At 32.3% G+C, this 57,671-nt stretch carries 54 protein-coding genes and 2 pseudogenes (1 of these 56 running past the window's edge); 31 read left to right on the top strand and 25 right to left on the bottom strand.

Annotation, left to right across the window (positions count from 1 at the left end; all coding sequences use genetic code 11):
- From OF897_RS08980 to OF897_RS08950, 7 genes are all read left to right on the top strand, one after another.
- Positions 1-867: the end of a KUP/HAK/KT family potassium transporter gene (locus tag OF897_RS08980; protein ID WP_267265359.1), read on the top strand. Its footprint begins 1,122 nt before the window's first position; only the last 867 of its 1,989 coding nucleotides appear in the window; the start codon falls outside the window, past its left edge; it ends in the stop codon at positions 865-867.
- Positions 868-941: 74 nt separating this feature from the next.
- Positions 942-1,415 (top strand): Fur family transcriptional regulator, encoded by a 474-nt coding sequence (locus tag OF897_RS08975; RefSeq protein ID WP_267265358.1) that lies wholly within the window; start codon positions 942-944, stop codon positions 1,413-1,415.
- Between the two features lie 3 nt (positions 1,416-1,418).
- Positions 1,419-3,161, top strand: coding sequence for an OstA-like protein (locus tag OF897_RS08970; RefSeq protein ID WP_267265357.1), 1,743 nt, complete (start codon positions 1,419-1,421; stop codon positions 3,159-3,161).
- Positions 3,162-3,425: 264 nt separating this feature from the next.
- The gene (locus OF897_RS08965; protein ID WP_407648293.1) at positions 3,426-4,607 is read left to right on the top strand and encodes an aspartate aminotransferase family protein; all 1,182 of its coding nucleotides are present in this window, start codon (positions 3,426-3,428) and stop codon (positions 4,605-4,607) included.
- A gap of 7 nt (positions 4,608-4,614) precedes the next feature.
- Positions 4,615-4,785, top strand: a complete 171-nt coding sequence (locus OF897_RS08960; RefSeq protein ID WP_267265356.1) for a hypothetical protein — start codon at positions 4,615-4,617, stop codon at positions 4,783-4,785.
- An 11-nt stretch (positions 4,786-4,796) separates the two neighbouring features.
- Positions 4,797-5,183 (top strand): START-like domain-containing protein, encoded by a 387-nt coding sequence (locus OF897_RS08955; RefSeq protein ID WP_267265355.1) that lies wholly within the window; start codon positions 4,797-4,799, stop codon positions 5,181-5,183.
- A 76-nt stretch (positions 5,184-5,259) separates the two neighbouring features.
- Positions 5,260-6,069, top strand: a complete 810-nt coding sequence (locus OF897_RS08950) for an aminotransferase class IV (protein WP_267265354.1) — start codon at positions 5,260-5,262, stop codon at positions 6,067-6,069.
- Positions 6,070-6,148: 79 nt separating this feature from the next.
- On the opposite strand, the gene OF897_RS08945 is transcribed toward OF897_RS08950, so the two are convergent.
- The gene (locus tag OF897_RS08945; RefSeq protein ID WP_267265353.1) at positions 6,149-6,727 is read right to left on the bottom strand and encodes an N-acetylmuramoyl-L-alanine amidase family protein; all 579 of its coding nucleotides are present in this window, start codon (positions 6,725-6,727) and stop codon (positions 6,149-6,151) included.
- A gap of 105 nt (positions 6,728-6,832) precedes the next feature.
- Complete coding sequence (locus OF897_RS08940) at positions 6,833-7,381, bottom strand: YqgE/AlgH family protein (protein ID WP_267265352.1); 549 nt, start codon at positions 7,379-7,381, stop codon at positions 6,833-6,835.
- A gap of 24 nt (positions 7,382-7,405) precedes the next feature.
- On the opposite strand from OF897_RS08940, the gene pdxH reads away from it, so the two are divergent.
- Positions 7,406-8,047, top strand: a complete 642-nt coding sequence (pdxH, locus tag OF897_RS08935) for a pyridoxamine 5'-phosphate oxidase (RefSeq protein WP_267265351.1) — start codon at positions 7,406-7,408, stop codon at positions 8,045-8,047.
- Positions 8,048-8,152: 105 nt separating this feature from the next.
- Here pdxH and OF897_RS08930 read toward each other — a convergent pair whose 3' ends face one another.
- Complete coding sequence (locus OF897_RS08930) at positions 8,153-8,467, bottom strand: HU family DNA-binding protein (RefSeq protein ID WP_267265350.1); 315 nt, start codon at positions 8,465-8,467, stop codon at positions 8,153-8,155.
- A 399-nt stretch (positions 8,468-8,866) separates the two neighbouring features.
- Between OF897_RS08930 and panD the strand changes: the two genes are divergently transcribed.
- The 9 genes from panD to OF897_RS08885 all read left to right on the top strand — a co-directional run bounded on the left by panD (position 8,867) and on the right by OF897_RS08885 (position 17,483).
- Positions 8,867-9,217 (top strand): aspartate 1-decarboxylase, encoded by a 351-nt coding sequence (gene panD, locus OF897_RS08925; RefSeq protein WP_267265349.1) that lies wholly within the window; start codon positions 8,867-8,869, stop codon positions 9,215-9,217.
- A gap of 3 nt (positions 9,218-9,220) precedes the next feature.
- The gene (locus OF897_RS08920) at positions 9,221-10,234 is read left to right on the top strand and encodes a lysylphosphatidylglycerol synthase transmembrane domain-containing protein (RefSeq protein WP_267265348.1); all 1,014 of its coding nucleotides are present in this window, start codon (positions 9,221-9,223) and stop codon (positions 10,232-10,234) included.
- 170 nt (positions 10,235-10,404) lie between these two features.
- Positions 10,405-10,980, top strand: a complete 576-nt coding sequence (locus tag OF897_RS08915; RefSeq protein ID WP_102980898.1) for a TerD family protein — start codon at positions 10,405-10,407, stop codon at positions 10,978-10,980.
- Between the two features lie 158 nt (positions 10,981-11,138).
- On the top strand, positions 11,139-11,804 hold the full coding sequence (locus OF897_RS08910) for a TerD family protein (RefSeq protein WP_267265347.1): 666 nt from the start codon (positions 11,139-11,141) through the stop codon (positions 11,802-11,804).
- A gap of 99 nt (positions 11,805-11,903) precedes the next feature.
- A complete protein-coding gene (locus OF897_RS08905; RefSeq protein ID WP_175621123.1) occupies positions 11,904-12,542 on the top strand; it encodes a vWA domain-containing protein in 639 nt (212 codons plus the stop codon).
- A gap of 181 nt (positions 12,543-12,723) precedes the next feature.
- A complete protein-coding gene (locus OF897_RS08900; RefSeq protein WP_323809038.1) occupies positions 12,724-13,770 on the top strand; it encodes a TerY-C metal binding domain-containing protein in 1,047 nt (348 codons plus the stop codon).
- Positions 13,771-15,129, top strand: a complete 1,359-nt coding sequence (locus OF897_RS08895; protein ID WP_267265346.1) for a PP2C family serine/threonine-protein phosphatase — start codon at positions 13,771-13,773, stop codon at positions 15,127-15,129. It begins immediately after the preceding gene.
- A gap of 16 nt (positions 15,130-15,145) precedes the next feature.
- On the top strand, positions 15,146-15,958 hold the full coding sequence (locus OF897_RS08890; RefSeq protein WP_267265345.1) for a hypothetical protein: 813 nt from the start codon (positions 15,146-15,148) through the stop codon (positions 15,956-15,958).
- Between the two features lie 13 nt (positions 15,959-15,971).
- A complete protein-coding gene (locus OF897_RS08885) occupies positions 15,972-17,483 on the top strand; it encodes a helix-hairpin-helix domain-containing protein (RefSeq protein ID WP_267265344.1) in 1,512 nt (503 codons plus the stop codon).
- Positions 17,484-17,662: 179 nt separating this feature from the next.
- Here OF897_RS08885 and tyrS read toward each other — a convergent pair whose 3' ends face one another.
- From tyrS to OF897_RS08870, 3 genes are all read right to left on the bottom strand, one after another.
- Entirely contained in the window at positions 17,663-18,862 is a 1,200-nt protein-coding gene (gene tyrS / locus OF897_RS08880; protein ID WP_267265343.1) for a tyrosine--tRNA ligase, read from the bottom strand.
- Between the two features lie 212 nt (positions 18,863-19,074).
- Positions 19,075-19,938, bottom strand: coding sequence for a GLPGLI family protein (locus OF897_RS08875; RefSeq protein ID WP_267265342.1), 864 nt, complete (start codon positions 19,936-19,938; stop codon positions 19,075-19,077).
- A gap of 91 nt (positions 19,939-20,029) precedes the next feature.
- On the bottom strand, positions 20,030-20,572 hold the full coding sequence (locus OF897_RS08870; RefSeq protein WP_267265486.1) for a leucine-rich repeat domain-containing protein: 543 nt from the start codon (positions 20,570-20,572) through the stop codon (positions 20,030-20,032).
- Here OF897_RS08870 and OF897_RS08865 point away from each other — a divergent pair.
- Positions 20,529-20,702 (top strand): hypothetical protein, encoded by a 174-nt coding sequence (locus tag OF897_RS08865; protein WP_267265490.1) that lies wholly within the window; start codon positions 20,529-20,531, stop codon positions 20,700-20,702. The two genes, OF897_RS08870 and OF897_RS08865, sit on opposite strands and share 44 nt — an antisense overlap.
- A gap of 26 nt (positions 20,703-20,728) precedes the next feature.
- On the opposite strand, the pseudogene OF897_RS21595 reads toward OF897_RS08865, so the two are convergent.
- From OF897_RS21595 to OF897_RS08845, 4 genes and pseudogenes are all read right to left on the bottom strand, one after another.
- Positions 20,729-21,061, bottom strand: a pseudogene (locus tag OF897_RS21595) (leucine-rich repeat domain-containing protein); the annotation flags it as partial.
- A gap of 217 nt (positions 21,062-21,278) precedes the next feature.
- A complete protein-coding gene (locus tag OF897_RS08855; RefSeq protein ID WP_267265340.1) occupies positions 21,279-22,094 on the bottom strand; it encodes a hypothetical protein in 816 nt (271 codons plus the stop codon).
- A 143-nt stretch (positions 22,095-22,237) separates the two neighbouring features.
- A complete protein-coding gene (gene asnB, locus OF897_RS08850) occupies positions 22,238-23,905 on the bottom strand; it encodes an asparagine synthase B (protein WP_267265339.1) in 1,668 nt (555 codons plus the stop codon).
- Positions 23,906-24,219: 314 nt separating this feature from the next.
- Complete coding sequence (locus tag OF897_RS08845) at positions 24,220-25,884, bottom strand: GLPGLI family protein (protein WP_267265338.1); 1,665 nt, start codon at positions 25,882-25,884, stop codon at positions 24,220-24,222.
- Positions 25,885-26,002: 118 nt separating this feature from the next.
- On the opposite strand from OF897_RS08845, the gene OF897_RS08840 reads away from it, so the two are divergent.
- The gene (locus OF897_RS08840; protein WP_267265337.1) at positions 26,003-26,959 is read left to right on the top strand and encodes a hypothetical protein; all 957 of its coding nucleotides are present in this window, start codon (positions 26,003-26,005) and stop codon (positions 26,957-26,959) included.
- Between the two features lie 32 nt (positions 26,960-26,991).
- On the opposite strand, the gene OF897_RS08835 is transcribed toward OF897_RS08840, so the two are convergent.
- Together OF897_RS08835 and OF897_RS08830 are read right to left on the bottom strand one after the other, a co-directional pair.
- Positions 26,992-29,265, bottom strand: a complete 2,274-nt coding sequence (locus OF897_RS08835) for a WG repeat-containing protein (RefSeq protein ID WP_267265336.1) — start codon at positions 29,263-29,265, stop codon at positions 26,992-26,994.
- Between the two features lie 103 nt (positions 29,266-29,368).
- A complete protein-coding gene (locus OF897_RS08830) occupies positions 29,369-30,574 on the bottom strand; it encodes an RsmB/NOP family class I SAM-dependent RNA methyltransferase (protein WP_267265335.1) in 1,206 nt (401 codons plus the stop codon).
- 207 nt (positions 30,575-30,781) lie between these two features.
- Here OF897_RS08830 and OF897_RS08825 point away from each other — a divergent pair, with 207 nt between their 5' ends.
- On the top strand, positions 30,782-31,114 hold the full coding sequence (locus OF897_RS08825) for a zinc ribbon domain-containing protein YjdM (protein WP_267265334.1): 333 nt from the start codon (positions 30,782-30,784) through the stop codon (positions 31,112-31,114).
- A gap of 287 nt (positions 31,115-31,401) precedes the next feature.
- On the opposite strand, the gene OF897_RS08820 is transcribed toward OF897_RS08825, so the two are convergent.
- Positions 31,402-32,337, bottom strand: coding sequence for a sulfate/molybdate ABC transporter ATP-binding protein (locus OF897_RS08820; protein WP_267265333.1), 936 nt, complete (start codon positions 32,335-32,337; stop codon positions 31,402-31,404).
- Positions 32,338-32,410: 73 nt separating this feature from the next.
- Between OF897_RS08820 and OF897_RS08815 the strand changes: the two genes are divergently transcribed.
- From OF897_RS08815 to OF897_RS08800, 4 genes are all read left to right on the top strand, one after another.
- Positions 32,411-33,070 (top strand): YceI family protein, encoded by a 660-nt coding sequence (locus OF897_RS08815; protein ID WP_267265332.1) that lies wholly within the window; start codon positions 32,411-32,413, stop codon positions 33,068-33,070.
- A 414-nt stretch (positions 33,071-33,484) separates the two neighbouring features.
- Positions 33,485-34,495: a phenylalanine--tRNA ligase subunit alpha gene (gene pheS, locus OF897_RS08810; RefSeq protein ID WP_267265331.1), complete on the top strand. Its 1,011-nt coding sequence runs from the start codon at positions 33,485-33,487 to the stop codon at positions 34,493-34,495.
- Positions 34,496-34,789: 294 nt separating this feature from the next.
- Complete coding sequence (locus OF897_RS08805; protein ID WP_267265330.1) at positions 34,790-36,529, top strand: sensor histidine kinase; 1,740 nt, start codon at positions 34,790-34,792, stop codon at positions 36,527-36,529.
- Positions 36,526-37,167 (top strand): response regulator, encoded by a 642-nt coding sequence (locus tag OF897_RS08800; protein ID WP_267265329.1) that lies wholly within the window; start codon positions 36,526-36,528, stop codon positions 37,165-37,167. Before OF897_RS08805 ends, OF897_RS08800 begins: the two co-directional genes overlap by 4 nt.
- A 543-nt stretch (positions 37,168-37,710) precedes the next feature.
- On the opposite strand, the gene OF897_RS08795 is transcribed toward OF897_RS08800, so the two are convergent.
- Both OF897_RS08795 and OF897_RS08790 read right to left on the bottom strand, forming a co-directional pair.
- On the bottom strand, positions 37,711-39,471 hold the full coding sequence (locus OF897_RS08795; RefSeq protein ID WP_267265328.1) for an SdrD B-like domain-containing protein: 1,761 nt from the start codon (positions 39,469-39,471) through the stop codon (positions 37,711-37,713).
- Positions 39,472-39,663: 192 nt separating this feature from the next.
- Positions 39,664-40,434 carry a DUF3108 domain-containing protein gene (locus OF897_RS08790; protein WP_267265327.1) on the bottom strand — a complete coding sequence of 257 codons (771 nt, stop codon included), beginning with the start codon at positions 40,432-40,434 and terminating at the stop codon, positions 39,664-39,666.
- A 154-nt stretch (positions 40,435-40,588) separates the two neighbouring features.
- Between OF897_RS08790 and OF897_RS08785 the strand changes: the two genes are divergently transcribed.
- Entirely contained in the window at positions 40,589-41,644 is a 1,056-nt protein-coding gene (locus OF897_RS08785) for an NAD(P)/FAD-dependent oxidoreductase (RefSeq protein ID WP_267265326.1), read from the top strand.
- A 79-nt stretch (positions 41,645-41,723) separates the two neighbouring features.
- The gene (locus OF897_RS08780; RefSeq protein WP_267265325.1) at positions 41,724-42,053 is read left to right on the top strand and encodes a 2Fe-2S iron-sulfur cluster-binding family protein; all 330 of its coding nucleotides are present in this window, start codon (positions 41,724-41,726) and stop codon (positions 42,051-42,053) included.
- 451 nt (positions 42,054-42,504) lie between these two features.
- Here OF897_RS08780 and OF897_RS08775 read toward each other — a convergent pair whose 3' ends face one another.
- The 7 genes and pseudogenes from OF897_RS08775 to OF897_RS08745 all read right to left on the bottom strand — a co-directional run bounded on the left by OF897_RS08775 (position 42,505) and on the right by OF897_RS08745 (position 48,179).
- Positions 42,505-43,494, bottom strand: coding sequence for a GTP pyrophosphokinase (locus OF897_RS08775; protein ID WP_267265324.1), 990 nt, complete (start codon positions 43,492-43,494; stop codon positions 42,505-42,507).
- 88 nt (positions 43,495-43,582) lie between these two features.
- Positions 43,583-44,164, bottom strand: coding sequence for an LOG family protein (locus OF897_RS08770; RefSeq protein ID WP_267265323.1), 582 nt, complete (start codon positions 44,162-44,164; stop codon positions 43,583-43,585).
- Between the two features lie 9 nt (positions 44,165-44,173).
- Positions 44,174-44,641 (bottom strand): GNAT family N-acetyltransferase, encoded by a 468-nt coding sequence (locus OF897_RS08765; RefSeq protein ID WP_267265322.1) that lies wholly within the window; start codon positions 44,639-44,641, stop codon positions 44,174-44,176.
- Positions 44,642-44,761: 120 nt separating this feature from the next.
- A pseudogene (tnpA, locus tag OF897_RS08760) lies at positions 44,762-45,195 on the bottom strand (IS200/IS605 family transposase).
- Positions 45,196-45,487: 292 nt separating this feature from the next.
- Entirely contained in the window at positions 45,488-46,933 is a 1,446-nt protein-coding gene (locus OF897_RS08755; RefSeq protein ID WP_267265320.1) for an aminoacyl-histidine dipeptidase, read from the bottom strand.
- A gap of 101 nt (positions 46,934-47,034) precedes the next feature.
- Positions 47,035-47,526, bottom strand: coding sequence for a hypothetical protein (locus OF897_RS08750; RefSeq protein ID WP_267265319.1), 492 nt, complete (start codon positions 47,524-47,526; stop codon positions 47,035-47,037).
- 50 nt (positions 47,527-47,576) lie between these two features.
- Positions 47,577-48,179, bottom strand: coding sequence for an LURP-one-related/scramblase family protein (locus OF897_RS08745; protein ID WP_267265318.1), 603 nt, complete (start codon positions 48,177-48,179; stop codon positions 47,577-47,579).
- A 216-nt stretch (positions 48,180-48,395) separates the two neighbouring features.
- Between OF897_RS08745 and recR the strand changes: the two genes are divergently transcribed.
- Both recR and OF897_RS08735 read left to right on the top strand, forming a co-directional pair.
- Complete coding sequence (gene recR, locus OF897_RS08740) at positions 48,396-49,007, top strand: recombination mediator RecR (RefSeq protein WP_267265485.1); 612 nt, start codon at positions 48,396-48,398, stop codon at positions 49,005-49,007.
- The gene (locus OF897_RS08735; protein ID WP_267265317.1) at positions 49,008-49,847 is read left to right on the top strand and encodes a glycosyltransferase family 2 protein; all 840 of its coding nucleotides are present in this window, start codon (positions 49,008-49,010) and stop codon (positions 49,845-49,847) included.
- A gap of 51 nt (positions 49,848-49,898) precedes the next feature.
- Here the strand turns inward: OF897_RS08735 and secG are convergent, their stop codons facing one another.
- The 3 genes from secG to OF897_RS08720 form a co-directional block, all read right to left on the bottom strand.
- Complete coding sequence (gene secG, locus OF897_RS08730; RefSeq protein ID WP_267265316.1) at positions 49,899-50,246, bottom strand: preprotein translocase subunit SecG; 348 nt, start codon at positions 50,244-50,246, stop codon at positions 49,899-49,901.
- A gap of 123 nt (positions 50,247-50,369) precedes the next feature.
- On the bottom strand, positions 50,370-52,403 hold the full coding sequence (locus tag OF897_RS08725) for a M16 family metallopeptidase (RefSeq protein WP_267265315.1): 2,034 nt from the start codon (positions 52,401-52,403) through the stop codon (positions 50,370-50,372).
- A 51-nt stretch (positions 52,404-52,454) separates the two neighbouring features.
- The gene (locus OF897_RS08720; RefSeq protein ID WP_267265314.1) at positions 52,455-53,768 is read right to left on the bottom strand and encodes a M16 family metallopeptidase; all 1,314 of its coding nucleotides are present in this window, start codon (positions 53,766-53,768) and stop codon (positions 52,455-52,457) included.
- 225 nt (positions 53,769-53,993) lie between these two features.
- Here OF897_RS08720 and OF897_RS08715 point away from each other — a divergent pair, with 225 nt between their 5' ends.
- The 3 genes from OF897_RS08715 to OF897_RS08705 all read left to right on the top strand — a co-directional run bounded on the left by OF897_RS08715 (position 53,994) and on the right by OF897_RS08705 (position 57,628).
- Positions 53,994-56,327 (top strand): ATP-dependent helicase, encoded by a 2,334-nt coding sequence (locus OF897_RS08715; RefSeq protein ID WP_267265313.1) that lies wholly within the window; start codon positions 53,994-53,996, stop codon positions 56,325-56,327.
- A 90-nt stretch (positions 56,328-56,417) separates the two neighbouring features.
- Complete coding sequence (locus tag OF897_RS08710) at positions 56,418-57,242, top strand: alpha/beta hydrolase (protein ID WP_267265312.1); 825 nt, start codon at positions 56,418-56,420, stop codon at positions 57,240-57,242.
- Positions 57,239-57,628 (top strand): hypothetical protein, encoded by a 390-nt coding sequence (locus tag OF897_RS08705; protein WP_267265311.1) that lies wholly within the window; start codon positions 57,239-57,241, stop codon positions 57,626-57,628. The genes OF897_RS08710 and OF897_RS08705 overlap by 4 nt, the downstream gene beginning before the upstream one ends.
- Positions 57,629-57,671: the final 43 nt, after the last annotated feature.

Below are 57,671 nucleotides of genomic sequence, written 5' to 3'. Positions count from 1 at the left end.
ACCATAACGATGTTAATGACCACTATTTTACTGATTTATTGGTTGAGCAGAAGCAGGGTCAATAGAATTTTCATTATTGGTTTTGCACTAATTTATATCTTCCTGGAATCAGGGTTTTTCTACGCTAATGTCATCAAATTTATGGATGGCGGTTGGTTGACAATGGTTCTTGGTGGCTTCATTGCAGTTTGTATGTACGCTTGGTATAACGGAAGGTTGTTGAAATCTAACTTTACAAGCTATGTGAAAATCGATAAGTACGTTAATATCATCAAAGACATGAAGTTGGATGAAACCATTCCAAAGTATTGTACCAATCTTGCATATTTGAGCCGTGCAAAGCGTAATGATGAGATAGAATCGAAAATTATTTATTCAATTATTAAGAAGCAGCCGAAAAGAGCTGATCATTATTTTATTTTGAGTATTGTGAATCAGGAAGATCCTTATACTTTTAAATATAGTGTTGATGAAATTCTTCCGGGAACGATCTATAAAATAAATTTCCTTTTAGGATTTAAAGTGGATCGAAGAATCAACGATTATTTCAATATGGTTCTAAAAGATATGATGGCTGAAGGAACAATTCCTGCTCGAAGCAGTCACCCGTCTTTAAGGGCACACAATATTCCACCAGATCTTAAATATGTTATCATAGACAATACCTATATCAACGATATTCTTTTGACGGTAAAACAGAAAATTACGTTAAATATTTACAATTTTGTTAAATATATTGGTAGTGATGATTTCAAATCTTGGGGTGTTACATCACACAATGTTATTGTAGAATCGGCTCCACTAACGGAAGAGACGATCTCAAGCAGTAGAATTCAACAAAAAGATTTCGTAAGACATAATTCTTAAAAGTATTTTTACAGACTGAATTACATCATATTGATTTAAATAAAAATCGATAAATTTGTAAGATAAATTTTTAAATGGATACTTTACAAAAAGAAAAGAATATAACTTTAATAAAAGACGTTTTAAGAAACTACCTTCTTGAAAAGGGTTTTCGTAATACACCTGAACGATACACTATATTGGAAGAGATCTATAATATGGAGCATCACTTCAATGTAGACGATCTGTATCTTTTGATGATGCAGAAAAAGTATCATGTTTCTAAAGCAACCATCTACAATACCATCGAGATTTTTCTTGATGCAGGTTTGATTCGTAAACATCAGTTTGGAGAAAAAACGTTGACTTCATCGTCTTACGAAAAATCTTATTTTGATAAACAACATGATCATTTGGTGATTTACAAAAAAGATTCAGATAAAGAAATTGAAGAAATCATAGAGTTCTGTGATCCTAGAATTCAAGGAATTAAAGAAGCAATAGAAGGAGCTTTTGGTGTGAAAATTGATTCTCATTCGCTGTATTTTTATGGCACTAAGAATGATTAATCAATGAGACTGATTCTTTTTCTCTTTCTATTTATTTCCTCGTTCACTTTAGCTCAGGTTACACCAAAACCTGTGCAACGTGATCCCTATTTGCAAAATCCTGTAAAAAATCAGCCACAGAAGAAACAACCCGGCCAAAAGGTAAAGATTATTCATGCTGATGAAATTAGTAAGGATACTAAGTATGATGGTAACCGTTACCTTAAAGGGAATGTTGTAATAGAACATCAAGGCTCTATACTTTCGGCGGATGAAGTCGTCATGTATGATGAGGAAAATTTCGTAAAGGCTATCGGTAATTCAAAACTTAATAATTCTGATGGCTCTGTAATTACTTCTTCAGAGATGGAGTATGATGGAAACACTCAAAAAGGTGTTGCCCGTAAAAATGTAGTTCTTACAGATCCAAAAGGCACAATTATTAAAACTGAAACCATGTATTATGACAGGGTTTCCAATCAGGCTTATTACAATACAGGAGGAACTATTAATGACGGGAAAAGTACAACGTACGCCAAAACGGCAACGTACTTCCTTACAACCCGAACTATTGATTTAACCGGAAGAGTGAAAATTGTCGATAAAGATTATACTTTAGAGGGTGATAATGTCGTTCAAAATCAAAATACCAATATTGTTACCATCAACGGTTATACAGTAATCACTAATAATAAAAATCCGAAAAACAGAATTATTACGGATAAAGGAACTCATAATATGAATACCAAAGAGTCTTTTCTGACGAAAAACTCAAGGATTTATTATAATGATAAAATTCTTACCGGAGACGAAATTTATTACAATCAGCTTACGGGTTTTGGGAAGGCTACAGGGAACGTTACACTGGATGATCCTTTAGAGAAACGATATGTAAAAGGTGGTTATGGAGAAATTTATGAAAAGAAAGATTCTTCGATGATGACCAAGGAACCTTATGCGGTTAAGATTCTTGAAAAAGATTCTATTTATTTCGCTTCAGAAAAGATTCTCACTTACCAAAAACCCGACACAGCAGATATTACCAAAAAGAAAAGTTATCTGAGAGCTTTTAAAAAAGCAAGAATTTATAAATCTAATGCACAGGGAAGAGCAGATTCTATCGCTTTTAACGAAACTGATGGAATTATGCATATGTACAAAGATCCAATTCTTTGGAGTGGAGAAAAGCAGGTAACAGGAGATAAAATTGAAGCCTATTTTAATACAAAAACAGAATATATTGATTCTTTAAAAGTAATCGGAAACGGTTTTGCTATTGCTAAAGTAGATTCTCTAAATCTTGTAGATGAATTTCATCAGGTGAAAGGTAGATTAATGACGGTTTATTACGAAGGACAGGATATTAAAGAAATTAAAGTAATCGGAAATGCCGAAGCAATAACATATGCCGATGAAGATAATAAAAAGACGGAAGTCAAGGAAAGAATAGGGATTACCCTTTCAACCTGCGGAATTATTGGTGCGCTTTTCGAAGGCAGATTTCTTCAGATTATTTCGTGTAGTGTAGGAGCTGCGGCAAAAACTTACCCGATGAGTAAAATTGCTCCCGACCAAAAGAAATTTGAAGACTTCAATTGGAATACCAAAGACCGAATAAGGAAATGGCAGGATATTCTCGTCGATTCTCCAAATAACGAAGAGATAAAATACGAAGCTAACGATACGCTTTACAATAAAGTGAAAGAGGCCGCAGATAAAGAAAAAGCCAAAGAAGAAGCTAAAAAACCTAAAAGGGTAAGAAAATAATAAGAAGACTGTCTCAAAATTGAGAGAGTCTTTTTTTTGATGTAATGCTTTCGTCAAATCCTTTCGACGATTATAAGAAAAGCTCCCGTCGGTTTGAACAAATCCACGGGAGCTTTTAGAAAAAGCAAGCTTGCTTTTTAAAAATGCACGCCTGCTTTTAAAAAGTCGTTACTTAGCTTTTCCTTCTATTCTCAAATTAAATAATATTTATAATTTCCTATTTACCAAATCTTCTTTAGCTTTGCCTAAAATTTTTTTCATACAATGGAAATACAAAACGATTTTTTTAAATATCAGGCTCAAACTACCCAATTTGCAGCAGGTTTTGAAGTAGAAAAAGCAGAAGGAAGCTATATTTTTGGGAAAGACGGCAGAAAATATCTAGATTTCGTGGCGGGAGTTTCTGCAAATACTTTGGGACATTCGCATCCGAAAATAGTTAACGCAATCAAAGAACAAGCGGATAAATATCTTCACGTAATGGTTTACGGAGAATATGCTCAGGAAAAACCTGTCGAATTATGTCGATTATTAGCTGAAGCTACTCCTGATCCATTAGAAATTACTTACTTGGTCAACAGTGGAGCTGAAGCAATCGACGGAAGTTTAAAATTGGCAAAAAGATATACCGGAAGAGAAGAAATAGTTTCTTTTAAAAACTCTTATCATGGAAATACACACGGTGCATTAAGCGTTTCAGGACATGAAGGTCACAAAAGAGAATTCCGTCCTTTATTGCCGATGATTTCTTTTATTGAATTTAATAATGAAAATGACTTCGATAAAATCACGGAAAAAACTGCTTGCGTTATTCTTGAAACCATTCAGGGAGCGGCAGGTTTTTTAGTTCCGAATGAAGATTATTTAATTAAATTAAAAAAGAGATGCGAAGAAGTTGGGGCTTTATTAATTCTTGATGAAATCCAACCTGGTTTCGGAAGAACGGGTAAACTGTTTTCTTTTGAGCATTTCGGCATTGTTCCCGATATTCTCGTAATGGGGAAAGGAATGGGAGGCGGTGTTCCTGTGGGAGCATTTATGAGTTCTAAAAAGATTATGGAAACATTGGCGCATTCTCCGAAATTGGGTCATATTACAACTTTTGGCGGAAATCCATTAATCGCAGCGGCTTCTCATGCAACTTTAAAAGAAGTTTTAGAAAGCGGTTTAATGAATGAGGTTGATGATAAAGAAAAATTGTACAGAGAACTTTTGGTACATCCGAAAATAAAGAATATTAATGGTAAAGGTTTGATGCTTGCTGTCAATTTAGGAACTCCAGATTTTACCTTAAGTGTCGCTAAAAAATGCATGGAAAGAGGTTTAATTGTTTTCTGGCAATTATATCGAAACGAGTACTTGAGAATCTCTCCGCCATTGACGATTTCAAAAGAAGAAATCACCGAAGGTTGCAAGATTATTCTTGAAGTTTTAAATGAAGAATAGCTTTAAAATGACTAATATCGAAGCCTCTTTTTTAAGAGGTTTTTTGATGGAATTTAATGATGAAAGTTTTTGTAAAGTTTCGATTGGAAGCAACGAAAATATTTCTGATAAAAATCATAAAAATTTAAATATAATTTTGCGTAATAAAAAAATTAATTTATATATTGCGTCACGTTAAAAATAAGTTATATGGCGAAACATAAAGTCCATTACGAATTCCCAATGCACTGTCTTTCAGAGATTTTGTATGAATATTTGGCAACAGCTGAGGGATTGTCTGAATGGTTTGCGGATGATGTACTAGAGAAAGGAGATGATTTCTTTTTTAGTTGGGGTGGAGGTCCTGCTGAAAAGGCGACTTTAATCAGATATAAGCCTGAAGGTTTCGTACGTTACAGATGGGAGGAAGATGAAGGGACGAAAAATTTCTTCGAAATGACAATTACAATTGATGATATTACAGAAGATTTAGCTTTAAATATTACAGATTTTTGTGAAGAAGGAGATGAAGAGGAAAACGCAATGTATTGGGAAAACCTTATAGAAAATCTTAGAATAAAATTAGGTGCTGCTTAATTCTAAGCTGTACTGTTTTTAAATAGCAAAACTGATGAACGATTTATCGTTCATTATTTTTTTATAAATATTCATAATGGAAAATACATATTTTACATCTGAAGAATTACAGGTGAAAAACCGTGCTTTTCTTTCAGGAGATGCGGTGAAAGTTTCTTTTTTTATAAGAAATTCAAAGCTGATTATGGATGAAGAATGCTATTTCTTTTTAATGGCATCCATGAGAAAAATGAGACTGAATATTCCTCTTACGTATACTTTGGAATTTTTTCAGAATCTTTTCAATACGAAAGTAATCGAAGGAAATAATATTCAAAACGGGATTATCAATTTTCTGGTCTTCAGGAATTCAGATGGCGTTACTTTGTCTAAGTCTTCGGTTTCTTATTATTTTGAGGTAGATGAAATGGATGACGTTCTTTCTATTAATCAAAGACCTTTGGAATTAGATTTAATTAAAGAAATTAATGTAAATAACAATCTTTTAAGTAATATAAGAGTTCACTGTCCGGAAAATATTTATGGAGGAATTTACGCACAGGAAAACGATTTGGATGATGTTATTTTATTAAATCCAAACAAACGAATTGCTCGTGCTACTACCGGAAATCTTCTGTTTCTTGAAGGTGATGTAATTAAAATTCCGAAACAGTCAGAAGGAGCATATATTTCGCCTTTGCTGGAGAATTTTGTGACGTATCTGCATAAAAATAATTTGGCAGATGTTCAGGAGCACGAGATTATCGCTTTTGAATCTCAAAAAGCCGAAGAAATCTTATTAATTTCAGATGAAAAGGGAGTTTTCTCAGTAAAGAAAATTAGAAATAAAACTTTTGAAAACAATCGCTTCACCGAATTGGTAGAAAGCTGGAAAAATAGTTTCTAAAATTGACAAACCCGGTAAACAACATTTCAGTCCTTTACCGGGTTTTATTCTGATAAATCAGAAAGGTGTATTCTTTAAATTAATTTTCGTTGATGAATTCTGCAAATTTTCGAGCAATTTGTCTTTGTCCATCAGGACTACTCAAATATTCTCTTTCTTTTGCATTGTTGATATAGCCCAATTCTACTACAACTGCAGGAGATTTTGAGTTTTTCAGAATATTAAGATTTTGCTCTTTAATAGCACATTCTCCTAATTTCTTAGATAATTTTTCAGCTAAATTTTTCGATTCAGTAGTATTCTGAATGAAAATTTCATGACCGCTTTTAGGAGTATTTGCTTCGGGAGTTGAGTTGATATGGAGAGAAATAACCATTTCCGGGTTAAGCTTGTTGATTTGCTCTGTTCTTTCTGAAAGAGTTGCATAAGTATCGCTGTCTCTTGTTAAAATAACTTCGTATTTTCCGTTTTCGCTTGCTTGTTTGATTTGTTGAGCGATATTTAAAACCAACTCTTTTTCTAGGACGCCATCTTTATTGGCTCCTAAATCATTTCCGCCATGACCGGCATCAATTACGACAACTTTTTTATTTACGGGAGTGAAAGAAAGAATTGCTGTAGAAGCTAAAGATAAAGCCAGTAATTTTATTGCTTTCATAGTTCGTTGTTTTAGGTTATCAAAGAACGTGAAAAGTATCTTAAAAATTGTATAACAAAAACTTAAAATTTGTTAAATGTATATCGCTTCTTTGTGAAGTAATGATTAGTTTAACGAAATGTCTTCTGGAGCATTTGCCCACAAAAGGTATTCACCACCAAGATTTTGCATAATTGATTTCCATAAAGTATGGTCATTGGGAAGCGTGTAATCTAAATTGTAAACATCTACAACCGTCCAAACTTTTTGTTGGATTTCATTGTCAAGCTGTAAACCCGACCAACCCGAATATCCCGAAAATATTTTTACATCCTGAATGCTGATTTCGTTCTGCAAAACAGCATTAATAATAAGTTCTATATCTTCTGTAAGATAATATTCATCATTGATTATGGTGTAGTTTTCAGTGACTTTTTTTCCTTTAACAATAAAAAATACTTTGTCATTTTCTACAGGACCGCCATCATAAACTTCAATCTGAAAATCGAAGAAATTTTTAAAACGATTACTCATTTTGCTGTTTTTTTTATTCAAGATCAAGCCGAATGCGCCACTTTCGCTGTGGTCGATAATCAGCACTACCGATCTTGAAAAAATATCGCCGGAAATATCAGGTGTGGAAATTAATATTTTACCTTTGTATGAGTAATTCATACTCAAATTTAATAAAAATTATTTATGGAAAACCTCCACGATAAAAGAAAAATCTACGAAAAATCACAACTTATTGAAAGTGAGATTAAAGAGAATCCTATCGAACAATTCAGAGATTGGTTTTTGGAAGCTTCGGAAAATCCATCCATTTCAGAGGCGAATGCAATGGCGGTTTCTACTTTGGAGGAAGATGGATGTCCAAGAACGAGAATGGTTTTGCTAAAAGAATATACGTATGAAGGCTTTATTTTTTATACCAACTACGACAGCAGAAAAGGAAAAGCAATAGAAAAAACACATAAAGCGTGTCTTCATTTCTTTTGGCCAGGTTTAGAAAGACAGATTATCATCAAAGCAAACCTTGAAAAAATTGCTGAGAATTTGAGTGACGGTTATTTTCATTCAAGACCAAAAGGAAGTCAACTTGGAGCGGCGGTTTCTCCTCAAAGTCAAGAAATTCCAAACAGGGAGTTTTTAGAAGAAAAATTGAGAGATTTAGAAAAAGAATATGAAAATTCAGAAGTTCCAAGACCGGAAAATTGGGGTGGCTACATCGCAAAACCTTACGAAATAGAGTTTTGGCAAGGAAGACCAAATAGATTACATGATAGAATTATATATTCATTAGAAGATTTGGACTGGAAAATTTCCAGATTAGCTCCTTAATTTATTTGATAGCTTGAAAACTTAAATCAAATTTTGGCTGAGTTTCGAGAAACCACACAAAAAAACCCCATCAAATGATGAGGTTTTTTCTTTATAATCAAATGATTATTTTTTCTTTTTAGCAGCAGCTGCAGGTACGTTTGCCATTGCAACAGCTGTAGATAAATCTGCGCCAGCCTTGAACTTAGCAACAGTTTTAGCTTCGATGTTGATTGGTTTTTTAGTCGCAGGGTTAATACCTTGTCTTGCAGCTCTCTCAGATACAGAGAAAGTACCGAATCCTACCAAAGAAACTTTACCTTCCTTAGTTTTTAATGTATTCGTTACATTAGAGATAAAAGATTCTAGAGCAGCTTTTGCAGCAACTTTAGTAATACCTGCGTCTTTTGCGATTGCGTCAATTAATTCAGACTTGTTCATAATTTTTAATATTAAAAGTTAGTTAGTTATAAAAGCAAATTTAAAACAATTTTCAAATTGTGCAAATTTTTTGTAAAAACATATTGATTTTTTTTACATTTCATCAAAATCAATTAAAATTTGATAATTTGGGTTTTTACGAAAAATCAAGGTTTCGAGATACTAAAACCGTGCCAACTACTTATGTATATTGGCTTTCCTAAATTATTATTATTTGTTTTTAAATTTATTAAATTCCTAATTTAATATCAACAATTGATTTTTTTACAGATATGCTTGCTAAGTTTGTAAAATAAATATGAATATTTTAGTTTGGATTAAATTAATCACCTCAATTTATGGGAGTTGTAATTTTTATTTTAAAATGATTTTCTTAAATATTATTAATAAATTTGCACCATGTTAATAGAAGTATTCAAATCTAAAATTCACAGGGTTAGAGTTACGGCTTCAGACCTTAATTATATTGGAAGTATTACCATTGATGAAGACCTTATCGAGGCTGCAGGTTTGGTAGTTGGAGAAAGAGTTTATATCGTGAATGTCAACAACGGGGAACGTTTTGACACTTATGTCATCAAAGGAAAAAGAAAATCAGGAGAAGTTTGCTTAAATGGTCCTGCAGCAAGAAAAGTTCAGCGTGATGACATTATTATTATCATTGCTTATGCTCAAATGACTCCGGAAGAAGCTCAGGAATATCAACCAAAAATTGTTTTCCCGGACGAAAAAACAAATCTTCTTACTTAATTTATGGAGAAGAAATCAAATAAAACTTTAAAATCTTTACTCACCATAGTAATCTCGCTTGCTTTTGCAGGCTTTTTTTTGTGGTTAGCACTGAGAGGACTGGATTTTAAAGTCATTCAGAAATCTTTAGCGAAAGCCAATTATCTTTGGGTAGCTTTTGCTGCAGTTTTTGCACTTTTAGCATACTGGTTTAGGGCAATTCGATGGAATTTATTATTGGAACCAATGGGGCACAAAATCTCAAGTTCAAATGCACTTTGGTCTTTATCTTTCGGATATTTAATGAATCTTACCATTCCTAGAAGTGGGGAAGTTGCGAGAGCAACTGCTTTATATGGTGTTGAAAAAGTTCCTGTTGATAAATCTTTTGGGACTATTATTCTGGAAAGAGTAGTGGATTTGATTTGTATGCTTGGATTTTTAGGATTGACCTTAATTTTTAAATATGATGCAATCTTATCATTTTACGAAAATTCAGGAGTCAATATAAATCCGAATAAAATATTGTTGATTCTTGGAGGTTTAGCAATTGCCGGAGTTTTGTTTTTTGTTTTTAAAAATAAATTTGTTAATGTTCCTGTTTTAGGTAAAATTATTGGTTTTATTGATGGTATTATTCAAGGTCTTACCTCGATTTTCAAATTGAAAGAAAAAGGAAAGTTCATTATATATACAATAGGAATTTGGGTTTCTTATTATTTTGCAGCATATCTTGTGTGTTTTGCTTTGCCTGAAACTTCAGATTTTACTTTTGCTGACGGATTTTTCATCATTGTTGTAGGAACTTTAGGAATGATAATTCCTGCAAGTGGCGGAATTGGAGCCTTTAATTTGGCAATGAAGTACGGTTTTATGGCATTATTCCTTGCGATGGGCAAAAGTGCTGAGTTTGGTGGCGAAATGGGATTGACGTATTCATTTATCTCGCTTCCGTTACAAATTGTTGTTATGTTGGTGATGGGATTGATTTCTATTCCGATGTTGGCAAAAGCACGTAATAATTTAATAGAAGAATAATCTTATTAATTTTAAAATATATAAATCCTGTTTCATTTGAAGCAGGATTTTTTTTTGCTTAAATTTTTTTCAAATATTAAAAAAACTTTAAAACTGTATGACTTTTTATCATTAATTTGGTTAATTCAAAAATCAAATCTATCTTAAGGGAAAAATTATATTTATAGATTATGGCAATTAATTTACAGAAAGGTCAAAAAATAGAACTAGGACTTACAAAAATGACAATTGGTTTGGGATGGGACCCAAATGAAGGTACAGGTCATGCATTCGATTTGGATGCTTCAGCGATTATGATTGATTCAGACAGAAAGCTTGTCGGTGACGAGTATTTTGTTTTTTACAATAATTTAAATTCTCCGGACGGAGCTTTACAACATACAGGAGATGATCCCGATGGAAAAAGCAGCGATGGAGACGATGATGAAGCAATTGTTATCGATCTTGAAAAGGTGGATCCAAGAGTGGAAGAAATTCTGTTTGTGGTAACCATTGAAGATTTCGAAAGAAGAAAACAAAATTTCGGAATGGTAAGAAATTCTTATATCAGAGTTGTGGATAATAACAATCATCAGGAAATTGCAAAATATGAGCTTGATGAAGATTTTTCTATTGAAACAGGTGTAGAATTCGGACGTCTTTACAAAAGAAACGGAAGCTGGAAATTTGAAGCTTCAGGCATCGGTTACAGAGCAGATCTCGGTTTCTTTTTAGAGAAATATTATAAAGGTCAGATCATTAAATAAAAGAAATATTTTAATAGCATGCATCAAAGACTTTCAATCTTCGCTGAGTGAAACGCCTTTGCGAACGAAAATATTCTCAATCAGATAAAAAAACTTTGCGCTCTTTGCGTTTAAAAAAGATTTAAAACAAAATTAATAACACAAAAAAGATATTAAAAATGGCAATCAATTTACAGAAAGGTCAAACTATAGATTTAAGAAAAAACGATCGTGGAGAAAGTGTTTATGATCTGTCTCAGGTAACCATTGGTTTAGGATGGGATGTTCGTAAACAAGGAGGTTTTTTCGGGAAAATTTTCAACAAAGAAGCAGAGTATGATTTAGATGCAGTTGCATTTCTTTTAGATGGAAACGGAAAAGTTGCCAATTTAGGAAGAACCGTTCAGACGAATGATGGAAGACAAATGGGGCTTTACCAAGGTGATGTTATTTATTTCAATTCAATGCAGCATCCAAGCGGACATATCTGGTTGACTGGCGATAACAGAACCGGAGCTGGAGACGGCGATGACGAGCAAATCATCGTTAAATTAGACCAACTCGACGAACGTTATCAGAAAATTATTTTCGTGGTAACGATTTATATGGGAAGACAAAATAATCAACATTTTGGGATGATTGATAATGCATTTATTCGTGCAGTTGATGCAAGAGGAAAAGAAATTACAAAGTATAGTCTTTCTGGTGATTCAAGTATGAACGGAATGTGCTCAATGGTTTTTGCGGAAGCATACAGACATAATGGTGACTGGAAATTCCGTGCTTTAGGAGAGCCAAATCAGTCAGACAGTTTTGTTGACATTTTAAAGAGATATTCTTATTAAATTTTTATTGAAATTAACTTTCTTCAAAATTTGATTTAATCATAAACTAACAGCAAATAGCAGAATCTGTTTGTTGTTAGTGAATTAATACCTGTTATAATGAACAGAAGATTATTAGCCTACTTTTTATTGGATACTTCCGGCTCTATGAACGGCGAACCTATTCAAGCGTTGAATAATGGTTTCAATGGATTAATTTCTATGCTACGTTCAGATCCTCAAGCGATGGATACGCTTTATTTAAGTGTGACAACTTTCGATCGTGAAGTAAAAAATATTATTCCGATGATTGATTTGGCGAGTTTTCATCCAATGGAAATTACTTGTCCGGATAGTGGTCCAACTCATACAGGAGCGGCTTTGGAATTGGTTTCAGCGTTGCTTCAGGTTGATTTAATTAAAGGTTCTACAGAAGTAAAAGGTGATTGGAAACCGCTTCTTTTTATTTTTACTGATGGGAAACCTTCAGATATTCAAAAATACAGACAGATGATTCCTGTAATCAAAAATATGGATTTTGGGGTGATTGTTGGATGTGCAGCAGGTCCAAAAGCTGATGAAAGTTTCCTGAAAGAATTGACCGATAATGTAGTAAAACTCGATACAACCGATGCTGCAACCTTATCATCGTTTTTTAAATGGGTAAGTTCATCCATTACAATGGGAGGGAAATCTCAGGGAACAGGCGAAAGCATTAGTCTTCCACCACCACCATCAGAACTGAATATTATTATTTAAATCTGTCACTAAAAATTATAAAAAAATCAAACCATTAAGATGATTTAAAAAGTTAAGTTTAATTAAGAAAAATCAAATAGATTTTTTAAAAGCAAGTTGCTAAAAGCGAAGCTAAAACTTAATATTCTTAAATCCTTAATAGAACCTTAATGGTTAAATTTAAAATCTTCTAAAATTAAAAATGATGAGAAGACTTCCCATTTATTTTTTGGTAGATATTTCCGAATCGATGATTGGTGAACCGATTGATCAGGTTCAGGAAGGTATTTCAACCATTGTAAGAGAACTGAAAAAAGATCCGTATTCCTTAGAAACAGTTTGGATTTCCGTTGTTGGTTTTGCAGGAGAAGCAGAAGTAATTACACCTTTACAGGATATTATTTCGTTTTATCCCCCGAAAATTCCCGTAGGTAGCGGAACGTCTTTGGCAAAAGGTCTTTTCAAAGTGATGGAATGCATCGATAAAGATATTGTAAAAACTACTTACGATAGAAAAGGCGATTGGAAGCCTCTTGTTTTCCTTTTCACAGACGGTGTTCCAACCGATGATGCACAGATTGCCATCGAAAAATGGAATAAAAACTATCATGGAAAATCAAATACAATTGCCATTTCGATTGGTGATAATACTAATCATAAACTTTTAGGAACGCTTTCAGATCACGTTTTGTTATTTAATAATAATTCAGAAAATTCATATAAAGAATTTTTCAAATGGGTGACAGATTCTATCAAAACAACAAGTCAGAGTGTAACGGAAGCAAACAAAGACGGAATTAATTTATCTAAAATCGATCACAGTATTTTAGAAAAAGTTGATCCTGAAATGCAGCAACGATTTCCCGACAATAATTTTGTTGTTTTAAGTGGTAAATGTTCAGACTCAAAAAAATCTTATTTAATTAAATATAAAAAAGCATACACTGATTCAGGAATTGCAGGAATGCAAACCCGATATTACCGACTGGAAGGAACATACAGAATAGACGATGCTTCGTATTACCGACTTTCTTCGACACAGAAAACCAGTCAGAAAATTTCGGTGGAAGAACTTCATGGAAGTCCGTCTTGTCCGCATTGTGCCAATCCGATTGCTTTAGCAACCTGTTCGTGTGGTGGAATTCATTGTTTAAAAGGCGAAGGCTACAATGAATGTCCTTGGTGTGGAACTTCAGACTACTATGGTTTCAGCAATGAAGGTTTTGACATCAACCGAACTTTAGGCTAAATGGAAAAGACAATCAGGCAAATTTTGAAAAATCACAATATTCATGATAGTAAAACGATGGATAAAGTGGTTTCAAAACTTTTGGCTCAAACGGAAATTCAGAACAATTTAGAGTTGATTATTGAAGCTCAGAAAAAGATTATGCAGGAAGCAATGATTTATAAAGAAAGAGAAGAATTTGCTGATGCATTTTTTCCGATTACCAATGCACATTCCAAGAAAAAATACGAATTTGTTTTTCCGATGGAAGAGTTTCCTAATATTAAAATTAAGGATATTTCAGGGTTGGAATTGGCGGGTTTAAGCTTTGAAGAAAACAAGATTAAAGGAATACCTTTTGAAAGCGATACTTACGATTTAAAAATTGAGTTTTTTCATATTCAAGACGAAGAAAAATCTGAATTTAAAAAAGCACAGCTTTTCGTCAATGCAGATCCAAAAGATTTATGGAAGAATATTCCGTCTGATAAAGAAGCGCCGTTTCATAAAGAAGATGAAGGCGTATTTAAAGGTCAATTTTCAAATAAAAAAATTGTGGTGGCTTCCAAAAGAGGTCGTTCTCATGCGCACGAAGGAAAATTCAGAGATGATGATTTTGCGGTAGATGAATTGCCAAATTTCTGGAATATTGTTTCGGTTTCCGATGGTGCAGGTTCTGCGCAATTGGCGAGATATGGCTCTGAAATGGCTACTCAATCGATCAATCAATATTTTAAGAAAGCAGAAGTTTTAAACGAGCTTGACTTTAATTTAAATGAGATTTTCAACTCGGATAAAAATGATTCTGAAACGAAACAAAACATCATAAAAATTCTGTATGAAGGTGTTTCCGATACTTTTAAAACTTTAAAAGAAAAAGCGGAAGAGCATTTTGTGACTTTAAAAGATTTGCACTCCACCTTAATTTTCGCTTTGGTTAAAAAGTTTGACTTTGGATATATTATTTTTACTTTTGGAGTAGGCGATTGTCCGATTAACCTGATTAATGAAGATTTTTCTGAGGTAAAATTATTAAATACAATGGATGTCGGCGAATTCGGAGGCGGAACCCGATTCATCACAATGAACGAAATTTTCGATGAAACTATTTCTTCACGTTTCAGAATTATTCATGTTAAAGATTTTTCTAAACTGGTTTTAATGACCGACGGAATTTATGATCCTAAATTTATCACCGAAAACAAATTGGAAGACATTGAAAGCTGGAAAACTTTTTTTGAAGATTTGGATGGCAAAAATGATGATGAAGCAAAAGTAGATTTTCAAAACGATGAAAACATTGATGAACAATTGCTTTCCTGGATGGATTTCTGGAGCAAGGGAAATCATGATGACCGAACTTTGGCGGTGATTTATTAAATAAAAAATAAATGAAATGAAGTTGAAAATTATAATTTTAGTTTTAATAATTAACTCTCTAACTATTTTTGGACAACAATATGAGCCTTTAGATCTTGCCCAAAAACTTTTTTTAACTGATTTTCCCGATGTGAAAAAATATATAAAAGATGAATTTGAAGGACATCCAAATAAAAATGACTTAGGAAGTAATGTAAAATTAGATTTTAAAACACTAAGTCAAAATGATAAAACAGCAGTTGTAAATATTACTGTAATTGATAGCTTAGGAAAAGGATTTGATACGTATTTACATTTTGAAAAAGATAAAACATGGATGATAACTGCTTATCGAGCTCTTGCACAAACTGGAATTTTGCAACAAATGGTTCATGAATTTGAAAAAATGTCTGAAAAGGATAAACAAGATTTATTCAAAATCGATGAATTAGGAATCAAAAACCAAATAGATTTAGACAATACAATTGGAAATACAAAACTTACATTAGAATCAGATGATAATATTATAAAGTATTTTAATGATAATAAAACGAGGTTCGAAGATTTAAAAGAGAAAATAGAAAAATTTAGTAAGGAAAATCCAAAATTGTCTAATAAGGAAATTAGTAAACATTTTGAAAAAGAATTAAAAAGTTTATTGATTGGAAATTATGGAAATTTTTATTTTCCTTGTGATAGTTGCTTTACATTAACAATTGGTGGAATGATTGATAATACTGTAGGATATTTTTATAATACTGAAAAATCAAAAATTCCTGAAATGAATCCAAGTCGTGTAATTATGATTAGAGAAATAGGTAATGGCTGGTATATTTTTAAAACCACATAATTAATTAGATATTATGAAAAAAACAACCTCCGTTTCCTCAATTTTAGACACTACAAAATCTTATGAATATGTAGATGAAAACCCTGTAAAAGGCGGGGTGAAAGATGTTTATTTTTCGCCTGACAGAAAATATGTAGTGGCATTTTATAGAACTCCTTTAGAGAACGAACAAAAAGAAAGAATCAAAAGAATTGTTTCGACCTATTTGGTGAATATTCAAAACGGAAATGCTTCGGAATATTATTTGGATGAAGTTTTCAGATGGCCTTATGATATTGTTCAGAAAAATAATTTAACGGGAATTGTGGTTCCTATTTACAATCAGAAATTCTTTTTTGCGAAAGGATATTTTGGCTCAGATAATATCGCAGGTGGCGATAAAGTGGGGAAGTGGTTTACGGCTCCAATGTTTAGAAACCAACATTATCCGCTTCGCTTAGATAAATCAGAATTGGGAGATTGGCTAAGTTATTTCCAAATTGCGATCAACATCACCCGTGGAATTAAGAAATTACATCAAATGGGTTTGGCGCATTCGGATCTTTCTTACAATAATGTTTTAGTAGATCCGGTTACAAAATCGGCTTGTATTATTGATATTGACGGATTAGTTGTTCCAAAATTATTTCCGCCCGAAGTCATCGGAACTGCGGATTTTATTGCTCCGGAAGTTTTAAAAACAAAACATTTACATCTGCATGATCCCGGAAGACAGCTTCCGAATCAGAAGACCGATCTTCATGCTTTGGCGGTTCTTATCTATATGTATCTTCTTCGTCGTCATCCTTTGCGAGGCGGAAAAATTTGGGATCTGGACTCTGAAAAAGATGAAATACTTTCGATGGGTGAAAAGGCTCTTTTTGTAGAACATCCAACAGATTCTTCCAATAAAGTACGAACTGAATATCTTAAAAAATGGGATACTTTTTGGGGTGATCCAACTAAAATTCCTTATACGATTACCGGTCCTTATTTATCGGAATTGTTTAAAAAAGCATTTATTGATGGGCTTCATGATCCAATTAAAAGACCTTTGGCAAATGAATGGGAAACTGCTTTACTGAAAACGGTAGATTTAATTCAGCCTTGTCATAATCCTGAATGCAATGAAAAATGGTATGTTTTCGATAATACTCAAACTCCAAGATGTCCGTTCTGTGGAACTTCACACAAAGGAAGTTTGCCTGTTCTCGATTTGTATTTTAAATATGATGATGAGGTTTGGAAGCCTGAAAATCATCGATTGATGGTTTATCATAATCAGTATTTATTTAAATGGCACGTTTCAAGAAAAGTGATTCGTAACGAAAGTCTTACTTTTGAAGATAAAAAACCGGTCGGATATTTTACTTTTTATCAGGATAAATGGGTTTTGGTGAATCAGACTTTGACTTCTATGAAAGATTTAACCGAACAAAAAGAGATTCCGCCCAATTCAATGGTTGAATTGTCTGAAGGCAAAAAAATATTGCTTTCTAATGAAGAAGGCGGAAGAATTATTTATGTGACGATGGCGAATCAGTAAAGGATAATGTTTAATTGAAGAAAGTTTTTAACCATTAAGAAATATAAAAGTTTTGTAGAAAAGAATTATTAAGAATTTGACTTTGTCAAATAGTAAGCGCTACGCTTAAAAATATCTAAGATATTTCCTTAATTCATCTTAATCACTTAAATTTCTTAATGGTTTAATTGTTATTTGATTTAAAACAATTCAAAAAAATCTCTTTTTCCAATCTTAATTTTTGTCAGTTTTAAGAATTCAATCTCTGCATTTGAATCTGTAATTTTTACATTGTTAATTTGAATTCCTCCGCTTTCAATTAATCTTCTGATAAAAGATTTACTTTTGTTGTTTTTTAATTGGTGGCAAAGCTCAATCATGCTGATTTTTGATTGGTTTGGAAATAAAGATTCAATAGCAATTGGTTCAAATACTTTCTCTTCAAAATTTTTGTTTTGAAACTGATTGATGAAAAACTGTTCAGCAAGTTCAGCCAATTCTTCATTATGGTATTGAGAAATAATATTTTTAGCAATGATTTTTTTGATGTTCATCGGATTTTCACCATCAGTAATTCTCAATTTTAAATTTTGCTTTTCTGCGTTTGAAAAATCAGTGGTCAAATCAATAAATTCATCAATCAGAGAATCAGGAATCGACATTGTTTTTCCAAACATTTCGTTCGGTTCGTCTGTTAATCCGACAATATTGTTGAGCGATTTACTCATTTTCTCTTTTCCGTCGAGTCCTTTCAATAAAGGCATGCACATTATAATTTGTGGTGACATTTGATGAGTTTCCTGTAGTTGCCTTCCCATCGTACAGTTGAAAAGCTGGTCGGTTCCACCCATTTCAATATCTGCTTCAATTTTTACGGAATCAAATCCTTGTAAAATTGGGTAAACCAATTCATGCATTGCAATCGGAGAGTTTTCAGAAAATCTTTTGTTGAAGTCATTTCTATGCATCAGTTGGGCCACTGTAACTTTTGACATCAACTGAATAACTTCTGAAAAATTCAAAGAATCCAACCAATCAGAATTGAAAACAATTTTCGTTTTTTCTACATCAATTACTTTTGAAAGCTGGTTGATATATGTTTCTGCATTATGCTGAACTTCTTCTTTGCTTAATGGTTTTCTAGCTTTGTTTTTCCCGGTCGGATCACCGATTCTTGCCGTAAAACTTCCTACAATAATAATGATTTGATGTCCTAAATCCTGAAACTGTTTCAGTTTTTTCAAAACAACAGCATGTCCCAAATGTAAATCCGGAGCAGTGGGATCAAAACCAAGTTTGATGATGAGTTTTCTGTTTTCTTCTTCGGCTTGTTTTAGTTTCTGTTCCAAACCGTTTTCTGGTAGAATAATTTCTACATTTTCTTTTAATGTGTGTATCATTTTGTTGAATTTTAAGCATAAAAAAGCCCGAACAAATCTGTTCGGGCTCTTTAATATTTTAGTTTAAATTTTATTGAATTTTAGGTATAAAAAATACTTCCCGAACGATAGAACGGGTAATAATAAGTACTGAAAAACGGTAAACGTAAAATGCTGTTTAAGTGTTTCATTGTTACAAATATAGGATTTTAGATTTAAATCAAATCATCAATTTACTGACAATCATTCTTTAGCTCAATCGGATTTTCAAAGCTCTTCAGAAACTCTCTTGTTTTTGTGTCGTAATTTTCACGGTATTTTTTATCATTCGGATTACCACCACCAATTGTATAATTTGCAGTCCACGCATCAGTGTTGGGCTGAGTTTGATAATTGAAAATAGAAGAAGGTTGTTTTTTATAGTCTTCCCAAATTTTCTGGAATTTTTCTGAGCTCAATTTAATGATAGTATTAGTTCCAAAATTTCGTTCTGAAATGTCATTAGCTTCTTTTGTGATAGATTTCATTTCATACAGAAATTCGTTCTCTGAATCATTTATTTTTAAAATTAAACCGGGTAAACCAAAGAATTTATAAGGTCCATCCTGAACGGGAATTTCAGAAGTAAACCATGCAGTCCATTTTCTGCCACCAAATTCAGTCGTTGCTTTTTGTATAGAATAACCCAGGAATTTGTCTTTGGCGGAATTTATTTTCCATTCTATTTTACAATTATTTTTTGCGATAAAAAGCTTGTCGTAAAGTTGTTTTTCAAACTGAATTTCTTTGTTGGTGTAATTTTTAGAAACGATTTCATTAAATTTTGATTCTCCATATTTATAATTGAATGACATACTTCCTTGCCCGACTTTTTTAAAATCATTTACAGTTTTAGTTTTTGTGGAATCACTTTTAAATTTAATGTAGGATAAAAAATCAGATGTTTTATTTTCATTCATTATCAAAGCGAAATCTTCATGCAAATATTCAGTTGCGTTTTTCTGAGGTTTCCATTTAAAATCATAAACGGCTTTGTAAGATTGTGCAGAAAAAGCTAAAAATATAAATAATGATAGAAGACTAAGTTTTAATTTCATATTAAGGTGAATTTTGTTCTTCGCTAATATAAATAAAAAGCTTCGAAAATCAATGTTTTCGAAGCTTTTGTACTTTGTAAATTTACTTTTTTTAAATTCCTATATAATTTGCATTTTTCCAAGACATATCATTAGATTTTTTATATTCTTCAATGGCTTCTTTAGGAACGTAGAAAGTTTTTTCCCTGCCTATCTGGAAAGCTTCAGACATATAAACGGGTTTCTTTACGAGGAGCGTAATTTTAGTTAAAAGAGGGCAGTTTGCAAATGCCCAAGTATTTATTTTTTCAACAGTTTCAGGAATTGTAATTTCTTTCAGGTTTTTACTTGTATTAAAGGCAGAGGTTGCAATGTTTTTTACTGTAGAAGGAATTGTGATTTTTTCTTTTGCCGGAGGAAACTTCAGTAGAGTAGATTTTTCATGGTCATACAAAACATCATCTTCAGTAGAAAAATTCGGATTGAGTGGGTGAACTGTGAATTTTTCTAAATTTTCTGCATTTCGGAAAATATCCCAGCCAATTGTTTTTATATTTTGATGAATATTAAGTTCTTTCAATGCTTTGCAATTATCAAACGAAAATGTAGGAATGTCTGTCACGGAGAAGGGAAGTTCAATTTTTGATAAAAATATGCAGTTTTCAAATGTGGTTGGAAAAAATTTTTCTACGGTATCTGTAATGTTGATTTCTGTTTTTGTATCCGGAACTTTTAGCAATGTTTTAAATGATTTATCATACAAAGCTCCGTCTTTGGATGCATAGAATTTATTTTTAGGATCAACCGAAATTTCCTGAAGCGAAGAGCAATAAGAAAATGCATCAGGACTGATAAATTCTACATTCTCCGGAATTATAATTTTTTTAAGTTGATGACATTTAAAGAATACAGCGGTTTCAATTCTTTATAGAGATTTTGGTAAATTTATCGATGCAAGATTCACGCATTCTTCGAAAGCTCTAATGTCGATTTTCTTTATAGTCTCAGGAAGCTTTACAGAAATAAGTTGCGTTGAACCCATAAAGCTATCGTAGCCTAAAGCTTCAACAATAAATGTTTTATTCTGAAAAGCAATTTTATCAGGAATGACAATGTTTCCACTGTAATTACCTTTAGTAACCATTACTTTATTATCGTCAGTTATTTGATAATTTATATTGTTCACTGTGTAATCCGTTGACTTTTAATAATGATAAAAGTGAGCAATAAAAAGATGCTTAAATATGTTCTCATAAGTTTTATTTGAAAATTAAAAATAAGAAGATTTGAAATTATTTTAAAATATAAATAAAAAACCCTGAAAGTATTATTTTCAGGGCTTTTCTTAAGATTGAATCTTATTATTTTCTTGGTTTTTCTACTCCAATCCACGCTTCGCCTTCTCTTTTTACCTGGCTTAAAGTGAATGTTTCAAAATCATCTGTTTTATACTCGATATTGTCTTTATTTTGCTCGAAAGGCATGATGTAATAAAAATCTTTATCTGTTTTATCCGCCTTGCTACCTTTTTTCATGGTAGGCATATATTTTTTCTCAAATTTATACTTCGGAAGATATTGTTTTACAGAAGCATAAAATTTAGCATTTTCCTTTTCGTTTGGAATAATATCAACGATTTTAAATTTGTCGTTTTTCTTATCAACCCAAAGATAATAATTAGTTTCCTCGTGAGTTTTCTTGTTTAAAGAAGTAAATCCGAAGAATTCTTTTGGAACCAATTGCTTGATTTTTTCAGCATCTACTTTTGTGAAATATTCTCCTTGAGAAGGATCTACATACGTTTCAAGGTTTAACAATAATACCTGATTATTCTGGAAATTTTTGTTTTTGAAATACTGGTCTAAAGATAATTCTGCAGTTCTTCTTAATTCTTTTCCTCTGTCATCCAGCTTTTTAGTAGGGTTTTGAGGATTTACTTTTTTCACAAAGTTGTACAAAACCACAGGCTTTATATCTGCAAGGTGAGGATAAGTTTTTAGCTGTTCTGCTTTTACCAACCAATAATATTGTTGATAGTAATCGTCTTTATCTACAGGTTTTACAGTTTTATAAGTAAGCGCGAGTTTTTTAGAATTTAGAAATTTTCCGTATTTACCTTGTCCGAAAGCTAAGCTTGTACATAGTAAAGCAAAAAAAATAGTAATGTTTCTTTTCATTTTACAACAGAGATTATTTTTATTTTCCAAATATAATTATTTATTAGATAATAAGTTTAATACTTAGTTAAATTATGCAAATATTATTGATTTTATTGAATAAAAAATCCTGTACGAATACAGGATTGATAAATTTCTATAAATTAATAAGAAGTTTCGTGTACTTTCACGGCTCTTCCGCTTGGGTCGTTCATCTTTTTAAAAGCTTCGTCCCATTCCAGTGCAATCGGGGTAGAACAAGCTACAGAAGGAACCGATGGAACAGTTGCAGCAGAAGTTTCACTAGGAAAATGCTCTTCAAAAATCGTTCTGTAACGGTATTCTTCTTTGTTCTGTGGTGTGTTTAGTGGAAATCTGAATTTTGCATTCGCCATCATTTCATCCGAAACATATTTTTCAGCAATATCTTTCAGCGTGTCAATCCAAGAATAACCGACTCCGTCTGAAAATTGTTCTTTCTGTCTCCACGCAATTGATTCAGGTAAAAGATCTTCAAAAGCTTTTCTCAAAACCCATTTTTCAATTTTTCCTTCTTCTCTGCGAATCATTTTATCTTCAGGATTTACATTCATCGCAACATCCATAAATTCTTTATCCAAAAACGGAACTCGCCCTTCAATTCCCCAACTCATCAGAGCTTTGTTGGCTCTCAAACAGTCGTATAAATGAAGTTTGTTGAGTTTTCTTACCGTTTCATCGTGAAATTCTTTTGCATTCGGAGCTTTATGGAAATATAAATATCCACCAAACAATTCATCTGCACCTTCACCAGAAAGCACCATTTTAATTCCCATCGATTTAATAACTCTTGCTAAAAGATACATTGGTGTAGAAGCACGAATCGTGGTAACATCGTAAGTTTCCAAATGATAAATCACATCACGGATTGCATCTAAACCTTCCTGAACCGTAAAATTAACTTCATGATGAACCGAACCGATATGTTCCGCTGCTTTTTTGGCTGCTGCCAAATCTGGCGAACCCACCAATCCAACTGCAAAACTGTGTAATCTCGGATACCAAGCTTCCTGAGTATCGCCACTTTCAATCCTCTGTCTTGCAAATTTTGCGGTAATTGCAGATATAATTGATGAATCTAATCCGCCTGAAAGCAAAACTCCATAAGGTACATCGCTCATTAATTGTCTGTGAACGGCATCTTCCAAGCCTTTTCTGATTGCCTGAATATCTGTAACATTATCTTTTACCGCATCAAAGTTTTCCCAATCTCTTTTGTACCATTGTTGAAGTTCGTTCCCTTCAATGTTATATAAATAATGTCCGGGTAAAAAAGTTTCGATTTTTTTGCATATTCCTTCTAAAGCTTTTAATTCTGAAGCTACATAATAATTTCCTTCCCTGTCCCAACCTTGATAAAGCGGACAAATTCCCATATGATCTCTCGCAATGAGATAAATATTGTTTTCGATATCATACAATGCGAAAGCAAAGATTCCATTCAGTTTTTCAATAAAATCTTTTCCATATTTTTCATAAAGAGCAAGAATAACTTCACAGTCAGATTTGGTTTGAAACTCGTAATCAGGAAATTCTTCTTTCAGTTCTCTGTGGTTATAAATTTCACCATTTACGGCAAGAACAATTTTTCCGTCTTTAGAAAACAATGGTTGCTTTCCGGAAGTTGGGTCTACAATCGCTAATCTTTCATGTGAAAAAACAACTTTTTCATTTTGAAAAACTCCACTCCAATCGGGACCGCGATGACGGATTTTTTTAGACATTTCCAAGACTTGAGGTCTTAATATTTCGGTTGACTGTTTTGCGTCAAATAAGCATACGATTCCGCACATTTTGTAATTATTTGATAGCAAAACTAAATTATATGTTTAAAAATTACAATTAAAATTTACTAATTGTTAATATTTTTAATTATTAATTTTATTTTGGTTTAAAATTTAAACTTTAAGTACTCGAATCTACCTTCAAATAAGAATTTTTTTCACTTGAAAATAATTCTTTGCTTCGATAAGAAGCTTTTTTGATTTTTTTTGAAAAATATAATAATTAATTAAAATATTTTTCTTTACTTTGTCGCTCGAAATAATTTTTTTTCATCATTTGTGTTTTTACCTCCTTGTAATAATATTGCAAGGAGGTTTTGTTTTTATTCGGTTCCTAATAAAACTCCTGAAATATTCCATGCACTGAAGCTTGTTCCTTCCGGTTCTCCTTGCGGAATTCTAACCTGAATGGTGTGTTTTCCGGCTTTTAACTCTCCTAAAGAAATAAAGTTAGGATTGGTTACCGTTCCGGGACACCAGTTTGAGCGGCTTAAATCTGAAGATGACAATCCGTCCGGAAAATTTCCTGAAGCGGGATTAAATAATCGATAAGAACCACATTCTGTTCTCCAAGGTGTAAATGAAAAATTTAATTTTCCGTCCAAATAAATCGAATTGGCTTTTGGAATAAATTCGTCGCCATTTTCCCAACCTCCATGTCCGGTTGTGATGTATCTTAGCTGAGCGTTTTTTAAGTCTTTTTCTAAATTAAATTCCACGAAAAGTCCTTTATCATTATTAAACATCGTCGCATAATCCTGTCCTGCCATTTCCATGATATTGGTTGTGTTGAAAAGCGGAATCACTTTATTGTTTTTATTGACGATTTGTTCGCTGTTGTGAATGGTAATGTCTAAACTTACTTTATGACCGCCTTTGTCGTAATTTCCGATGAAAGTTCCAATCCAGATTTCTTTTTCAGAAAGGGAAGGTTTCAATTCTGTAATATCCTGACGAAACGGACTAATCGTTTGCCAAGTTTTATCTTTCAACTCAATGTGATTGAATTTGTTAATTCCGAAAGAAGTAAAAAATCGCATCAGTTCCACTGTGGGTTGATAATTTTGATTGGAAATAACACCGTAATATTGTTTTCCGTTTCCATTTTCGTAAACTGGAAGTGTTTTTACACCTTTTTCCAAACTATCAAAAAAAGTCTGTGATTTTTCTTCAGGAATGAAAAATACAGTTCCCGTTCTGTCGTATGCGTCGCCGTTTGATTGTTGTTTTAATTCCACAAAAATGTTTTCACCTTGAGAAATTTTCGGGAATTTTATCTTTTTTAAAATAATCGTTCCGTTGGCAAATCTTTTAATATTTTCATCAGACTTTGATTGGTCTGAAAAATTGATAATTTCGTTTTCAAAAACATTTAATGTAGTAAATCTGCTTTTCCAAAGTAAATCTCTGTAGCTCAGTAAATCTGTTGTAGGAATATTTTTGTTGATGATTTTTTCTATTCCTGATGTTTTAATTCTCTTTACTGAAACTGCTGTTGTCGCAGAATTACCGTTTCTTTCAACCTGTAAAACCATGCCTAAATTTTGTCCTAAACTTGATGGTCCGCCTTTTAATTTTAAATCATTCGTGTACCAAACTTCAATGGTGTTTGAGTTGATTTTGGTAACCGCTTTTTTACAGTTGTAGCCTAAAATCTTTTTAGTTTGTGTGGTTAATTCAAATTCCTGTTTTGCTATTGATTCTTTATCTGAGGTTGAAATTGCTTCATTCGGCTTTAAAAACGCATAAGAAACAATTGTATTGGAAGGTTTTTCAATCTTACTGATTTCAAAAGGGAAATCGCTTTTCTGTTCTTTGATTTTTGTATTTAAAATGAAATTTTCATTCTCATTGACCCAAACAATTATAGGATTTTGATTCGGCTGAACTTTGCCGTTGTACGAACTTTCATATTGAATTTCATAGGTCTGAGAAAAACTGAAAATAGATAAACAGATAAAAAAACTTGCTAAAATAGATTTAAACATAATGAATTGATGGTTTTTACAAAGATAATCGATAGTTAATGATTTGTCAAATCTCTTTAGTTGGTTTACTTGTAAAATATTATTTTTAGAATTTCGTTTACAGCTTAAACTAAAAAACATGAAACCCTTTTTCTCTTTAATTATATTTTTAATTTTTTCACATAATTACACTGCTCATAAAACCAAAGTAAAGATTAAAAATTATGGAAATGTAAAAACGCTTTATATTTCTGAATTTAATTTTGGCGATAAAACTGTCTCTGCGGAAGAATTGAAAATGGAAATTTTAGGAAAGTTATCAAAGCAAATCGCTGATAAACTTGGTTTTAAAGATACTATTATGCTTGAAAGAAAAACCTATATGTATCCTAATAAAAGTGATTTATTTATTGTTGAACAGAACGATGCAAATTACAAACTTTTGAAACTTAGCGAAGGCTACGAAAAAATGGAAGGTGGAAGTGGGGTTGCAATAAGAATACAAAGTTTGAAAGTTGATATTAAAGATGTTCTGAAAATGGTTGAATACGCTATTAAGAACAAGAAAAAACTCAATAAATCATTAATCCCTGTAAACTACTTTTATAATGATGATAACCAAATTACAGTTCTTGCTAATTCTCATGAATTTATCCGAAAAATTATTGAAAAACAATCAGATTTTATTGATGAAATAATTAAAAGTGAGTTCGAGTTGCTGAATAATGGTTTTATAAAAACCACAATTTCATGGAAGAACGGAGAGTTTATATTTGGGTTTAATGATGTTCCGCCAACAAATGGAAATTATTTAAAGCTTGAAACTGAAAAGTATTTTATAAAAGACTTTAAATATTATATTGAAAATATCTGGAATGATTTCTTTGTTGTTTTTCATGATTCAAATCTTTTTACATACTTTGATGGAAGGGAAGGAAATACTTCTTCACAAAAACTAGACGAAAACATCAGTGATCATTATCCTTTTAGATTAAATAAAGATAAAATATCAAATAAAATTTTATTGATTCCATTTAATAATGAAGGTTTTTATATCTATAAAATCAACAAAAAACTACTCCAAAAAATAGAGTAGTTGATTTGTGAATTACAATAAAATTTAAATAATTAATTTTCTGCATTTCTGATTTTTTTTCCGGATTTATCAATGATAATATATTGATTCCCAATTTTTGCTCTTGCTTGATAAGTATCAATAAAAGGCCATGCTTCGTCGTAAATGTTATTGATAATTAGCTGATTAAATTTATCGATATATCCCCATTTTCCATTAAGTTTTACAGAAGCCAATTTATTGTTGAAGGGAGTTCCTTCTTCATATTGAAAATTAATTTTCATATTTCCGTTTCTGTCCGCAAAACCAACTTTGTTGTTGAGCTTAACTAATATTAATTCATCATCACCGTCAATGTATGCGTTGTCACTATGATAAATTTTCTGGTATTTTGGCTCCAGAAGAATCTTTCCTTTTTCGTTAATCAAGCCATATAGATTATTTTTTTTAACAATGGCAGTTTTATTAGAAAGAAAGGATATATCATATTCTGAAGGCAGAATAATATTGTTTTCGCTATCGATTAATCCTTGGTTTTTTCCGTATCTGCTGGTTTTTATAATGCCTTTTGAAAATTCTTCATAATTATTTAAAGTGAAAAGTGTGGCGATATTTTTTTTCACATCAATCAAATAATTTTCAGTGGAATATTTTCCTAAAAACAATCCGCTTTTATCTAAAAATGAAAGAGACTCGAATCTCGGTGACATCATTTTATTGTCAACAATATTGATTAAGCCTTTTTTAGAATTTTGTTCGATTAAAACAGCGTTGTCAGATTTTTTTTCATCGTAAATTTTAAAATTACTGTCGCTTAAACTTAATTTTTTCTCAAGTTTTAGATTATTGTCGAAGATATCGATGTTGTTTTCTGATTTCCCGATGATTTTATCTTTCTTAAGAATTAATTCTTCGTAAATGGTTTTCAAAACAGCATTTCCTGCAAAATCGAGTAATCCTTTATTGTTATTTTTATTAATAACAATAAAATTTCCAAGAATGGAAACATCATTAATGTCTTTTTCTAAAGTCTTTTTTGTGCTGCAATTCACCAAAGAATAGGTTCCATTATTTTCCAACGAAACAGTTATTCCTTTTATATTAAAGCTAAATTTTGTAGGTTTCTCAGGTTGAGATTTATTACCTTTTTTATCGATATAAAAATTTTCATTGCCGATTTGTACTCTTGCCAATCCGTCTTTGAAGTTTTCCGCAGAATCATATGTTGGTTTCAGGATTACATTTCCTAATCTGTCTGCAAAACCAAATTTGCTATTTTCTTTTATAATTGAAAGTCCTTCTCTGTATTCTTTGTTATCAAAGGTATTTTTAAAAATAACATTCCCTAATTTATCTTCATACACTTTATTGCCTTTGTAATCCATAAATCTGTACCCTTCTTCAAAAGGGAATTGATAATAGTCTGAAGCTTCACCTCTTTTATTGATAAAAAACCATTTTCCATTTTGCTTTACCTGTCCATGTCCATTATTAAATATTGAAACATCTTCATAAATAAAATCTAAAACCTGTTTCCCTTTTACATCAAAAATACCAAATTTATCTCCTTTTTTTACCGGAACCATTCCGTCAAAAGCTGGATGAATCTGATCATATTCCAAAGGGATGATGATGTTTCCACGGGAATCTATCAATCCGTATTTGTTATTCTTAGAAACATTGGCAACACCTTCTCTAAAGATAGATTGATAATCATATATTGGAGGAATAACTTCTTTTCCGGTTTTATCGATAAACCCCCAATATTTAAAATAAGAAACTGCAGCAAGTCCTTCTGAAAATACACCGCCTGAAATATATTTATCAGTAGTAATTTTTACATTTCCAAATTCATCAAGATAAGTCAGTTGATATTTATTGGTTTCGTTGTTGTAATGCTGTTTAGAAAGAAATAATCCTTCAGAAAATGGTTTACCATATATGTCAAAATTCAAAATTTTGTATGCAGGATATTGTTGATAACTGTCTTTGTTGGCGTTTGCTCCAAAAAATGTATTGCAATTGGTACTTCCATCATAATTAAAAGCGTATTTTTCTGCTTCTTTTTTAGCAAAAATACCTTCGTTTGTAAGATAAATTTCATCATAGATCATCGGAAGAATATATTTCCCCGATTCGTCGATAATACCATAATATCCATCTTTAGAAATTTTGGCAACTCCGTTTTTATATTCACTAATCCAAAAGTTTTTACTTTTTTGAATAAACATTTTATTTTTTGCATCATAATTTCCCTCAATTTTATTTTGAGCGAAATTCAAAACAGAAAAAAGTGTGAAAAAACTGAGTAGTAATCGTCTTATCATGATGTTTCAATGGTTTTTACAAAGGTAAAATTTTGATTTATTTTTAATAAAAAAACTACTCCAAAAAATAGAGTAGTTCATATATAATATTCTGAAAATTATTTTAAGATAATCTTTCAATCAAAGCCATGTAGAATCCGTCGTAACCTTCACTTGGCATTACTTTTTCGTCTTTGATCATTTTGTAATTAGGATTTTTTTTGATGAACTCATCAACCTGCTTATTATTTTCTGAAGGAAGAATAGAACAAGTTGCATATACCATTTTACCACCAACTTTCAGCATTTTAGAGTAATCCTGAATAATTTGTTGTTGCTCTTTTTTAATTCTGTCGATAAAATCTTGATCGATTTTCCATTTGCTGTCCGGATTTCTTTTTAAAACTCCCAAACCAGAACATGGCGCATCAATTAATAGTCGGTCAACTTTATCATGAAGACGTTTGATAACTTTCGTGTCAGTAATTACTCTTGTTTCAATGTTGTGAGCTCCGGCTCTTTTAGCACGACGTTTCAATTCGGCTAATTTCCATTCAAAAATATCTAATGCGATAATCTGACCTTTATTTTGCATCAAAGCAGCCAAGTGAAGGGTTTTTCCGCCTGCACCTGCACAAGCATCTACAACTCTCTGTCCTTCTTTTACATCAAGAAAATAACCGATTTTTTGTGAAGAAGCATCCTGTACTTCGAATAAACCTTCTTTGAAAGCAGTTGTAAGAAATACATTTTTCTTTTCTTCAAGTTGTACTGCATCAGGATAATTTCTTACAGTGAAAGAAACTACATTTTCGTCAGCAAGATCAGAAATAAGCTCTTTTGGAGTAGTTCTTAAAGAATTTGCTCTCAAAACAGTTGGAGCCTGTTCGTTCAAAGCTTGAATTTCTTTTTCCCATTTTGGTCCTAATTCTTTTTCTAAAGTTTCGACAAGCCATTCAGGGATAGAATGTTCAATTGCTTTTGTGGGAACAGTTCCTTTTTTAAGTTTTATAAGAATGTCGGCAACTTTAATTCCGTCAAATTCTTCAAATTTTTTGTAATTGGTTTTGCTCCAAAGTAAGTAAGCGAGAATCAGCTTGTAGATATTATTGGGTTTTATACCTTCACCCATGTAATATTCAAGACGTTTTTTCCAACGGATAATGTTATAGAAAATCTCAGAAACAACGGCTCTATCTTGGCTTCCCCATTTTCTGTGAGCTTTCAAAAGTCTTTCGATTACTTTATCTGCGTATTTGTTTTTTTCGAAAAATGTTTCCTGTAAAGCATCGTGAATACCGATTGCAAGGTTTCTGTGAATTAATTCCATAAATTGCTGTAAGCTGTTTGAATCTGCAAAAATACAAATTTATGTTGAGAGTTAATGATTTGTAATTATGAGTTATAAATTATGAGTTCTGAGTTTAAATAAAGTTAAATTTAGACTAATTGATTTTTACTTTTGCCTAACTTCTAACTTCTAACTTCTAACTTCTAACTTCTAATTCAAAAAACTACCTTTGCAAAAATTAATAAAATGAGCGACGCAGTTATTTGCCCGAAATGCAGTTCTGAATTTACGTATGAACAAGATGATTTAATGGTTTGTTCACAATGTTTCCATGAATGGGATCCTAAAGAAGTTGGAAATGAAGATAAAATTTTAGACATCAATGGAAATGAACTTCAAAATGGAGATTCGGTAATTGTAATGAAAGATCTTCCCGTAAAAGGCGCTCCAAAACCTGTAAAAGCAGGAACTAAAGTTAAAAATATTCGTTTAAGACCAAACAGCGATCATAATATCGATTGTAAAATTGATGGATTTGGCGCAATGGCTCTGAAATCTGAATTCGTTAAGAAAGCTTAGTTTTAAATAATGTTGATTTTTGGCAATTGGTTTTAACTTCAAATCTGATTGCCAATTATTAATAAAAAAAGGAAAGAATTGGACAGAGTACTCTTTCAAAGACCTGATTGCTGAAAGCTAATTTTGGTCTGGAAGTCAGAAAAAGAATTAACCAAAAATTTCCTTATGTTGTCTTACAAATGTAGAGATTTATTCTATAAATGATTTGATAAATCACTGAAAATTATCCACATACTAACATTAAGCAACATTTTATTTTATTTGAAATTTAGATTTAAAATAAATTACTATTCAAAGGTTATTTTAACAAAATTTTCAAGCTTACGATTACTAAACATCACCATTTCTTTATTCTTGAATTTTATTTTATTCCAAAAATGATTTCCTGCAAATCTACTTTCTAAAACTTCGGCTTCAAAACCATTTTCAGAAATTTTAATCTGATGCGGATAATAGAAAAACCTTGAAATCTGCAATTCTGAAATTTCATTTTCACTAAAAATATTTACTTCCCCGAAAAGTTTAGCAACATAAGCATTGTAAGGGTTTTTATAAGTTTCTTCAGCGGTGTCATTCTGAATTAATCTTCCGTTTTGCAAAACGACAATTTGGTCTGTCCATGCAATAATATCCTGCAGTTCGTGTGTAGAAATCACCAAAGAGATATTATTTTCTTTCACATATCTGAATAATTTTTCACGAAGCTCAATTTTTCTTGCAAAATCAAGATTACTGAAAGGTTCATCGAGTAAAAGCAACTTAGGAAGGACGGAAAGTGCTCTTGCAATGGCAACTCTTTGTTGTTGCCCGCCACTCAGGTTTTTAGGCAAAACATTCGCAAATTCAACCAAACCAACAACATCCAAAAGTTCTAAAACGGTTTCTTTTTTCTTCGCCAAATTAATATTAGAAATAAACTTCCCCACATTGTCTGCAACAGTTGCATAAGGCATTAAATCAAAGTTTTGGGCTACAAATTTCATGTCAGCTTCTCCAGGAACAAGATTTCCTTTTGGACCCATTAATTTTGTGCCGTTAAAAATGATTTCACCCTGATTCCAGTCGTGTAATCCGTAGATAAGACTTAATAAAGTAGATTTTCCGCATCCGCTTTCTCCTGCCAAAGCAATGATTTTACCTTCATCCAATTTTAGATTAAAATTTTGAAAGAGTGGTTTTTCCTGTGAATGAGAAAAATATAAGTTGTTTACCTCTAATAGCATACTGCAAAAATAAGGGTTTTTAAAGAAGACTGGTATAATTTTAGTAATTTAGCCTTGCAATAATTATATCAAAATGAAAAAAAGATTATTTTCTCTCGCTATTCCTGCACTTTTTACTGCTTTTGTCATCATTTCTTGTTCTAAAGAAAAACCTCTTACAAGTGACAGTAATGAAGTCACAACTACAAAAGACGGAAGTAAATTTGTTTTGGATACCTTAAACAGTAATGTTGAGTGGAAAGGCTACAAAGTTTTTAAATCTGATAATACAAGTCACTTCGGAACCATTAAATTTGAAAGTGGCGATGTAACCGTAAAAGACGGAAAACTGGAAAGTGGAAAATTTGTTGCAGATATGTCTTCGCTAACTTCAGAAGATTTAAAAGACAAAAAAGATGATTTAGCTAAACTAAATGGTCATCTTAAAAGCGCTGATTTTTTTGAAGTTGAGAAATTCCCAACTGCCTCTTACGAAATTACAAAAGTAAGTCCATCTTCAGAAGGTGATTATAATACTGTTTTAGATGGAAATTTAACGGTGAAAGGAATTACAAAACCTGTACAATTTAAAGCAAATGTTGCCGTAAATGGGGTAGAAGTAAGTATTGCAACCGAGCCGAAAGATATTATGAGAGAAGAATTTGGGGTTAAATTTCAGTCTCCTGCTGCAAATGGTGTTATTAAAAATGAAGTGACGCTTCAAATTAAAGTAAAAGCTTTAGAGAAAAAATAATTTAAAATTATTAGAAATCTGATGAGTAAGGTAATTTTAATAATCAGTATCGGTTGTCTCATTTTTTTATTGAGTCTACAGGTTTTATATTATGTTTCTTACAGCAATCAGATTATTCAATTTTTTGGTGAATTACTTACAATTCCATCTATTTTATTTGCGGTTTTTGGATTTTTCTTTAGTTTGGTAAATGTATTTAGAAAAAAGAAAGAGTATTTTCTAATTCTTAGTATTAATACAATTACTATTTTAATGTGCATTGTTGCAACAGTTTTAGACTATAAGTAATTAAATTTTAAATAATATATATTGAATCTGTTTCACCCGAAACAGTTTTTTTTATGATAAATTGAAACAGATTTTTAAACTGAAAACCGTATTTTTGCAAATACATTTTTTTGAAAGGGTAAAACAATGATTGAAAAGATAGAAGAATTGCTGGCTGAAGTGAATGGTTTCAACACGACAAGCAAAGAGGAAATTGAAAACTTCCGAATCAAGTATAATGGGAAAAAAGGAGTTCTGAATGATTTTTTTGAAAAGTTCAAAGAAGTTCCTAATGACCAAAAGAAAGATTTCGGACAGAAAATTAATACTCTGAAGCAAGCGGTTAATGTAAAGTTGGAAGATTTAAAAAACGCTTCTGCTTCTTCTATTATTTTAGAAAAAGATGACCTTACAAAACCTGCTTTTCCATTAGATTTAGGATCAAGACATCCTATTAATTTAGTGAAAAACAGAATTATTGATATTTTTAAATCAATTGGTTTTGCCGTTGCAGACGGACCAGAAATTGAAGACGATTGGCATAATTTTACCGCACTAAATCTTCCGGAATATCATCCGGCGAGAGATATGCAGGATACTTTTTTCATCGAACAAAATCCTGATATTTTGCTGAGAACGCATACTTCTTCAGTTCAAATCCGTTACATGGAAGAAAATGAACCGCCAATCAGAATTTTGTCTCCGGGAAGAGTTTTCAGAAATGAAGCGGTTTCTTCTCGTTCACACTGTATTTTCCATCAGATTGAAGGTTTATATATTGACGAAAAAGTGAGTTTTGCGGATTTAAAGCAGACGATTCAGTTTTTTACTACTGAGCTTTTCGGGAAGTCTAAAATCAGAATGAGGCCTTCATATTTTCCCTTCACAGAACCGAGTGCAGAAATTGATGTGTATTGGGGATTAAACTCTGAAACAGATTATAGAATTACAAAAGGAACAGGTTGGTTGGAAATTATGGGTTGCGGAATGGTTGATCCTGCTGTTTTGAAAAACGTAAATATCGATTCTGAAAAATATTCCGGTTATGCTTTCGGAATGGGTATTGAGAGAATTACAATGCTTCTTTACCAAATGAGCGACATCAGAATGTTCTACGAAAATGATATAAGAACGCTAGAGCAGTTTAAATCCTTATAAATTTAAGCTTTAAAATAAATTAAAATCCTGTGAAAATTTCACGGGATTTTTTTATTAACTTTATAGAATCACTTAAAGTTGATAGTGAATTATTTATTAATAATCAGTTATTGAAATGCAGATAATAATTTGCACTTGTAGGGATTGAGATTTTGAGATTTTTCTAATTCTTTGCATTGGAATTTGTTTATCTAAACAAGGTGATAATTTTGCTAAAATGTTTAATTTTGTAGTCTGTTATCGGAGTTTTTGATCTGAAACTGATTACGAAACAGCTTTAAAATACACATTTATATGAAGCCAAAAGATGACCGTCAAAAATCGTTGAGTTTTAGATTTAGAAAAATTGTTCAGTATTCTCTTATCTTTTGTATTCTTTTAATTCAGCTAATTATAGCGGGATATTTCTATAATGAATTTGTAAACAGAAAGAATTTAGCTTTCATCGAAAAACAATTGAAAGAAGTACAGTCATTGGAAAAACTGACGGACAATTCCCGAAAAGAGCTTTTGAATGCACAAAATTTTCTTCAGCAATATCTTACTAATTCCGAAGAAAAATATTTAGATTCTTATTTTAAATCTTTGGATAAACTTGGTGAAAACTTTGATCATATCAATCGTTATGAAGCTAAATATCCAAGATTAAAAAATATTGTAACTATACAAAAAACAGATTCTTTAGGAGGCAAGAACCTAAAGTTGTTGATTGATTCTACTTATCAGTATTCTACAAAATCGAATTTTAGAATTCCTAATTCTTTCCCAAAATTAAAAAAGTTTGACACCGATTACAATTTGGATAAATACGATTTTAATGTAGAAACCAAAACATATGCAGATACTGTAAAGAAAAAAGGACTGTTTGGAAGGTTAGGTGATGCAATTTCCGGGAAAGAAAATGTGCGTAAAGAAAGTACGGTTATCACCGTAAAGCAAGGGAAAACTCCTGAAGCAGCTGCAATAAAGGCTGATATAGACAGTATCATGAATTTGGTTCAGAATCATTATTCCGGTCAGGTAAAAAAAATTCAGGTAAAAGTTGTTGAAAAACAAAATGATAGCGGTAAATTTTATACCATATTTAATAATCTCCTGATTTACAGTAATGGTGTAATGAATATTTATGATGTTGCGGTAAAAGATTCGAAATCAGATTTAGAAAAAGAATACGCTCAGCAAAATTCTGAGAACAATAAAATCAGAACTTATCTTATTTTGGGAGCGATGATTTTAATGTTTATTGTTTCGATTTTAATTATGTATTTCACGAGAATTGCGTTCATCTATGAAAAGCGTTTGAATGCAGCAAATCAACAAATCAAGGAAAACCTAAATTTTAAAAACAGAATTTTAGGAATGTTGAGTCATGAATTAAGATCACCTTTAAAGATTATTGGAATTTTCATCAGAAAAATCAACAAAAAAACAAACGATGATAGTATTAAAGAATATTTGAAATCAATCAGTTTTACCAATGATACTTTGTTGATGCAGGCAAACCAAATTTTAGAATATACCAAAAATCAGCATGTAGAAAATAAACTGCTTCCTATAGTTTTTAACCTTAAAAATGAAATTGATTCAATTTTAACTTCTGTAGAACCTTATATTGAGACAAGAAATAATAAATTTGTTGTTGAAGAAAATATAAATCCACAAATTGAAGTGTATTCTGATAATACGAAAATCAATCAGGTATTTATGAATATTCTCGGTAACGCCAATAAATTTACTGAGAACGGACAAATCACAGTAAAGACAAAAGCTGAACCGATTGATGAAAACAGAGTTTCGTTAACTACACAAATTATCGATACAGGAGCAGGAATTTCGAAATCTGATTTGGAAAAAATATTTGAACCTTATTATCAAGGAGTTTTATCTGAAGATGTCGAAAATTTAGGTGCAGGTTTAGGATTGAGTCTGTGTAAAGAAATTGTAGAATTATACTCAGGAAATATCTCTGTCGACAGCGAAAAAAATGTAGGAACTACAGTGAGTTTCACAATTAATTTGAATATTAATAAATGAATAATTTAGAGTCTAAAACAATAAACTTTTTACTTGCAGATGACCACAGCCTCATTAGACAGGGTGTGGAATTTCTGATTGAAGAGCTTGATTTTGATGGTGAAATTTTTCATGCATCAACTTTACAAAAAGTTTTAGAAACTATTGAATCACAGCAATTGGATATTGTTGTGATTGATGCTATTTTCCCTGATGGAAATAGTCTTACCATCATTCCTCAAATAAAAGCTCTTAAGCCTGAAATAAAAATTCTTGTTTTTTCTGGTGTTGACGAAAATACTCAATCCATTAAATACATTAATGCTGGAGCAAATGGTTTTCTTACTAAACTTAGCGAAGAAGACGAAATAAAAGAAGCCATTCTTAAAATCCACAATGCAGGAAGATATATTTCTTCAGTTACTCAGGATTTATTAATTAATTCGATGCAGAATAGCAATACAAATCGATTAAAAAATCTTACCGAAAGAGAATTTCAGATTGCAGAGCTTTATGTAAAAGGTTTGGGCAATTTAGAAATTGCCTCGCATCTCGACATTAAACAAAATACTGTAAGTACCGTCAAGAAAAGGATTTTCGATAAGCTAGATATCGAAAACATCGTGGAACTCATCGAATTAATGAAAAACAATCATTAATTTTTTTTAGCTCAATTTTTTCCGACACTTCATTTTTGTAGATAAATATCTACAAACACATCGAAGTATATCTACAAGATAAATTATTATGATAAGTCAAGAGTTGGTAATTTTACACCAAGAAAGATAAGCGAAAAAAGAATTTCTTTAAAGATGATTTTTTAAGTCATAAATTTAAAAAGTAAGTTCAAAATTTTGAAGTTGGTTGAAAACACAAATGATGAAAATTATATATATCTGATTGTAGAGCCGAAAGGCTCTGCGAAAAGATACTAAAAAAGCCAACTTATAACTTTTAAACACAAATTGATTAACCTAAGTGTCATTATTACAGAGCTGAAAAGCTCTGTAAAAGATGCTTAAAAAATCAATAAAAGATATAAACACAACTGATTGAAATCCTTAGTATAATTACAGAGCTGAAAGGCTCTGTAACAGATACAGGTAAAAATTTTTTCATAATATTTCGTGGGGCAATGATTCCGGGATTTATGTTAATTTAGGTTTACAGAAAGCGGTTCTCTCGAGTCGCTTTTTGTTTTTCTACTCATTGCAGTCTCTTGCAATACATTTCCACGTTGTTGAGTATAATTTTACACATTTAGCATCAATATCATAAATAATCATACCTTCTTTTGGTTCTAAAACCATTGATGAATTCTGAACTCTAGTAATTACAAATCCTTTTTCTGAAGATTCTAATGCGATAAATCCGTTTGGAATATTTTGTGGCCAGGCTGATAATTTAGAAGTCTGTGTAGAAATTCCCAGTTTAGTTGGAGTTCCGACTCCGGTTGCTCCTGGTTTTGTGCAATATTGATAAACTGTTAATGTAATTGTCGCCACATTACTTTGTAAGCCGGCATTATCGTAAACAGTGTAATTTACGATTGGTAAATTTCCTGTAAAACCTGTTTGTGGAGTAAAAGTAAGTAAACCGGCATTGGTTAAACTGAAAACTCCAACATTTGTTATGCTAAAACCTTTTACATTTCCATTTACATCCGTTACAGTAGAATTTGATCCGGATGGCGGAACCAAATTAATAGTTGAAGAAACTACAGTTCCACTATTTGAGTCTGTATCGTTTGCTGTAAGATTAATTTGAATGGCTGTATTTTTTTCTCCACCTTTCACATCATTATTTGCAACAGGAGGTTGATTAATTCCAAAATTCTGATTTTGGATAGCTAAATCATTTAAAGTAACATTAATAACATTGTCGGTGTTATTATCAGTTGCTCCAACAATTACAAAACCTGTAGGAGTTTGAAGTTCAATTTTATAATTACCTGGAAAAACATCTGGAAAAACAAAAGCACCATTAGAACCTGTTGTTACTGTATTTACTAAAACATTACTTGAATTGTAAAGTCTCACCGTTGCTCCGGAATACCCATTTCCATCGGGAATTCCTGCGTTATTATCATTAAAAACGGTTCCTGAAATTGATTGTACAACCCCCATTGAGCTTTTGTTATAAGCTGTAAATGCAATATCACTTACTCCGGAAAACTTCTGAATAAAATACTTCACTGATGCGGCGTTGGTAGTAGTAATTCCAAAATCGCTCCAGTCAAAAGCCATCATTCTTAAAGGTCTTGTTCCATATAAATTTGCCTGATAAGTCGGTGTCGGGTTTACTGGATTGTAAAATTTAAATTTTCCATAAGCAATAATGGGTATTGTTGTAGAAAAATTAATACTTACAGGAATTCCTACACCTGCTTCGTTGGTATCAGCAAAATTATAGACATCAAAAACATTTCCTACTTCTCCAACTTGTGTAAAAACAATGTCAGGAATTCCATCGCCAATAGAAAGCGGATTAATATTGGAAATTTGATATTTAATTTGAGAAGAAGCCGGAAAATTAAAAATTGCAGTTCCTAGATCTAAACCATTTGTTCCGTCAGTAATATAAGTCAAAAGATTATTGGTTACCGGAACTGGCGAAATGTTTCCATCGCCACCACCATAGCTGCTTCCTACACCAATATAAGTGTTTGTATTTGGATTTGGAGAAGATGCTGCAGGAAAAGCCTGAAAAGTTAGTGGAGTATAATTGACAGAATTTGTGGTCAGTCGAGAATCATTTACTCCTGTAGAATAAATTGTTCCGTTCCAGGTAAATGCCAATAAATTGTGACTGGTTGTTGGGTTTACAGAGTTTTGAGTTTGAGAATCCCAATACGTATTAAAATCTGTAAAAGCTCGGGTTATTCCTTGTCCAAAAGTGAAATTTACTATTAATAATAGGAAAGCGATAAGAAGCGATCTCATCGTGGTTAAATTATTTTTCATCTTCACGTGTTTCAATCCGTTGATTTGGTTTTATTAAATCATTAATTCACTACAAAGATAATAATTGTTTAGATAGGGATAGGGATAAATTCAAAAATTAGATGAATTTAATTTTAAATAAGTTCTAAGATACATACTCATAAAAAATTCCGATAAAACTTACCGGAATTTAGATATCATATTTGTAAAAATCTATTTTGTAAACTTCACAGGATATTTTACATTTTTAAAATCATCAATACTTGCCTTTAAAGAACCAACAGCCAATTCAGCTTTTAATAATAAAGGAATATGATTGTAATCGTTGCTTACCCACATCGTAACGCCTTCTTTCTCTTTGAAAACCCTTCCGCTTTTCACGGATGGAATTATTTTTAAAGCATTAATAGTTCCAAATTTTGTCTTTAAATTTTCTGTTCCCATCACTTTTAACTGAAAAGGAAACATTTCATCATCAATCCAGACATTCATATTGATAATTGTTCCTACTTTCAGTTCGGCAGGAGTTTTACTTCTCAAATAATAAAAGCAGGAAAGCATATCTTGGATTCCTTTTACAGATTTTATTGTTTTAGAACCATTTGCAGGAGTCTTTTTATCAGTTAAAATCAATGTATTGTTATCGTGATTAAAAGTAGTCTGTAAATGCTGCGTATAACTACCTTCCTTTACATTTCTTACGTAGAAACTTGGTAATTCAGTTGCTATGTTAATATAACTTTCGTATAAATCTTCGACCTTGAAAAAAGCTCTTACAGCTCCGGTTGTTTGTCCTGTTCCTTTCACATAAAGATGCGGAAATCCTTTGTAGTTAACCTTTTTTGTGGTAAGATTTGCTGAACCCGCATTCAAAAATCCGTAGTGTATTCTTAACGTAATAGATTCGCCGTCTGCAACATTATTTAATTGCGAATATCCCAGAAAGAAAGCAAATATTGCAATGATAGTAAGTATCTTCTTCATAATTTAAAGTTTACAAAAAGACTGCCAAGTTTTTCATTCTCAGTTTTTTGCGGTTGTTTGATAAATCTCAGTTTTTTATTTAGGCATAATTAAATATGCTTCGCATTAAAATTAGTAAATTTGCAGCTACAAATTATTAAATTATCATCATATTATGATCACTACAGATATATTGATTATCGGAGCGGGACCAACAGGGCTTTTTGCCGTATTTGAAGCAGGTTTGCTAAAAATGAAATGTCACATCATCGACGCACTTCCACAACCTGGAGGTCAGTTGGCTGAGTTGTATCCTAAAAAACCGATTTTTGATATTCCGGGTTATCCGTCTGTAAATGCGGGAGAATTGGTAGATAATTTAATGGAACAAATCAAACAATTCCAACCGGGATTTACTTTGGGCGAGACCGCAATATCATATACGAAAGTTGATGACGAATGGTTTGAAGTAATTACTAATAAAGGAACTGTTCACAGATGTAAAGCAATCGCAATTGCAGGTGGTTTAGGAACTTTTGAACCTAGAAAGCCTACAATGGATAATATTGCTGATTACGAAGAGAAAGGTCTGGAATATTTCGTTAAAGAACCGGAACATTTCAGAAATAAAAAGGTGGTGATTGCAGGTGGTGGAGATTCAGCTTTAGACTGGAGCGTTTTCTTATCAAATGTCGCAAGTGAAGTAACTTTGATCCACAGAAGAAACGAATTCCGTGGCGCTTTGGATTCTGTAGAAAAAGTTCAGGATTTAAAAAATCAAGGTAAAATTAAATTAGTTACTCCGGCTGAAGTTACTGCTATTAAAGGTGACGGAAAAGTAGAAGCAATCACTGTAGCAATTGACGGTCAAGATCCTTACGACATTGAAACAGATTATTTCATTCCATTATTCGGGTTGACTCCAAAATTGGGAGAAATTGCTCAATGGGGATTGAATATCGAAAAAAATGCAATCGTAGTTAACAATGCATTGGATTATCAAACTAACATTGACGGTATTTATGCGATCGGAGATATCAATACTTATCCAGGGAAATTAAAGTTAATTCTTTGTGGCTTCCATGAGGCAACCTTGATGTGTCAGAGTGTTTACAACAGATTGAATCCGGGTAAAAAATTCGTTTTAAAATATACAACAGTAAGTGGAGTAGATGGTTTCGACGGAAGCCGTAAAGAAGCTGAGAAAGCTGTTGTAAAGAAAATAGATTAATCTCGTTGTTAGTTGTTGGTTATTAGTTGTTAGTAAAACATAAATGCCATCAACCATCAACCAATAACCATCAACTAAGATGAGCGATATAAATATTAAAATCACCGATAGAGAAGGAGTTACTCATGATGTAGTTGCACCAACGGATATGTCCATGAATTTAATGGAAATCATCCGTTCGTACGAATTGGCAGAAGAAGGAACCATCGGAGTTTGCGGAGGAATGGCAATGTGTGCATCTTGTCAGGTTTATGTACTTGATGATCCAGGACTTGAGCCGATGGGCGATGAGGAAGATGCGATGTTGGCAGAAGCTTATCATGTGGAAAGCAATAGCAGATTGGGTTGCCAGTTGCACATGGTTCCTGCAATGGAAGGTCTTGCTGTAGCAATTGCTCCTTATCCTTAATAGAAATTAAGATTATAAAAATACATAAAACACCTCTGGAACCAGATTCTAGAGGTGTTTTATTGTTAAGGATACGTCGTTCAATGATTCGGATAGGTTATGGACTTCTTCAGATACGTTCTTTTATGTCTCCATCAGAGTTGCGCAGTGGTTCGGAGAAGTCTTTCATCTATCAGGACTTATTAAATACCTGTCCTGATAGGTTATAGAACATAACGGAATAGATATGTAACCGCTCCGTTAGGGTAAATAACTAAGACGGATGCTTAATGAACGTGTCGATTTAGGTTAGATAACGTATCGGAACCTATAAATTATGTGTCGCGACTTCTGTCTAACGTGTCGGGATAGATTGTGGACGTATCGGTTGAGGTTCTAAACGTCAAATTTGAGTTATTTAAAGTTTCATATTTTTAGTTAATAGACAAAGTCAAAAATTCTAAACGCATTATTATTTATTTTCCAGATAATTAATCAACCAAAGTATGGGAGCACCTTGCATCAGAGAAATTTTTATTTTACTGTTATTGAAATTTTCATTTAATGATTGTAAATAATCTATTTGTCTGGTCGTAATTTCCTGTTTGTAATTGATGAGATTTTCTTCAAGCTGTGTTAAATCAAATATTTTTAAATTTTTTAGTTGTGATGAAAAATTATTCGAAGATAAATAAGTTGAGTCAAACTTGGGATTTTCAGTAAGCTTTAATGCTTTTTTAATGTCGTTTTCAATCTCCCGCAAAAGCTGATTTCTTTTCACAAAAGCAATAATTGTTGACTCGTTGATTTCTATAAATTTCTCTTTATTTTTTAAATTTTTACTGATAGAATTTTCAAAATCCTGAATTTCCTTTTTCAATTTTGTAAATTCAATATCTGCCTGCTCAAGCAAGGCTGCAACTCTGTAAAATGTGCGTTTTGCTTTTTGAGGAATTTCGGTAAAAGATTTATAGCCCAAATCATGTTCTATTTCTGCCCATGAATGCTGAAGAATGCTCCGGATCTGAATTTCAAACTTAATGTCTTTAAATTCAACATACTCAGATAATTCTTTTTTGTGATTATTGAGCTGCAGAATGTAATGAACGCTTCTGTATCCGAATTTATCAATTTCAATACTTCTTTTATCGGTAGAATTTTCCCAATCAATTTTAAATTCTTTATTAAGGAGTTCTTCTATTTTTGAAATATCGTCTTCGAAATAAGTAATAATTCTTAATGCTAAAATATCTGTAATATCATCAAGGTTTTCATATTTATTCTTCTTGATGACTTTCTGCGCAAGGCTTTCTTTGGTTTTTATCCTGCTTACGATCTGATGTATTGAAAAATTTTTACATAATTTCCTTAATATTTTTTCAACTTTAAAACTAAAGGAAGCATATAAAGGAGATTTTTCCTCATATTGAGTTAATATTTTATTTAAATCGTCCTTTGCCATAATAATTAGTCATTATTTAAATTTACAAACTTTTTAATAATCGTGATCCTAATTATTAATTGATCTTAAAAATTAAACTTTTCAACATTTAAACTTTCTCTTTAGAAATCCATTTTCCTACCGTCGGAGCCTGATAATATTTCATTTTTTCTAAAAGTTCATCAATAGTATCACTTACCAAAAGCATTTCCTGATTGATTTGTTTTAAAAATCCTTTATCAACCATAGTCTGAACCAATTTGATTAATTCATTATAAAACCCATCAATATTTAAAATGGCAATTGGTTTTTTGTGAAGTCCGAGTTGTGCCCAGGTAATCATTTCGAAAAACTCTTCTAAAGTTCCATAACCTCCCGGAAGAACGATAACGCCATCTGAAAGCTCATTCATTTTGGTTTTTCTTTCATGCATGGTTTCAACCAAAATTAGTTCGGTAAGATGCGTGTGTGCAATTTCCTTTGACTGTAAAAAATGAGGAAGAACTCCGATTGCTTTTCCTCCATTTTGAATAGTTCCATCTGCAACAGAACCCATCAAACCAACGTTTGCGCCTCCATAAATCAAACGAATGTTTTCTTCAGCTAAAGTTTTTCCAACTAAATAGGCCTGCTCTTTATAAATTTCTTCCGAACCGAAACTCGACCCGCAAAATACGGTAATACTTTTCATTGTTATCTATTAATTATTTTTCCATTTGATTTTTACCGCAGACATAATTTCTAATTCAAGTCTGATGTCTGGTAGAACTTCAAATTCATTTTTCATATAAAATTCTAAAGGAGATTTATAAAATTCTCCATTGATTTTTTTATCATTTCCGTGGTCAATTACCCAACCATTAAGTTCATTTTTATTTTGCTTCAGTTCATTCAAAATTTTTGTTCCCCAACCTTTGCCATGAAGGTTTTCTGAAAGAATAATTGCAAACCAAGTTTCGCTGTCTCTTACAAAAGTAATTGCCCAACCATGAATATTTTCTTCATCATTCACTAAAAGAAAATGATTGACTTCATTTAATTTTTCAAGATAACTTTCAAGTCCATCGATACTTTTATAAGCTAGTTTTTCAGGGTATTCATTATTCCACAATTGAAGAATATTTTCTTTTTGTTCAGGAGTGAGATGATTGGTATTTATGATTTTCATAGGTGTTGTTTTTAATTAATACGAGGCTTAAGATATCAATCTAATTTTCATTTTATCATTCAATAGGGGTGGGCTTTAGCCCACTTATAAAAAATTAAATTCATCGGCTTTAGCCAAAACCTATTTAAAGTTATATTTTTCGATAAATTCTAGATATTCTTCTTCAAAAGTTTTCTTCTGATGATGTATATTTTGATTTTTAATATAATTTCTTACTTGCTCAATCATCGATTCTGAGACGGAAACCGCAAAGTATTCTTCCTGCCATGCGAATTTTTCCTTTGTTAAATTGTTTTTATTGATCCAATAAGATGACTCACCTTTTATCAACTGAACAATATTTTCAATGTTTTGATTTGAACCTAGAGAAACTAAGCAATGACAATGGTCAGAATATCCGTTGACTATATCCATGAAAACTCCTTTTTCTGTTGCGTTTTCTTTAATATGTCTCCAAACTTTAATCCGTTGTTCTAAAATACTAAAATACTAAAATATGGAATTCTATTTTTTGTTGAAAAGACAATATGAATATAAACTTTGATAAATGACATTTGTGTTGTTTTCTCAAAAGTATAAATAATTTCTAAGTTTTGGCTAAAGCCTAAAAATTTTTCGCATAATCTATAAACGGGCTAAAGCCCGTTCCTATTGAATAAGATTATATTTTGATTTTTTTTAAATTATTGTTTTGTAGATGTTTTTGTCATTCAATAGGGGTGGGCTTTAGCCCTCCTATAAAATTTGATTTCTTTAAATGGCTTTAGCCAAAACTTAGATTATTAATCAAACAAAAATATCCAAAATCAAAAGACTTTGGATATTCTCAATATAAAAATTACATTCTTATTTCAAAGGAATATTCGCTAAAATATCTTTCGTAAAGCTCCAGAATTTCTGTGTTGAAGAGATATTCGCTTTTTCGTCAGGCGAGTGCGCTCCTCTGATTGTTGGACCATAGCTTACCATTTCCATTTCAGGATAATTAGCACCGATAATTCCACATTCTAAACCTGCGTGACAAGCAACAACATGAGGCTTCTCGCTGAATTTTTCAGTATAAATTTTCTCCATTATCTGAACGATTTCAGAACCCGGTTTTGGTTTCCAACCTGGATAAGAACCGCTGAATTCTACATTCATTCCTGCTAATTCTGAAACTGATTTCAATTGTTCAGCAACAGAGTCTTTAGACGAATCTACCGATGATCTAGAAAGGTTTAAAATTTTCAAACCGCCTTCTTTCAACTCAACTCTTGCTACATTGTTTGATGATTCCACCAAATCCTGAACATCTGGACTCATTCTATAAACGCCGTTGTGAAGCGACTTTAAAACCAAAATAATTTTCTTTGAATCTTCTACAGAAAGTGCTTTTTCTGAGCTTGTAGAATTTTCAATATTAATTTGAAGTCCTGCTTCGATTGAAGCAAATTCTTCTAAAATTTCTTTTTTGATTCCGTTGGTTACATTTTCAATGAATTCACCAGCATTTCTTACAGAAATTAAAGCAACAGATTCCCTTGGGATCGCATTTCTCAAACTTCCGCCATCAATTGAAATTAACTGAACGTTTTGATTTTCCAAAGCTTTGTAAAGAATTCTGCCTAAAATGATATTAGCATTTCCGAAACCTTTATGAATATCCATTCCTGAGTGACCACCTTGAAGACCTTTTACTTCAATTCTTACAATTTGTCCGTTGGAAGCTTCTGTAGAGTAGTTTTGATTAATGGTAACGTCGATTCCACCTGCGCAACCGATGTCGATTTCGTCATCTTCTTCTGTATCTAAATTTAAAAGAATTTGACCGGTCAATTGTCCTGGTTTTAAACCTAAAGCTCCGGTCATTCCTGTTTCTTCATCAATCGTGAAAAGAGCTTCCAAATCAGGATGTGGGATGTCTGAACTTTCAAGAATCGACATAATTGTTGCAACACCTAAACCGTTATCTGCACCTAAAGTCGTTCCTTTTGCCTTTACCCAGTCTCCGTCAACTTCCATCTGGATTCCCTGAGTTTCAAAATCGAAATTTACATCATTATTTTTTTGGCAAACCATATCCAAATGCGACTGCATCACGATAGATTTACGGTTTTCCATTCCTGGAGTTGCAGGTTTTTTAATAATTACGTTTCCTACTTCATCTACTGTAGTTTCCAGTCCTAAATTTTCACCAAATTCTTTGATGAAGGCAATTACTTTTTCTTCTTTTTTAGAAGGTCTCGGAACTGCATTTAACTTTGAAAAATTCTTCCAGATAATCTGCGGTTCTATGTTTGATAGTTCCATAAAATTTATTTTTCTCAAAATTACGAAATTAAAAATGCTCCCGAAATTCAGTAGCACTATTTTTGCTTATTGCTTATTGCTTATTGCTTATTGCTTATTGCTTAGCATCCGCATTCGCCATAAATTGGCATCGTAGTTTTGCTTCCGTCTGGTTTTTCGATCGTTAAAGTACCTTCAAAAAGCAAAGCTTCTTCGTGCTTAATTTTTTTACCTTTCACTGAAATTTTATAATTCTCATTTTCTATTTCTTTCGTCAGTTGTTCATCAACTTCCATATCGCTTGATGAAATAAGATTCATTGCCAATCTTTTTCCGTCGAGCATCATGTAAGCAGTTTTTCCTGCATCATCAGCGTAAATGTACTTTTCGTTTTCGAAATCAGCTTTATTCTTAGCAAAATAGCAAGAACATTCTTTAATCTCTTTTGGAAAAGGAATTACACCAATTTCAATATTTGTATTCTGAACATCTGATTTTACTGAATCATTAATAATATTTGTAGAGTCAGTTTTTGTAGAATCAGAAACAGTTTCTTTATCTTTTTTACAGGCAACTAATAAAAATGCTGAAAAGAAAATGATTAAATATTTCATGTATTTGAATTTAAAAAGTAATACAGCTTCAAATTGTAAGCCAATGGTTATTATCCTCTTGCTCTTTCAAGCAAAACCATCATCAGAAAAGATAAAACAACCAAACTTTCGTCTTCATCGTCAATATCGACTAATCTGTCTAATTGGAATCTTCTTCCAAAGAATGAAGGCATTTTTTTAAGTTTAAAATATTCTTTTCCGTCCATTCCTTTTACGGTATAAGAAGGATTCAAGAAATATCCGGTAAACATTCCGATAATTGGAATTTCACCTACCATTCCGTCGAAAAACTTCACCCAAGCGTTGTCTTCTGTAATGGTAAATTTCTGTTGGTCTGCTTCATCCAAAACGTTGTATGAAGATTTCCAGATTGATCGCATTCCTTTTCGTGCTAATCTCCCGAAGTTTTTCCCTAATGTATCTTTAATTGAGTAAGATGCATTAAAATCAATCCACTGGTTCGCCTGAATTCTGAATAGCTCTTTGGTTTTGCTTTCATCATTAAAAACAACAACATCTTCTTTTAATTTAAACATTTTCTGACGTACATACGCCACATAATTTCCGTTTCTGTCTGTAATGTTGAAATCGCTGGCAAGAGTTGAGATTTTAAATTTAAAATCCAGCGGATAGTTTAGGTTGTTAAGTGCCATTTTTTTGTTTATATTTTCAAGTTTAATATTTTGTGTTCCAAAGATAACGGTTTTTTCAGATTTACAATTGTCAATAATTAAATTATGAGAGATAGTTTGAAAATGATAATCGAAAGTTATGAATGCAAAATTTTGGTAAAAAAATAGATGAAGTTTCTGAATAATTGCGAACCTACAATTTTCAATTTTAAAAGTTTAATGCTTATTTTTGTAGTTATGGATTATCCGAGTAAAGTATTGGCAAAAGCAGTGGACGAGATTTCCGGACTTCCGGGAATTGGTAGAAAAACAGCTTTACGTTTAGCACTTCATTTATTAAAACAACCGAATTCCAGAGCATCGAGTTTGGGAACTTCAATCATTAATCTTGTGAATGAAATTAAATACTGCAAAGAATGTCATAATTTTTCAGATTTTGAAATTTGTGAAATTTGTAGTAATCATAAACGTAGTGATGATGTGGTTTGTATTGTGGAGGATGTTCGTGACGTGATTGCTATTGAAAATACAGGAAAATACACAGGAAAATATCTTATTTTGGGCGGGAAAATTTCTCCGATGGAAGGAGTGGGACCAAATCAGCTTAATATTCCGAGTATCGAAAAAAAGCTTAATGAGGGTAAAGCGAAAGAATTTATTTTTGCTTTAAGTGCAACGATGGAAGGTGATACAACAGCTTACTATATTTATAAAAAATTCAAAAATTTCGATATTAAATTTTCAAGTATTGCGAGAGGAATTTCAGTAGGAGATGAGCTGGAATATGCTGATGAAATTTCTTTGGGAAGATCGATCGTCAACAGATTACCTTATAACGAAAAGGATTAAATGATGGTGAAACTTTCTATTATTATCGTTAATTATAACGTAACGCAACTTTTGAGAAACTGCCTTCTTTCTATTGAAAAATATTTGAAAAATATCAGTTATGAAGTTATTGTTATTGACAATAAATCTCCTGACAGTTCGTGGGGGGATTTGATTCCCGAATTTCCGAAAGTACATTTTATCGCTTCCGAAACCAATGATGGTTTTTCGAAAGCAAATAATAAGGCAATTCAGTCTGCAAAAGGAGAATATCTTTTAATTTTAAATCCAGACACAGAAATTGAAGGTTTTTACATGAATGAAATTTTAGATTTTGCCGATTCAAAACCTGAATTTGGATGTCTTGGAGTGAGGATGCATGATGCAAACGGAGTATTTCTACCTGAAAGTAAAAGATCAGTTCCGGATATGTTTAATTCTTTTGAAAAGCTCTTTACAAAGTTTAAAAAAAATAATTCTAAATCGTATTACAGAAACGATATCGGCGAATTTGAAGTGGCGGAAGTGGAAGTTATTACAGGAGCTTTTTTCCTAGTTAAAAATGCTGTTTATAATAAGATTGGAGGTTTGGATGAAAAGTATTTCATGTATGGTGAAGATATCGATATCTGTTATACTTTGCTGAATCACGGTTTTCAAAACTATTATTATGGTAAAGCATCAATTCTTCATCATAAAGGTGAAAGTTCGATAAAAGATGAGGTATATCTTCAAAGATTTTATGGAGCGATGCAGATTTTCATTGATAAATATTATAAAAACAGCAAACCTCTACAATATTCTTTTCTGAAAGCAGGTTTAAAACTCAGACACAAAATCGAACAAATCAAACTGAAATAAAAAAAGCAACTCCATCGAGTTGCTTTTCATTTTATCTTAAATAATAATTTCTTATTTAGAAGCCGGAACACTTACCGGAGCTGAAGTTGTAGTAGAAGCCGGAGCTTTTTCTGCAGGTGCTTCAGTTTTAGCCGGAGCTTGAGGAGTTGGAACAGCCACTTTAGGTTTTCCTGTTACCACAACGCTTATCAAAATCAGAACGATAATTACCGCTCCAAGAGTCCATGTTGATTTTTCCATAAAATCATTTGTTCTCTGTACTCCGAATTGCGTAGAAGATGCACCTCCGAATGTACTGGAAAGACCGCCACCTTTTGGGTTTTGAGCCATAACAACGATTACCAATAAAATGCTGGCAATCATAATAAGAACCATCAATAGTGTAAATATAGTATCCATTAATTTTGATATCTTTTTGAATGGGCAAATTTAATCTTTTTTTACCGAATGGCAAAATAAGATTTAGGCTAAAAACAAAAAACGGCAGCAAAAGCCACCGTTTTCATTAAAATATATTAATTCTTATTTGAAGTCAGAATCTTTAGCTTGGTTTACTTGGTAAGATTTTACATCAAAAGTAAGTTCCATTCCGCCCATATCCTGAACGATAGTGTAAGGAACTTTTATACCAGCAACTTCTTTGTAATTTCCGTAGCTAGTTGGGATAGGACCTCCTTCTCCTGCTTCAACTTCACCAGTTTTAAGACCAGTTTTTACAGAATAGTAATACGTTTCCTTTGCTCCTTTTACTACGTAAGAATCTTCGTTGTTGTACTTTTCGATTCCTGTAACTTTAAGATCTGTAGATTTTGCAAAACCTAATTCAGGGAAAAGCTCAGTTTCTTTAGACATTTCAGCTTTTTGTTCTGCGCTTAATGGCATTTTCTGACCTTGAGCTTCCATGTAACCGTCTTTACCGTCAAAAACTATTTTTTGAACAGTATTTCCCATTACTTTCATGTCCATGTTCATTTTCCCGTTTTTACCTTGAATCATTTTCATCGTCATATCCATTCCCTGGATTTTCGAAGTAGCATCAAAAGTAATTGTGCTTACTTTTTGCAAAGCAGCAGCTCCACCAATTGCAGCGATATATTTATCTGCTACAGAAGCTACAGTTACACTTACATCAGCTTTTTGAGCAACAGGTTTTGCAACAGGATTTGCATTAGCGTCATAGTATTTTACAGGGTAACCTAATTTTTCCAATCCTTCAGAAATATCCGAAGCTTTACCTGCAACAAAAATTCTGCTTTGGTTTGGTAAAACATTAGCTTTTACAGCATTTGAAACATCTGCTGCTGTTACTTTATCGATTGATTTTAAATAATTAGTATAAAAATCAGCAGGAAGGTTGTTTACTTTTTGGTTTAAAGCAAATCTTGCAATTGTTGCAGGCTGCTCTAATGCCATAATGAAACTTCCTTTCAATTTAGCTTTAGCATTTGCTAATTCTTCAGGTTTTACAGTCGAAATAGCATTCAATTCGTTCATGAATTCTTTTACTGCCTTATCTGTAACTTCATTTCTTACGCTCGCTTCTGCTGAAAAATCAGGAGAATATTTGCTTGCAGTCATGCTTGAATAAGCACCATAAGTGAAACCGTTTTTCTCACGAAGATTCATGAAAAGTCTTGCTTCACCACCACCACCAAGAATGTAGTTGGCGATTGTTGCAGGGAAATAATTAGGATCATTCATCTTTAGTTTAGTAAGATTTCCTACAGAAACTACAGATTGTACAGCTGAAGGTACATCAACGATGTTGATTTCCGTTTTAGCAACATTATTTGCAGGCTCTAAAGCTGCAAATTTAGTATCTGCTTTTTTCCAATTGCTGAATGCTTTTTCAACCATTGGTTTTACCTGGTCAAATTTTACATCACCTACAATTACCAAATAAGCATTGTCTGGAGCGTAATATTTTTTGTAAACGTTCTGTACGTCTGCCAAAGTAATTTTTTTAACAGATTCTTCCGTTTCAAACTCACCTCTAGAAGTGTTTTTTCCGTAAGCTAATGCATTAGAAACTCTTGAAGCAATAGTAGAAGCATTTTTCTCTTCAGATTTTAATCCTTCAATAGTTCTTAGTTTAGCAGTTTCAATTTCTTCTGCAGAAAACTTAGGATTAATGATTGCATCAGACATCAATGTCAATACTTGCGGGAAGTATTTTGAAAGAGAGTTTGCAGAAGCTCCAGCAGAAGAGAATCCTAAACTTGCTCCTAAATAATCTATTTTTTTGTTGAATTCGTCTTTGCTAAGTGTAGTAGTACCGTTGTCTAGCTGACTTGCCATGATTTCGCTCACTCCAGCGATGTTTCCTTCGAAGTAAGGCTGTCTGTCCATAGAAAGGCTCATGTTAACTCTTGGAAGTTTGTTGTTTTCAACAACCATTACCGTTAAACCGTTCTTTAATTGGAAAGTCTTTGGCTGAGCAATGTTGATTGCAGGAGTTGGTCCTGGTTTTGGCATTGCGTTAAGATCAATTTTTTGTGCAGAAAGCATTCCTGTGAATAAAAATGCTACTGCTATATAGGTTAATTGCTTTTTCATTTGTAAAAATTTAATTTTAATAATTCTTCTTAACTTAATGTTTTAAAGAGATTATTTTTTTTCAGGTACGTAATTGATGATTACTCTTTGGTTAGAATTAAGATACTTTTTAGCAGCATTTTGTAAATCTTGCTTCGTAATAGATTTGTAGATATCTATTTCTTTGTTGATTAAATTTGTATCTCCCATCAAAACATGACTTGTCGCCAATGAAGAAGCAATCCCCTGAATACTAGAATTGGTATTCACAAACTGATTCTCATATTGGTTTTGAAGTTTTTGGTAATCTTCATCTGAAATCAAAGTAGTCTGTACTTTTTTAATCTCAGCATCGATGTCATTTTGTAAAACTTGCTTCGTTGTAGCTCCCATTGGGATTGCAAAGAATGCAAAAATACTGTAGTCTTCCATACCTTGGTTGAAAGCTGCAACCTGAAGAGCTTTTTTATCCTGATCTACCAATTTTTTGTATAAAACTGAAGATTTACCACTGCTTAAGTAAGAAGAAAGCATGTCTAAAACATATGCATCTCTTTCTTTATTACTTGGTGTTCTGTAAGCAAAAATATATGCAGGAAGTTGAATGTTTGCATCAGTTGCAGTTACTTCTTTTTCCTTTGTGATAGGCTCATCTTTAGGGAAATTTTTAGGAGTTACAGTTCCTTTAGGGATGCTTCCGTAATATTCTGAGATCCATTTTTTAGTTTGCTCAGGCTTGATGTCTCCTGCAACTACCAAAGTAGCGTTGTTAGGAACATAATATTTCTTGTAGAAAGCTTTGAACTCGTCTAATTTCGCACCGTTCAAATCTTCGATAGAACCAATTACAGAACCGTGGTACGGGTGATTGGTGAAAAGATTTTGTTGAATTGTATTGAAAAGATTTCCGTAAGGAGAATTATCCATTCTTAATCTTTTCTCTTCTTTTACAACCTCTCTCTGAGTATCTACACCAATTTGGTTGATTTCTGCGTGACGTAATCTTTCAGCTTCCATCCAAAGACCCAATTGCTCATTGTTTGAAGGGAAAGTTTCGTAGTAATACGTTCTGTCCATGCTCGTGTTGGCATTGTTTTGTCCTCCGTTTGAAGAAACAATTTTAAACCAGTCTCCTCTTTTGATGTTTGGAGTTCCTTCAAATAAAAGGTGCTCAAAAAAGTGAGCGAAACCTGTTCTTCCTTTAACTTCGTCTTTTGCACCAACGTGGTACATTACCGCTGTAGTAACTACAGGAGCAGAATTATCTTGGTGAAGAATTACGTGCATACCATTTGGTAAATCATACTCTTCGAATTTGATTTGTTGTGCATTCAGCATCACTCCAAAAAAGGCAACAGCTGCAGCACTAAGAAGTCGTTTTTTCATAAAATAGAAATTGTTTTGTCAATGAGTGGTAAATTTACAGTAATTGTTACATTTTTTTTAATATTTTTTTAATGATTTGTAATAGGGTATGAATTTTGCACACCGACTTTTTAATTGAAGGTATATTATTTTCATATTGAACTGAAGTATATTGATGGAAATTAAATACAAATTTGAATTCTCCTTATAATACACTAATTTTGTGTTCCCAAATTTTTTTGCTGTATGGATTATCTGAAAGGACTCAACGAATCACAATATGAAGCCGTTACCACATTACAAGGACCTTTGATGGTACTTGCCGGAGCAGGTTCAGGAAAAACACGTGTACTCACGATGCGTATTGCCCATTTGATTACCAATGGAATTGATCCTTTTAATATTCTTTCGTTGACGTTTACCAATAAAGCGGCAAAAGAAATGAAAGAGCGTATTGCGAAAGTTGTAGGACCAAGCAATGCGAGAAGCCTTTGGATGGGAACTTTTCACTCTGTTTTTGCAAGAATTCTGAGAAGTGAAGCGCATTATTTGGGTTATCCTTCCAATTTTACGATTTACGATCAGCAAGATGCTTTGAATGTGCTTAAAAAATCCATCAAAGATCTAAATATTGATGCTGATTTGTACAAACCTAAAAAAGTTCTGTCTAGAATTTCAAATTATAAAAATAATCTGATTACCGTAAGAGCTTATGAAAATAATCCGGAATTAATAGAGGCTGATGAAAAAGCCAACATGAAATTCATGGGAAAAATTTATAAGAAATATGTTGAGGAATGTTTCAAAAATGGTTCAATGGATTTTGATGATTTATTATTAAAAACTAATGAATTGTTAACAAGATTTCCAGAGGTTTTGGCAAAATATCAAGACCGATTCAGATATATTTTGGTGGATGAGTACCAAGATACGAACCACTCTCAGTACTTAATTGTAAAAGCTTTAGCCTCAAAATTTGAAAATATCTGTGTAGTTGGAGACGATGCACAGTCGATTTATTCTTTCCGTGGAGCGAATATTTATAATATTTTAAATTTCAAAAAAGATTATCCTGAAGCGGTCACAGTTTCTTTGGAGCAAAATTACCGTTCAACTCAAAATATTGTAAATGCAGCCAATGTTGTCATTGCAAAAAACCTTCAACAGTTTAAGAAAAATGTTTTCAGTGAAAACGAAGTTGGTGAAAAAATAAAAGTGTACCGCTCACTTTCCGACGCCGATGAAGCGAATTTCGTTGCCGGAAATATATGGGAACTTCATAATCGCGAACAAAGAAAATTCAACAATTTTGCGATTCTATATCGTACCAATTCTCAGACGCGTGCTTTTGAAGACGCTTTGAGAAGAAAAAATATTCCGTATAAAGTTTACGGTGGTCTTTCGTTTTACCAAAGAAAGGAAGTTAAAGATTTGTTGGGTTATTTAAGACTTTTAGTCAATGAAAATGACTCTGAAGCTTTAATGAGAATTATCAATTTTCCTACGAGAGGAATTGGTGAAACGACTCAAAATAAACTGATTGTTTTTGCAGATTCTCAAAATCTTTCGGTTGCAAAAGTTTTAGACAATCTCTCTATTTATGCGCCACATTTAGGCTTTAATAATGGAGTGATTACTAAATTGAGCGATTTTTGGTCGATGATTAAAGCATTTCAGGTTTTGCTTAAAACAGAAACAGCTTATAATGTTGCGATGGAAGTTGCGAAAAGAAGTGGTTTAATTAAATTTTTAAAAGACGATCAGACTCCGGAAGGAATTTCGAGGGTAGAAAACGTTCAGGAATTGATGAACTCGATGCAGGGTTTCATTGAAGAACAAATTCAGTTGGAAGATGGTGACCCGAGTTTGCCGAATTTCCTTGAAAATATTGCACTTTCAGCCGATACTCAGGATAAAAAGAATGGTGATGAAGATATGGTTTCTTTAATGACGATTCACTTATCAAAAGGTCTGGAATTTCCGGTTGTTCATTTGGTTGGATTGGAGGAAAATCTATTCCCGAGTTTTATGAGTTCAGCCACCAGAGAAGACTTGGAAGAGGAGAGACGTTTGTTCTACGTTGCCTTAACAAGAGCTGAAAAACAGGCGTTTTTCTCATACGCTGTTTCACGTTTTCAATGGGGGAAAATTACCGATGCAGAACCTTCAAGATTTTTAAGCGAAGTGGATGAAGAATATATTGAATTCTTAAATCCAGCAATGGAAGGAAGATTCATTAATAAAACCGGAATCAGTTCTAATATTTTTGATGAACATCCTTCGGAAATGAGAAGTTTCAAGAAGGTTGAGAAGAAAACGATTTCCAAAAGTGAAAATGATAAACCGATTGCAGAACCAAGAAAACTAAAACCTGTTGCTTCTGCAAAAATTATCAACCCAAGCGGAGCTTCTTCGCAGGATATTGAAGTGGGAGACAAAGTGAGACACGACCGTTTTGGAATTGGTGAAGTGGCTTTCTTAGATGGAACTGATCCTCAAAATATCAAAGCAAAAGTAGTTTTCTTACATGAAGGGGAGAAAAATTTGATTTTGAAGTATGCTAAATTGACGAAGATTTAATTTAAAAACAACATCATAAATTTTAAACAGACTTTCGCTGAAGGTCTGTTTTTTTTATAAATTCATATCTTTAAATCATAAATTTTTAAAATGAAAAAAATCCTCATATTTCTTTTAATAACAATCTCTTCAATCCAAATTTTTTCGCAGGATTATAAAACCATCAACAATATTCATTATTATGATGAGAAAACAAATAAATCTGATTCTTACATTAATGAAAGATGTGTTTTAGATGTTTATATTCCAACAACTGTTAAAAACTTTTCTACCATCATTTGGTTTCACGGTGGCGGAATTACAGGCGGAGAAAAACACATTCCCGAAGAATTAAAAAATAAAAGAGTTGCCGTAATTGGAGTAAATTACAGACTGTCTCCAAAAGTTAAAGCTCCGAAATATATAGAAGATGCAGCCGCTGCAACAGCTTGGGTTTTTAAAAATATTAAAAATTATGGAGGAAGTGACGATTTGATTTTTATCACAGGACATTCTGCAGGTGGTTATCTTGCCTCAATGGTTGGTTTGGACAAGTCTTATTTAAATAAATATCAGATTGATGCTAATCAATTAGCCGGAATCATTCCTTTCAGCGGGCAAATGATTTCCCATTTCACAACTAGAAAAGAAAAAGGAATCGAAGAACTCGATGCAAGAATTGATGAAATGGCACCTTTGCATTTTATCCGTGCAGATTCGCCGCCTTTGCTTTTGATTACGGGAGATCGAGAAAAAGAACTACTTGGAAGATATGAAGAAAACGCTTATATGTGGCGAATGATGAAGCTGAAAGGTCATAAAGAAACTGTTTTGTATGAACTTGACGGTTTTGATCACGGGGGAATGGCTCATCCTGCTTTTCCCTTACTTTTAAATGAAATTAAGAGAGTTGAGAAACTAAAAGCAGTCAAATGATGAGGTTTTTCATTTCTTTAGTTTTGTTGAGTTTAATAATTTCATGTGGAAAATCCACTGATAATACAATTATCGGAACATGGGAATTGGTGAAATCAGAAACAGGAAAAGGCTCTGAAATAATTGTTGACGAAGATTTTGATTATTCATTACAGTTTCATTCAAATGGAACTTATAAAGATTTTACCAACGGAAAAGCTTTTTCAGGGAAATTTAATATCAATAAACGAGATATTTTGGAATTGGTAAATCCTGTGACAAAAGACACAACTTATTTCTCTTATCAACTAATCCGGTCATCATTGATTTTAAATGAAGTAAATAAATTCGGAAATTTGGCTTGTGATGAAGGTTGTACAGAGATTTTTAAAAAAATAGATCATTAGGTTTTATCCATAGAATAGTTTCGGCGCGGGCAAAGCCCGCGCC

The organism is Chryseobacterium formosum, from assembly GCF_026460885.1.
Classification (GTDB): Bacteria; Bacteroidota; Bacteroidia; order Flavobacteriales; family Weeksellaceae; genus Chryseobacterium; species Chryseobacterium formosus.
The sequence above is the reverse complement of the archived record's forward strand: the minus strand, read 5'-3'. Positions and strand labels throughout refer to the sequence as shown.

Coding starts and splice junctions, on each gene's coding strand:
- OF897_RS08975 (WP_267265358.1), top strand. CDS start 942: ATGGATACTTTACAAAAAGAAAAGAATATAACTTTAATAAAAGACGTT.
- OF897_RS08970 (WP_267265357.1), top strand. CDS start 1,419: ATGAGACTGATTCTTTTTCTCTTTCTATTTATTTCCTCGTTCACTTTA.
- OF897_RS08965 (WP_407648293.1), top strand. CDS start 3,426: ATGGAAATACAAAACGATTTTTTTAAATATCAGGCTCAAACTACCCAA.
- OF897_RS08960 (WP_267265356.1), top strand. CDS start 4,615: ATGACTAATATCGAAGCCTCTTTTTTAAGAGGTTTTTTGATGGAATTT.
- OF897_RS08955 (WP_267265355.1), top strand. CDS start 4,797: ATGGCGAAACATAAAGTCCATTACGAATTCCCAATGCACTGTCTTTCA.
- OF897_RS08950 (WP_267265354.1), top strand. CDS start 5,260: ATGGAAAATACATATTTTACATCTGAAGAATTACAGGTGAAAAACCGT.
- OF897_RS08945 (WP_267265353.1), bottom strand. CDS start 6,727: ATGAAAGCAATAAAATTACTGGCTTTATCTTTAGCTTCTACAGCAATT.
- OF897_RS08940 (WP_267265352.1), bottom strand. CDS start 7,381: ATGAATTACTCATACAAAGGTAAAATATTAATTTCCACACCTGATATT.
- pdxH (WP_267265351.1), top strand. CDS start 7,406: ATGGAAAACCTCCACGATAAAAGAAAAATCTACGAAAAATCACAACTT.
- OF897_RS08930 (WP_267265350.1), bottom strand. CDS start 8,467: ATGAACAAGTCTGAATTAATTGACGCAATCGCAAAAGACGCAGGTATT.
- panD (WP_267265349.1), top strand. CDS start 8,867: ATGTTAATAGAAGTATTCAAATCTAAAATTCACAGGGTTAGAGTTACG.
- OF897_RS08920 (WP_267265348.1), top strand. CDS start 9,221: ATGGAGAAGAAATCAAATAAAACTTTAAAATCTTTACTCACCATAGTA.
- OF897_RS08915 (WP_102980898.1), top strand. CDS start 10,405: ATGGCAATTAATTTACAGAAAGGTCAAAAAATAGAACTAGGACTTACA.
- OF897_RS08910 (WP_267265347.1), top strand. CDS start 11,139: ATGGCAATCAATTTACAGAAAGGTCAAACTATAGATTTAAGAAAAAAC.
- OF897_RS08905 (WP_175621123.1), top strand. CDS start 11,904: ATGAACAGAAGATTATTAGCCTACTTTTTATTGGATACTTCCGGCTCT.
- OF897_RS08900 (WP_323809038.1), top strand. CDS start 12,724: ATGATGAGAAGACTTCCCATTTATTTTTTGGTAGATATTTCCGAATCG.
- OF897_RS08895 (WP_267265346.1), top strand. CDS start 13,771: ATGGAAAAGACAATCAGGCAAATTTTGAAAAATCACAATATTCATGAT.
- OF897_RS08890 (WP_267265345.1), top strand. CDS start 15,146: ATGAAGTTGAAAATTATAATTTTAGTTTTAATAATTAACTCTCTAACT.
- OF897_RS08885 (WP_267265344.1), top strand. CDS start 15,972: ATGAAAAAAACAACCTCCGTTTCCTCAATTTTAGACACTACAAAATCT.
- tyrS (WP_267265343.1), bottom strand. CDS start 18,862: ATGATACACACATTAAAAGAAAATGTAGAAATTATTCTACCAGAAAAC.
- OF897_RS08875 (WP_267265342.1), bottom strand. CDS start 19,938: ATGAAATTAAAACTTAGTCTTCTATCATTATTTATATTTTTAGCTTTT.
- OF897_RS08865 (WP_267265490.1), top strand. CDS start 20,529: ATGTCTGTCACGGAGAAGGGAAGTTCAATTTTTGATAAAAATATGCAG.
- OF897_RS08855 (WP_267265340.1), bottom strand. CDS start 22,094: ATGAAAAGAAACATTACTATTTTTTTTGCTTTACTATGTACAAGCTTA.
- asnB (WP_267265339.1), bottom strand. CDS start 23,905: ATGTGCGGAATCGTATGCTTATTTGACGCAAAACAGTCAACCGAAATA.
- OF897_RS08845 (WP_267265338.1), bottom strand. CDS start 25,884: ATGTTTAAATCTATTTTAGCAAGTTTTTTTATCTGTTTATCTATTTTC.
- OF897_RS08840 (WP_267265337.1), top strand. CDS start 26,003: ATGAAACCCTTTTTCTCTTTAATTATATTTTTAATTTTTTCACATAAT.
- OF897_RS08835 (WP_267265336.1), bottom strand. CDS start 29,265: ATGATAAGACGATTACTACTCAGTTTTTTCACACTTTTTTCTGTTTTG.
- OF897_RS08830 (WP_267265335.1), bottom strand. CDS start 30,574: ATGGAATTAATTCACAGAAACCTTGCAATCGGTATTCACGATGCTTTA.
- OF897_RS08825 (WP_267265334.1), top strand. CDS start 30,782: ATGAGCGACGCAGTTATTTGCCCGAAATGCAGTTCTGAATTTACGTAT.
- OF897_RS08820 (WP_267265333.1), bottom strand. CDS start 32,337: ATGCTATTAGAGGTAAACAACTTATATTTTTCTCATTCACAGGAAAAA.
- OF897_RS08815 (WP_267265332.1), top strand. CDS start 32,411: ATGAAAAAAAGATTATTTTCTCTCGCTATTCCTGCACTTTTTACTGCT.
- pheS (WP_267265331.1), top strand. CDS start 33,485: ATGATTGAAAAGATAGAAGAATTGCTGGCTGAAGTGAATGGTTTCAAC.
- OF897_RS08805 (WP_267265330.1), top strand. CDS start 34,790: ATGAAGCCAAAAGATGACCGTCAAAAATCGTTGAGTTTTAGATTTAGA.
- OF897_RS08800 (WP_267265329.1), top strand. CDS start 36,526: ATGAATAATTTAGAGTCTAAAACAATAAACTTTTTACTTGCAGATGAC.
- OF897_RS08795 (WP_267265328.1), bottom strand. CDS start 39,471: ATGAAAAATAATTTAACCACGATGAGATCGCTTCTTATCGCTTTCCTA.
- OF897_RS08790 (WP_267265327.1), bottom strand. CDS start 40,434: ATGAAGAAGATACTTACTATCATTGCAATATTTGCTTTCTTTCTGGGA.
- OF897_RS08785 (WP_267265326.1), top strand. CDS start 40,589: ATGATCACTACAGATATATTGATTATCGGAGCGGGACCAACAGGGCTT.
- OF897_RS08780 (WP_267265325.1), top strand. CDS start 41,724: ATGAGCGATATAAATATTAAAATCACCGATAGAGAAGGAGTTACTCAT.
- OF897_RS08775 (WP_267265324.1), bottom strand. CDS start 43,494: ATGGCAAAGGACGATTTAAATAAAATATTAACTCAATATGAGGAAAAA.
- OF897_RS08770 (WP_267265323.1), bottom strand. CDS start 44,164: ATGAAAAGTATTACCGTATTTTGCGGGTCGAGTTTCGGTTCGGAAGAA.
- OF897_RS08765 (WP_267265322.1), bottom strand. CDS start 44,641: ATGAAAATCATAAATACCAATCATCTCACTCCTGAACAAAAAGAAAAT.
- OF897_RS08755 (WP_267265320.1), bottom strand. CDS start 46,933: ATGGAACTATCAAACATAGAACCGCAGATTATCTGGAAGAATTTTTCA.
- OF897_RS08750 (WP_267265319.1), bottom strand. CDS start 47,526: ATGAAATATTTAATCATTTTCTTTTCAGCATTTTTATTAGTTGCCTGT.
- OF897_RS08745 (WP_267265318.1), bottom strand. CDS start 48,179: ATGGCACTTAACAACCTAAACTATCCGCTGGATTTTAAATTTAAAATC.
- recR (WP_267265485.1), top strand. CDS start 48,396: ATGGATTATCCGAGTAAAGTATTGGCAAAAGCAGTGGACGAGATTTCC.
- OF897_RS08735 (WP_267265317.1), top strand. CDS start 49,008: ATGATGGTGAAACTTTCTATTATTATCGTTAATTATAACGTAACGCAA.
- secG (WP_267265316.1), bottom strand. CDS start 50,246: ATGGATACTATATTTACACTATTGATGGTTCTTATTATGATTGCCAGC.
- OF897_RS08725 (WP_267265315.1), bottom strand. CDS start 52,403: ATGAAAAAGCAATTAACCTATATAGCAGTAGCATTTTTATTCACAGGA.
- OF897_RS08720 (WP_267265314.1), bottom strand. CDS start 53,768: ATGAAAAAACGACTTCTTAGTGCTGCAGCTGTTGCCTTTTTTGGAGTG.
- OF897_RS08715 (WP_267265313.1), top strand. CDS start 53,994: ATGGATTATCTGAAAGGACTCAACGAATCACAATATGAAGCCGTTACC.
- OF897_RS08710 (WP_267265312.1), top strand. CDS start 56,418: ATGAAAAAAATCCTCATATTTCTTTTAATAACAATCTCTTCAATCCAA.
- OF897_RS08705 (WP_267265311.1), top strand. CDS start 57,239: ATGATGAGGTTTTTCATTTCTTTAGTTTTGTTGAGTTTAATAATTTCA.